Source organism: Emergencia timonensis, from assembly GCF_900086585.1.
Lineage (GTDB): Bacteria > Bacillota > Clostridia > Peptostreptococcales > Anaerovoracaceae > Senimuribacter > Senimuribacter timonensis.
Map to the genome: position 1 here is coordinate 1840394 of NZ_FLKM01000008.1, position 57671 is coordinate 1898064.

The 57671-nt window shown below is 45.4% G+C and carries 55 protein-coding genes (2 of these 55 running past the window's edge); 46 read left to right on the forward strand and 9 right to left on the reverse strand.

The genetic code is table 11. The annotated features are described in order from the left end of the window. The 5 genes from BN6539_RS09855 to BN6539_RS09875 form a co-directional block, all read left to right on the forward strand. A protein-coding gene (locus BN6539_RS09855) for a sensor histidine kinase (protein ID WP_067537293.1) crosses the window boundary here: on the forward strand, window positions 1-1824 show its 3' portion. The gene continues 105 nt to the left of window position 1, outside the view; 1824 of the gene's 1929 nt are visible here — the last part of the coding sequence; its start codon lies off the left edge, out of view; it ends in the stop codon at window positions 1822-1824. Continuing rightward, entirely contained in the window at window positions 1796-3169 is a 1374-nt protein-coding gene (locus BN6539_RS09860) for a sigma-54-dependent transcriptional regulator (RefSeq protein WP_067537297.1), read from the forward strand. The genes BN6539_RS09855 and BN6539_RS09860 overlap by 29 nt, the downstream gene beginning before the upstream one ends. Next, window positions 3153-4607 carry a sodium:solute symporter family protein gene (locus BN6539_RS09865; protein WP_067537302.1) on the forward strand — a complete coding sequence of 485 codons (1455 nt, stop codon included), beginning with the start codon at window positions 3153-3155 and terminating at the stop codon, window positions 4605-4607. The genes BN6539_RS09860 and BN6539_RS09865 overlap by 17 nt, the downstream gene beginning before the upstream one ends. A gap of 128 nt (window positions 4608-4735) precedes the next feature. Next, the gene (locus BN6539_RS09870; RefSeq protein WP_067537306.1) at window positions 4736-4960 is read left to right on the forward strand and encodes a hypothetical protein; all 225 of its coding nucleotides are present in this window, start codon (window positions 4736-4738) and stop codon (window positions 4958-4960) included. Window positions 4961-4995: 35 nt separating this feature from the next. Continuing rightward, window positions 4996-6534 (forward strand): sodium:solute symporter family protein, encoded by a 1539-nt coding sequence (locus tag BN6539_RS09875; RefSeq protein ID WP_067537309.1) that lies wholly within the window; start codon window positions 4996-4998, stop codon window positions 6532-6534. 103 nt (window positions 6535-6637) lie between these two features. Here BN6539_RS09875 and BN6539_RS09880 read toward each other — a convergent pair whose 3' ends face one another. Beyond that, a complete protein-coding gene (locus BN6539_RS09880) occupies window positions 6638-6844 on the reverse strand; it encodes a helix-turn-helix transcriptional regulator (protein WP_067537312.1) in 207 nt (68 codons plus the stop codon). Beyond that, window positions 6841-7203 (reverse strand): DUF3796 domain-containing protein, encoded by a 363-nt coding sequence (locus BN6539_RS09885; protein ID WP_067537315.1) that lies wholly within the window; start codon window positions 7201-7203, stop codon window positions 6841-6843. Before BN6539_RS09885 ends, BN6539_RS09880 begins: the two co-directional genes overlap by 4 nt. A 169-nt stretch (window positions 7204-7372) precedes the next feature. Between BN6539_RS09885 and BN6539_RS09890 the strand changes: the two genes are divergently transcribed. The 3 genes from BN6539_RS09890 to BN6539_RS09900 all read left to right on the forward strand — a co-directional run bounded on the left by BN6539_RS09890 (window position 7373) and on the right by BN6539_RS09900 (window position 10888). Continuing rightward, window positions 7373-8914, forward strand: a complete 1542-nt coding sequence (locus BN6539_RS09890) for an amidohydrolase (RefSeq protein ID WP_067537318.1) — start codon at window positions 7373-7375, stop codon at window positions 8912-8914. Window positions 8915-8918: 4 nt separating this feature from the next. After that, the gene (locus BN6539_RS09895; protein WP_067537322.1) at window positions 8919-10025 is read left to right on the forward strand and encodes an AfsR/SARP family transcriptional regulator; all 1107 of its coding nucleotides are present in this window, start codon (window positions 8919-8921) and stop codon (window positions 10023-10025) included. Between the two features lie 95 nt (window positions 10026-10120). After that, on the forward strand, window positions 10121-10888 hold the full coding sequence (locus BN6539_RS09900) for an ADP-ribosylglycohydrolase family protein (RefSeq protein WP_067537325.1): 768 nt from the start codon (window positions 10121-10123) through the stop codon (window positions 10886-10888). A 77-nt stretch (window positions 10889-10965) separates the two neighbouring features. On the opposite strand, the gene BN6539_RS09905 is transcribed toward BN6539_RS09900, so the two are convergent. After that, the gene (locus BN6539_RS09905; protein WP_067537329.1) at window positions 10966-11526 is read right to left on the reverse strand and encodes a TetR/AcrR family transcriptional regulator; all 561 of its coding nucleotides are present in this window, start codon (window positions 11524-11526) and stop codon (window positions 10966-10968) included. A gap of 359 nt (window positions 11527-11885) precedes the next feature. On the opposite strand from BN6539_RS09905, the gene BN6539_RS09910 reads away from it, so the two are divergent. The 4 genes from BN6539_RS09910 to BN6539_RS09925 are packed head-to-tail and all read left to right on the forward strand — an operon-like array spanning window position 11886 to window position 16741. Further along, window positions 11886-13283, forward strand: a complete 1398-nt coding sequence (locus tag BN6539_RS09910; protein WP_067537332.1) for a cytosine permease — start codon at window positions 11886-11888, stop codon at window positions 13281-13283. Between the two features lie 12 nt (window positions 13284-13295). Beyond that, window positions 13296-14006 carry an aspartate/glutamate racemase family protein gene (locus BN6539_RS09915; RefSeq protein WP_067537335.1) on the forward strand — a complete coding sequence of 237 codons (711 nt, stop codon included), beginning with the start codon at window positions 13296-13298 and terminating at the stop codon, window positions 14004-14006. Window positions 14007-14019: 13 nt separating this feature from the next. Then, the gene (gene allB, locus BN6539_RS09920) at window positions 14020-15378 is read left to right on the forward strand and encodes an allantoinase AllB (RefSeq protein WP_067537338.1); all 1359 of its coding nucleotides are present in this window, start codon (window positions 14020-14022) and stop codon (window positions 15376-15378) included. A 55-nt stretch (window positions 15379-15433) separates the two neighbouring features. Beyond that, complete coding sequence (locus BN6539_RS09925; RefSeq protein WP_067537342.1) at window positions 15434-16741, forward strand: Zn-dependent hydrolase; 1308 nt, start codon at window positions 15434-15436, stop codon at window positions 16739-16741. Between the two features lie 78 nt (window positions 16742-16819). On the opposite strand, the gene BN6539_RS09930 is transcribed toward BN6539_RS09925, so the two are convergent. Continuing rightward, entirely contained in the window at window positions 16820-17821 is a 1002-nt protein-coding gene (locus tag BN6539_RS09930; RefSeq protein WP_067537346.1) for a helix-turn-helix transcriptional regulator, read from the reverse strand. Window positions 17822-17940: 119 nt separating this feature from the next. Between BN6539_RS09930 and BN6539_RS09935 the strand changes: the two genes are divergently transcribed. The 9 genes from BN6539_RS09935 to BN6539_RS09975 all read left to right on the forward strand — a co-directional run bounded on the left by BN6539_RS09935 (window position 17941) and on the right by BN6539_RS09975 (window position 27286). Continuing rightward, the gene (locus BN6539_RS09935) at window positions 17941-18288 is read left to right on the forward strand and encodes an HIRAN domain-containing protein (protein ID WP_197492876.1); all 348 of its coding nucleotides are present in this window, start codon (window positions 17941-17943) and stop codon (window positions 18286-18288) included. A gap of 3 nt (window positions 18289-18291) precedes the next feature. After that, window positions 18292-19701 (forward strand): hypothetical protein, encoded by a 1410-nt coding sequence (locus tag BN6539_RS09940; RefSeq protein ID WP_067537350.1) that lies wholly within the window; start codon window positions 18292-18294, stop codon window positions 19699-19701. After that, entirely contained in the window at window positions 19698-20102 is a 405-nt protein-coding gene (locus tag BN6539_RS09945) for a (deoxy)nucleoside triphosphate pyrophosphohydrolase (RefSeq protein ID WP_067537354.1), read from the forward strand. The genes BN6539_RS09940 and BN6539_RS09945 overlap by 4 nt, the downstream gene beginning before the upstream one ends. Window position 20103: 1 nt before the next feature. Further along, the gene (locus BN6539_RS09950; RefSeq protein WP_082907445.1) at window positions 20104-23007 is read left to right on the forward strand and encodes a DUF3427 domain-containing protein; all 2904 of its coding nucleotides are present in this window, start codon (window positions 20104-20106) and stop codon (window positions 23005-23007) included. Between the two features lie 69 nt (window positions 23008-23076). Further along, window positions 23077-24249 (forward strand): HipA domain-containing protein, encoded by a 1173-nt coding sequence (locus tag BN6539_RS09955; protein WP_242869394.1) that lies wholly within the window; start codon window positions 23077-23079, stop codon window positions 24247-24249. Between the two features lie 77 nt (window positions 24250-24326). Next, window positions 24327-25289, forward strand: coding sequence for a peptide-methionine (R)-S-oxide reductase MsrB (msrB, locus tag BN6539_RS09960; protein ID WP_067537361.1), 963 nt, complete (start codon window positions 24327-24329; stop codon window positions 25287-25289). A gap of 114 nt (window positions 25290-25403) precedes the next feature. Continuing rightward, entirely contained in the window at window positions 25404-26255 is an 852-nt protein-coding gene (locus BN6539_RS09965) for a hypothetical protein (RefSeq protein WP_067537364.1), read from the forward strand. Window positions 26256-26387: 132 nt separating this feature from the next. Further along, window positions 26388-26720 (forward strand): PadR family transcriptional regulator, encoded by a 333-nt coding sequence (locus tag BN6539_RS09970; protein ID WP_067537367.1) that lies wholly within the window; start codon window positions 26388-26390, stop codon window positions 26718-26720. A gap of 2 nt (window positions 26721-26722) precedes the next feature. Continuing rightward, entirely contained in the window at window positions 26723-27286 is a 564-nt protein-coding gene (locus tag BN6539_RS09975; RefSeq protein ID WP_067537371.1) for an HAAS signaling domain-containing protein, read from the forward strand. 229 nt (window positions 27287-27515) lie between these two features. On the opposite strand, the gene BN6539_RS09980 is transcribed toward BN6539_RS09975, so the two are convergent. Then, the gene (locus BN6539_RS09980) at window positions 27516-28436 is read right to left on the reverse strand and encodes a LysR family transcriptional regulator (protein ID WP_067537375.1); all 921 of its coding nucleotides are present in this window, start codon (window positions 28434-28436) and stop codon (window positions 27516-27518) included. A 79-nt stretch (window positions 28437-28515) separates the two neighbouring features. Here BN6539_RS09980 and BN6539_RS09985 point away from each other — a divergent pair, with 79 nt between their 5' ends. Both BN6539_RS09985 and BN6539_RS09990 read left to right on the forward strand, forming a co-directional pair. Then, entirely contained in the window at window positions 28516-29484 is a 969-nt protein-coding gene (locus tag BN6539_RS09985) for a PhzA/PhzB family protein (protein WP_067537378.1), read from the forward strand. A gap of 21 nt (window positions 29485-29505) precedes the next feature. Next, a complete protein-coding gene (locus BN6539_RS09990) occupies window positions 29506-30855 on the forward strand; it encodes an MFS transporter (RefSeq protein ID WP_067537381.1) in 1350 nt (449 codons plus the stop codon). Window positions 30856-30923: 68 nt separating this feature from the next. On the opposite strand, the gene BN6539_RS09995 is transcribed toward BN6539_RS09990, so the two are convergent. Next, window positions 30924-31484, reverse strand: coding sequence for a flavodoxin family protein (locus BN6539_RS09995; protein ID WP_067537383.1), 561 nt, complete (start codon window positions 31482-31484; stop codon window positions 30924-30926). A gap of 138 nt (window positions 31485-31622) precedes the next feature. On the opposite strand from BN6539_RS09995, the gene BN6539_RS10000 reads away from it, so the two are divergent. From BN6539_RS10000 to BN6539_RS10050, 11 genes are all read left to right on the forward strand, one after another. After that, entirely contained in the window at window positions 31623-32954 is a 1332-nt protein-coding gene (locus tag BN6539_RS10000) for an FAD-dependent oxidoreductase (RefSeq protein ID WP_067537387.1), read from the forward strand. Between the two features lie 77 nt (window positions 32955-33031). Beyond that, window positions 33032-33952, forward strand: a complete 921-nt coding sequence (locus tag BN6539_RS10005) for a sugar-binding transcriptional regulator (protein WP_067537390.1) — start codon at window positions 33032-33034, stop codon at window positions 33950-33952. Window positions 33953-33954: 2 nt separating this feature from the next. After that, the gene (locus BN6539_RS10010) at window positions 33955-34674 is read left to right on the forward strand and encodes a LytR/AlgR family response regulator transcription factor (protein WP_067537394.1); all 720 of its coding nucleotides are present in this window, start codon (window positions 33955-33957) and stop codon (window positions 34672-34674) included. Further along, complete coding sequence (locus tag BN6539_RS10015; RefSeq protein ID WP_067537397.1) at window positions 34671-35996, forward strand: sensor histidine kinase; 1326 nt, start codon at window positions 34671-34673, stop codon at window positions 35994-35996. Before BN6539_RS10010 ends, BN6539_RS10015 begins: the two co-directional genes overlap by 4 nt. 130 nt (window positions 35997-36126) lie before the next feature. Then, entirely contained in the window at window positions 36127-36885 is a 759-nt protein-coding gene (locus tag BN6539_RS10020) for a hypothetical protein (RefSeq protein ID WP_067538236.1), read from the forward strand. A 9-nt stretch (window positions 36886-36894) separates the two neighbouring features. Then, window positions 36895-38367 carry a hypothetical protein gene (locus BN6539_RS10025; RefSeq protein WP_067537402.1) on the forward strand — a complete coding sequence of 491 codons (1473 nt, stop codon included), beginning with the start codon at window positions 36895-36897 and terminating at the stop codon, window positions 38365-38367. A gap of 12 nt (window positions 38368-38379) precedes the next feature. Next, entirely contained in the window at window positions 38380-39057 is a 678-nt protein-coding gene (locus BN6539_RS10030) for an ABC transporter ATP-binding protein (RefSeq protein ID WP_067537405.1), read from the forward strand. 321 nt (window positions 39058-39378) lie between these two features. Then, on the forward strand, window positions 39379-39999 hold the full coding sequence (locus BN6539_RS10035) for a dihydroxyacetone kinase subunit L (protein ID WP_067537408.1): 621 nt from the start codon (window positions 39379-39381) through the stop codon (window positions 39997-39999). Between the two features lie 20 nt (window positions 40000-40019). Continuing rightward, window positions 40020-41021 carry a dihydroxyacetone kinase subunit DhaK gene (locus BN6539_RS10040; RefSeq protein WP_067537411.1) on the forward strand — a complete coding sequence of 334 codons (1002 nt, stop codon included), beginning with the start codon at window positions 40020-40022 and terminating at the stop codon, window positions 41019-41021. A gap of 9 nt (window positions 41022-41030) precedes the next feature. Continuing rightward, the gene (lsrF, locus tag BN6539_RS10045; protein ID WP_067537414.1) at window positions 41031-41909 is read left to right on the forward strand and encodes a 3-hydroxy-5-phosphonooxypentane-2,4-dione thiolase; all 879 of its coding nucleotides are present in this window, start codon (window positions 41031-41033) and stop codon (window positions 41907-41909) included. 1 nt (window position 41910) lies between these two features. Further along, window positions 41911-42231, forward strand: coding sequence for a hypothetical protein (locus BN6539_RS10050; RefSeq protein ID WP_067537417.1), 321 nt, complete (start codon window positions 41911-41913; stop codon window positions 42229-42231). A 353-nt stretch (window positions 42232-42584) separates the two neighbouring features. Here the strand turns inward: BN6539_RS10050 and BN6539_RS10055 are convergent, their stop codons facing one another. Further along, window positions 42585-43856: a sensor histidine kinase gene (locus tag BN6539_RS10055; RefSeq protein ID WP_067537421.1), complete on the reverse strand. Its 1272-nt coding sequence runs from the start codon at window positions 43854-43856 to the stop codon at window positions 42585-42587. 11 nt (window positions 43857-43867) lie between these two features. Then, window positions 43868-44572, reverse strand: a complete 705-nt coding sequence (locus tag BN6539_RS10060; RefSeq protein ID WP_067537424.1) for a LytR/AlgR family response regulator transcription factor — start codon at window positions 44570-44572, stop codon at window positions 43868-43870. A gap of 156 nt (window positions 44573-44728) precedes the next feature. Between BN6539_RS10060 and BN6539_RS10065 the strand changes: the two genes are divergently transcribed. From BN6539_RS10065 to BN6539_RS10120, 12 genes are all read left to right on the forward strand, one after another. After that, complete coding sequence (locus BN6539_RS10065; protein ID WP_067537427.1) at window positions 44729-45484, forward strand: ABC transporter ATP-binding protein; 756 nt, start codon at window positions 44729-44731, stop codon at window positions 45482-45484. Continuing rightward, a complete protein-coding gene (locus BN6539_RS10070; RefSeq protein WP_067537429.1) occupies window positions 45471-47567 on the forward strand; it encodes an FtsX-like permease family protein in 2097 nt (698 codons plus the stop codon). The genes BN6539_RS10065 and BN6539_RS10070 overlap by 14 nt, the downstream gene beginning before the upstream one ends. A 239-nt stretch (window positions 47568-47806) precedes the next feature. Beyond that, window positions 47807-48184, forward strand: a complete 378-nt coding sequence (locus BN6539_RS10075) for a CidA/LrgA family protein (RefSeq protein ID WP_067537433.1) — start codon at window positions 47807-47809, stop codon at window positions 48182-48184. Continuing rightward, window positions 48177-48869, forward strand: a complete 693-nt coding sequence (locus BN6539_RS10080; protein ID WP_067537436.1) for an LrgB family protein — start codon at window positions 48177-48179, stop codon at window positions 48867-48869. Before BN6539_RS10075 ends, BN6539_RS10080 begins: the two co-directional genes overlap by 8 nt. A 67-nt stretch (window positions 48870-48936) precedes the next feature. After that, complete coding sequence (locus tag BN6539_RS10085) at window positions 48937-49239, forward strand: hypothetical protein (RefSeq protein WP_067537439.1); 303 nt, start codon at window positions 48937-48939, stop codon at window positions 49237-49239. Between the two features lie 455 nt (window positions 49240-49694). Continuing rightward, window positions 49695-50912 (forward strand): CobW family GTP-binding protein, encoded by a 1218-nt coding sequence (locus BN6539_RS10090; protein WP_067537444.1) that lies wholly within the window; start codon window positions 49695-49697, stop codon window positions 50910-50912. Window positions 50913-50924: 12 nt separating this feature from the next. Then, window positions 50925-51866, forward strand: coding sequence for a TIGR03943 family putative permease subunit (locus BN6539_RS10095; RefSeq protein WP_067537447.1), 942 nt, complete (start codon window positions 50925-50927; stop codon window positions 51864-51866). Between the two features lie 269 nt (window positions 51867-52135). Beyond that, the gene (locus BN6539_RS10100; RefSeq protein ID WP_067537452.1) at window positions 52136-52642 is read left to right on the forward strand and encodes a CarD family transcriptional regulator; all 507 of its coding nucleotides are present in this window, start codon (window positions 52136-52138) and stop codon (window positions 52640-52642) included. Between the two features lie 343 nt (window positions 52643-52985). After that, window positions 52986-53519, forward strand: coding sequence for a cupin domain-containing protein (locus BN6539_RS10105; RefSeq protein WP_067538239.1), 534 nt, complete (start codon window positions 52986-52988; stop codon window positions 53517-53519). A gap of 14 nt (window positions 53520-53533) precedes the next feature. Next, window positions 53534-54607 (forward strand): ABC transporter ATP-binding protein, encoded by a 1074-nt coding sequence (locus tag BN6539_RS10110; protein WP_067537456.1) that lies wholly within the window; start codon window positions 53534-53536, stop codon window positions 54605-54607. Next, window positions 54600-55412: an ABC transporter permease gene (locus tag BN6539_RS10115; protein WP_067537459.1), complete on the forward strand. Its 813-nt coding sequence runs from the start codon at window positions 54600-54602 to the stop codon at window positions 55410-55412. The genes BN6539_RS10110 and BN6539_RS10115 overlap by 8 nt, the downstream gene beginning before the upstream one ends. Continuing rightward, on the forward strand, window positions 55409-57244 hold the full coding sequence (locus BN6539_RS10120) for an extracellular solute-binding protein (protein WP_067537463.1): 1836 nt from the start codon (window positions 55409-55411) through the stop codon (window positions 57242-57244). The genes BN6539_RS10115 and BN6539_RS10120 overlap by 4 nt, the downstream gene beginning before the upstream one ends. Window positions 57245-57345: 101 nt before the next feature. Here BN6539_RS10120 and BN6539_RS10125 read toward each other — a convergent pair whose 3' ends face one another. Further along, window positions 57346-57671, reverse strand: partial view of a TetR/AcrR family transcriptional regulator gene (locus BN6539_RS10125; RefSeq protein ID WP_067537467.1) — the 3' portion only. The gene runs 286 nt beyond the window's last position; the window shows 326 of its 612 coding nt (coding positions 287-612); the start codon falls outside the window, past its right edge; it ends in the stop codon at window positions 57346-57348.

Sequence of the window (57671 nt, forward strand, 5' to 3'; positions counted from 1 at the left end):
AGTAATGAGCAAAATATAGGATTAGTCAGAAAGACAGTAGATTTATCGTGGGAGCTGTATAAAGAAACGATCACCTTGCAATGTAAGGAAGTTGATCTTTTACTAGAAAATTCCCAAAGCAATCAAGGAGAAAGTCTCCTCAAAAGTCTGAGAGAAGAAAAGGGGGAGCGGGGAATCAGCCGAATCGGCATATATGATTTTTTGAACAGCAGCTTTTACGGAACACTAAAAAAATTTAGGGATTACGAAGACGGATTACTTGTAGTTGACGGCAGGCTTGCATACAAGGCGAGCAACGAAAAATACAGTGTCTGTATATCATTTGGCAAAGATTTTCTGAAGAAGTATTATCCCGGGTTTACGGTAGATCGAATCAAGTATACGAAGTATTCCCTCAATCAAGTGGAGAAGTGCAACATTGCCGCAGGTTCAACATACGCTGCGGTAAGCTATTTTTATCAGGGAATCTGTGCAAATTTCAGAGTTCTGATTCCAAAACCCAATAACAGTGCATTCATCAATTCTATTATCATCATCTGCTTGCTCTTATTGATTTGTTCGAGCTTTCTCGGCAGATTTCTGGTGTCAAAGGTGTCAAATCCGCTTGAATACATTATAGATAATTTGTATGCACCACAAATTGATAAAGACGCAATTCATCTGCGCAATGATGATGAACTTGAGATGCTGGTAGATGAAATAAACTACATGAAAAAAGATATTGTGGAAAAAAATCAGAATCTTGTTGAACAGCGAAACCGTTTAAAGATCGTCCTGGAGAAAATAGGATATTCTATCGTGATCATTGATAAGAATTTTAATTTGATCGACATGAATTCCCGCGGAGGATGTTTTGGCAATTACTTTGAAAAACCTAATGCGCAAGGTTCAAAATGTTATAACCTATTTCTCGGAAAAGAGCAGCCGTGTGAAGGCTGCAGGCCGGGTGGGAAAATTGCGGAGAAAGTGTTCGATCATCGAATTTTCACTGTCACCAATGACACGATCAAATATTTTGAAGATGATGAAGAGGTGAGCCTGGTGGTTTCGAGGGATATTTCCGTCGATGTACTGAACTCAAGGAAAATCTTTGAACTGGACAGATTGGCGCAGATCGGCAAAGTTACATCCGCCGTGACCCATGAGTTAAAGAATCCTTTAGCTGTAATCAAATCCAGCATGTACTACCTGGACAAGCTTTATCTGGACAAGGTGCCGGAATATCTTTTTCTAAAAGAATATGGTGAAACATCTGGTCTGATCAACACGGCAGCAAAGAGGGCTGAATACGTGGTGACCAATCTATTGGAACTGTCGAAAGAGCGCCCGGGCACCAGGGGGAAAGCGGTGAGCCTCAACAATATTCTAAAACAGGTGTTATTGCTGTATAGGGACGATTTATATAAGAAACGCGTCAGGTTTTCACAAGAAAACAAAATCAACACGATGGAAATCGGCATGGATACAGAAATATTCAAGTCCATTTTGATGAATGTCATCAGCAATGCCGTCGAAGCTGTGCGCGAAAATGGAATCATCATTGTCAGGGCGGACGAGGATGAAAGAAAAAACAGCTATATTATCACAATCAGTGACAATGGATATGGAATCGTGGACAAGGATAAGGAAAAGATTTTCGAATCATTTTATTCCACCAAAACGGAGAAAGAAAATGCAGGTCTTGGACTTTGGATTGTAAAAAAGGAGATAACAAAGTGTAATGGCAAGGTATATGCACGCAGCAATGACTTGAATGGCGTAGATCTTGTCATTGAATTACCGAGGGAGGGGAAAGATGAAGAAAGGGAAAATACTGCTGATTGATGACGATATTGCGTTTCTCACGATCACGGAAAAAATATTGGGTTATGCCGGTTATCGCGTAGACACGGACAGCGACCCTGCAGATGCGATTGAACGGACTGATTTGGGCGACTTTGACTTAATTATCACAGACCTGGTCATGCCGCAGATTGATGGGATAGAAGTCATAAAGAGCATTCTTGCACGCCATCCTCATAAAAAAATACTCGTATTGACCGGTAACGCCACCATAGAAACAGCAGTAGAGGCGATGAAACAAGGCGCTTATACCTATATCGAAAAACCTGTGGAGTCCGACAGACTGCTGAGGAAAATCGAAGAAGTCTTCTATTTTGAGAATCATTCTGATGAGGAAGCTTTGCTGATAGATGATTCTGAAATATACGTCGGAGAATCGCCTGAAATAGCGAAAGTGTTGAAGATGGTTGAGAAAATAGCGAAAGTGGAATCAGGCACGCTCATCTTGGGTGAAAGCGGCACGGGTAAGGAAGTCATCGCATCATTGATACATAAGAATTCAAACCGCAGGAATGGCCCCTTTATCAAAATAAATTGCGCCGCGATACCCGAACCCCTCTTTGAGAGCGAGCTTTTCGGATTTGTGAGAGGTGCGTTTACAGGGGCGATTAAAGACACAAAGGGAAAGATGGAACTGGCGAGAGGCGGCACCCTGTTTTTAGATGAGATCGGTGATCTCAGCTTACTTGCGCAGACCAAAATATTACGGGCGATTCAGGAAAAGGAAATATACCGCATCGGCGGAGAAGCTTCTGTTGAGATCGATTTTCGCCTGATCTGTGCTACGAACAAAGACCTCAGAAAGATGGTAGAGGAAGAGAAATTCCGGGAAGACCTGTATTATCGAATCAATGTAGCAACCATCAATCTTCCGCCGCTGAGAGAAAGAAGTGAAGATATTGACGGTTTCATCGAATATTATCGCACGGAATTTGAAAAGAAGTTCGAAAAACAGATTCCCGTGTTTTCTAAAGAGGTTATGGCCTCTCTGCAGAACTATTGCTGGCCGGGAAACATCAGGGAACTCAAAAACGTCATTGAACGCATCTATATTTTCGGAGAGGTAAATAGAGAGGTGACGCTGTTGGATCTGCCAGCAGAAATATTGAATCATGATCCGGGCAGTTTATCGAGAAACGAAAACAACATGCAATATAAAGATGCGAAGTATGAGTTCGAAAAAAATTATATTGAAAAAATGCTGGTAAAAAACAATTGGAATGTATCAAAGACAGCGGAGGAGATCGGCCTTTCCAGGCGGAACCTTCATGAAAAAATCAATCAGTTTCAGTTGAACAGAGGGGGATTCCATGATAGTGGGCGGTAGCGACCAGGTTTTGATTGTCGTATTATTTTACTTTTTAATTACAATGATTGTCGGCTTGCTGCCATTTGGCAAAAAACGAGTGGACAGCCTCGATAATTTTCATTCAGCAACAAAGGGGATTTCCGATTGGTGTTTCGTTTTCTGTGTATTATCTACGATCTATACCAGTTCAACCTGGACAGGCTGGGTACCCCTGACGACACAGATCGGCATCTATGGGATATATACCACCGTATATATCGCCATTGCGGCGTTTTTGTACGGAATCATCTCCCCCAAGGTGTACGATAATGCCAAAGAATCCAGTATCTTCTCACTGGGAGGATATTTGGAGCATCGGCTGCACAGCCATGGAATCAACATATTCGTCTCCATCGTCTCCATCGTCGTCGGCGGAATTTGGATCGTAATGGAACTCAAATCGTTGGGCATCATCATCTGTGCGGCATTTAATTATAGTATTAATTTTGTCAGTGCTGTCATCATGGGATTGTTGGTCATCGTGGTCTATATCATCTGGGGCGGAATGGAAAGCGCCGTCTGGAGCGCATGCTTACATGGAATCATCATGATCTTCGGAGGCATCATAATTTCAATTATGCTGGTAGTCTATCAGTACGGTTCGCTGTCGGATTTTTTGCTGATTCTAAAAAACAATGCAGATATCGTGGAATTAAACTATCATAATTTCAGCAAAATGGGTGATTTCCCGCAGTGGATTTCCAACGCCATCGTATCTGCATTAGGCATGGTATGCCTGCCGCAGATTTTTTCGCGTATGGTGATGGGAAAGAATGAGCACTCACAGAAAAAAATAGCGAAGTGGATTGGGATTTCTGCCCTGTGGTGCCTGTCTTTTGTGCTGATCGGCTATGTGGCGATGATCGAAGACCTGCAAGTGACCCAGAGCTCCAATCTGATATTTGAAATCATGGCGTTGTCAGACCACACATGGATCTTGTATCTGACCTATATCGTCATGATGGCGGCGGCGATGGGGACGCTGGATATCACGCTGTTTTCTTTATCGACCATCATCATTACCACCTTTGTATCAGACAGCAAGATTTTAGAGAGCAGATACAATAAAAAGAAAAAATACACCTATGTCACATTATCGAGGATTGTCATCGTCATTGTCGCTATGTTGTGTATGATCATCGCCATTGTATTAGATGATAATCTGACCGATATGGCCATCAACAGTTATCAATATATCTGTCAGATTTTCCCGGCACTTATGTATGCGGCTTTCTCAAAAAATAAAAATACCAGGGTGGCTTTCTTTGCTATGGCGAGCGGTTTTCTCGTGACTGTGGTTTTGGAAATCAGTGCTATCTGTCTGATCATGACATCCGGTGTCTGGGGTCTGATTGTTAATTCAATCATTATCATTGCGAATTGTATCGACGCTAAGAGAAAAAGGTCACACCTGTGATAAAATCACCTCACAGTTTAAAGTGAAAATCCCGAAGAATCGTTGCAAATACTATGCTGATCCCTTGGCATGGTATTTGCTTTTTATTGCAATAAACGATATCTGATGAGATAAGAAAGGAGAGAACTATGAGGCATCATAAACTTTTTACTGTGATTTACGTGGTTGTAGTTGCAGTAATGCTCGTTCCGGCGTTTTTGCAGTTCGCAAATAAACCAGCATTGGTTTTGGGCTGGCCGGCTTTTTTCATGTGGCTGATCGCTTGGACGATCATAGGCGTCATTGCAATGATTATCAACTACAGGATGGATTGCAAAGCTGATGCAGAAAGGCAAAGGAGACGTAAAAGTTAATTTGAACTACTCGATTATCAGAAAGGAGATTTATTATGGGAGTGATTCCTCTGATTATGTTGGCAATCTATTTTGTCATTATTATTGTTCTAACGTTACGAACGCCGAAATCAGGCTCTGGGAACTTTGAAGACTTTATGACGGGTTCAAAGAGTATGGGGGCGATCGTCGTCGGCCTGGTCATGATGGTAACGTATTATTCAGGCTCCACCTGGACGGGCTGGATTGGATTTGCAGGGATAAACGGCGCTTTTGCCGGTTATGTCATCCCCTATGGCTTCTGCACGGGACTGGGCATGTATGCGCTGGCGAAAAGACTTTGGCCGCTGGGGAAACAATATCAATTGTCTGACTGCGGTGATATTTATGAACTGAGATATCAAAGTAAACTGCTGAAGACCATTGCAGGTCTCACCGGCGCCGTTTTGAACACGACCTGGATTACTATGGAGCTGGTCACAATCGGATATATCATTAAGGCATGCTCCGGGGGAGCTATTTCGACAGCAGTCGGCTCGCTGATCGGATTGGTCTTCATGGTTGCCTATACATTGTGGGGCGGCGTGAAGAGCGTTGCATCTGTCAATACGTTTCAATCCATTGTGATGGTCTTCGGTGCCGTAGGAATTATCTTATATGTCGTTTACCACTACTATGGGAGCGTAGGCAACATGTTCTCCATAGCGCTGGATATCAGTCCGCAGGTATTCGTATTGGATTCGAGCATGAACGCATCCTGGTTCTCCTTCGTGTTCCTCTGCTCTATCGGCGCACTCTGTTACCCGTCTATCTTCTTGAAGATGTTCATGGCAAAATCACCAAATGAAGTAAAGAAGTCGGCAATTATGAATTCCTTTGGATCGTTATGGTGTCTGCTGATTTTGCTTGGCGGCTTTGCCTGCATCGGTTATCAGGTAGCGACAGGCCATATCATCGACAATTGGGAAGAGGCGCTGCCGCAGATGATGGCGGAGAGTGGAAACGCGGTTTTGTTCGGCGTCATGTGCATCTTTATTCTCGCTGGCTGCATGGGTACCGTAGATGGAACCCTGCTCTCCATATCGGGCATCGTGACCAACGATGCAATTTTGGTATGGAAAAGACATAAGAATCATGACGGATGTATCGGCACAAAAGAGTATAACGGCGCTGACGATGGCGGAAAGTCTGTCAAGTGGACCAGAATCATCGTCGTCATCATCGGCGTATGCGCATACATCATCACAACCTTTGATCTGCCGCTCCTTGTCAATATCGCCATGATAAATTATCAGGGAATCGGCCTGCTGATGATTCCGCTGGTCGGTGCGGTAACCTGGAAAAAGGCAACAAAAGAAGGCGCCTTTTCGGGTCTGATCGGCGGTCTTCTCGTGACCATCGCCCTCATGACAGCAGGACTCAATCCACTGGGATTCCTGCCGGGAATCTATGGCGTGATCGTGGAAGCGATTCTTTACATCGGCGTTTCTCTGGCAACTTATAAACAGGATAAGCCGGAAGCAAAGATGTTTGAGGAATTCAAACAGTACACTGGAGATGCAGTAGACGGAGAAACTGGAGAATTCCTGGCATGACAATAAAATGAGAATTTGTTTTAACAGGGTAATTTGCATTGACGCAGCCATTGACGTTTAAGTCTTTGGCTGCGTTTTTCTTTGTTATCCATGGGATTGTCCGCTAAAGAGAATCGTCAGTAACGGTGAATATCTCCTCAATTGTGACGCGAAATACTTTAGCTATATTCCAGGCAAGTACCAGGGAAGGATTATAACGCCCTTTTTCCAGATTACCGATGGTTTCTCTCCGGACGCCCACTAATTTTGCCAGATCCTCCTGTTTCATATTCTCCCTTGCGCGAAATTCTTTTATCTTGTTTTTGATCATTTTTCAAGACCCCATTTTTCTTTCAATCCGAAAAAAGCGGTCGATAAGGCGTAGACTACAATCGCGACGCTCCATCCCCATGCAAAACCAGCCAATAAGGACTCGCTTGCAGTTTGGTTCTGCAAGAAAAAGCTGATTAGGACAACGATTGCAGTGGCAATCATTCCGCAGTAAAAAGCCCGTGACGCAGATCGGTTCATATATTCTTCCAGCATCTCATCCGATTTTATAAAAAAGTATTCAAAATCTACGACAAAGGCGAAAAAAGCAAGAAAGCCTCTTTCCTCTGTAAATATGCCGATAAAACCTAAGAGAGAGAGTAATCCCAGTGAACCATATAAATATTTGCGATGTTTCATAATTTCATCCTCCGATGTGGTATATTTATAACTTTATGATATAAATATATCACATTGCGGAATAAATGTCAATTTGAGAAGTCGAATTAGCAGCTGCCAAAATGGTTCACTTTTCATGGGGCTGAAAAAATGGTAAAATAGATACAACGAGCTTGGAAAAGGAGTCTTTATGGAAGAACGGATTATCATCAAAAACGGACGCTGTATGACCATGGATGAAAGACAGACAGCGGACTGGATTGTTATAGAAGGAGAGCGGATTCTGGCCGTGGGTGACGGCGATGGCTGGCAGGAGTTTGCGCAAGGGAGCCATCGTCTCATCGACGGGCAGCAGCGCACAGTATTGCCCGGTTTTATCGACAGCCATTTTCACATGGTCATTACCGGTTTAGCGGAGAACTTCGTCAATCTGGAAGGAGCGAGAAACTTCCGCAGCGTCGGCCGTAGCATCAAAGCTGCCCGCGCGAAGAAAAAAGGGGAGCTGATTGTGGCAAAGTTTCTCGACGCTACTCGTCTGGAAGAAAAACGTCTTCCTGACCGCACGGTGTTGGACAGATATTGCAACGATGCGCCGGTAGCAGTCTATTCTGCCGACTACCATGTACTGATTCTCAACACCTATGGGATATTGTACTTCAAAGTTCCATTTACGCTTGACGGAGTGGATTTGGACGAGAAGGGGATGCCGACTGGTATCTTCACCAACCAGGCGGGCTCCAGGCTGGACACTTTGATCTTCAATTCCTTTTCAGATGAAGATATTGACGAGGCCGTGTCGAGTACCATGGACAAGATGCTGGGCTGTGGGATTACCACCATTGCAGCCATGGAGGGCGGCAATATGAACTTTGCCTTTGGAGAAGACAAGCAGTGCGAATTCATCTATCAGCACGGCAAAAAATATCCCATCGACATGGAACTTTTCTATCAGACGACCAACGTGGACTATGTGGTAGAAAAGGGGTTGAAAAGATTGGGCGGTAATTTGTACCTGGATGGAACCATGGGCGCACGGACGGCGGCTTTGTCTTTTGATTATGCCGATGCGCCTGGCTGCAGAGGACTCTTCTGTATCGACGAGAATTATCTCAAAGATGTGGTTTGTCGCTGCTATGAGAAAAACCTGCAGGTCGCCCTCGATGCCATCGGTGATAGGGCCATCGAACTGGCTCTCGATGCTTTTGAGCTGGCGATATCAAAGTTCGGCCCTAAGGATCACCGCAGCCGTATCGAACACGCGGAACTGATCACGACGGAACAGATGAAGCGAGCTGCAGAGCTTGGAGTCATCCTCTCCATGACACCGGCTTACGAGGGTATCTGGGGAGATAAGGGCGGTATGTACGAGCAGCGGCTAGGCGGCCATTATGGCAGATCCAACCAGTTCCGGCAGATCTTTGACAGCGGCATCATCGTCTGCGGCGGCTCTGACAGTGACATCACCGATCCCAATCCTATGGTCGGTATTCACGATGCAGTCAATCATCCTGTCACATGCCACCGGGTCAGCTTGGAAGAGGCCCTTAGGATGTACACCATTCACGGCGCTTACGCACTGTTCAAGGAAGACGAAATCGGCAGTCTGACCCCTGGTAAAGTAGCAGATGTGATTATTTTGGGGCAGAATTTATCAAAGCTTTCGCCAGATAGGCTGAAGACAGTGAAGACGGCTGTAACGATAAAGCGTGGAAAAGTCATGGTTGAAGGGTGAAGACATGTTGGAATTGAATTTTTTGGGCAAAGTCAGAATCAAGCTGGACGACCAGGACATCAGCAGCAAAGTGAGCAGCAAAAGTGCAGCATTGCTGGCTGTTTTGCTGCTGCAGAAGCACAAGAAGATCGACCGCGACAAGCTGGCGGGCTATCTCTGGCCGGAAAGTGCGGAAGATGCGGCGAAATATAATCTGAGATATAACCTTTGGCAGCTCAAGAAGCTGCTCTATTCTGCGGTGCAGGAAGAGAGTTTTCTGATCGTCACCAAAACCACCTGCCAGGTCAACGAGCGGTTCCTTTACCGCTGCGACCTCTGCGAGGCACTGCATATCGATATTGCTGCTGAAGACGACGTGACGAAGCTTGAATACGTCAGGCAGATTACCCGGGAGGACTTTTTCAGAGGGCAGTATTTTGCCGGCTGTGACGAGTTAGAAGAGCTGATTATCATGCAGCGTTACTGCCTGGAAAACAAGCGGCTGGCACTGCTGAAAAAACTGGTAGAGATCTATGGGGAAAAGGGGCAGGATGCCCTTTGCTTATCCGCGCTGCAGGATCTGGAGGAAATCGACCCCTATGACGAGGCGGCTGCGGAGAGGCGCATCGGCATTCTGATTGAACAGGGAAATTATAACGAGGCGGTCAGATATTATCAAAATTTCTATAATAAGCTGGCAGTGGATATCGGCGTGCAGCCTTCAGATGCTTTGAAGAGACTGATCGGGGGAATCGGGAAGCGGGAAGCATCCCGCTCTGTTGTCAGAATTGAAACGCATTGTCTGCAATCTGTCGACTGCTTCTGGATGTCTGATGTGCTGAAGCAGTTGATGGAAGAGGGGAGCCTTTGTTTCAGCGACTACCTGTCTGCAGAAATGCTCTCGGATCTTTCTCATATCCAGCGCCGTCTGGGAAAGCCATCTGTACCTCCGTCTCTGGCGGTCGTTGCAGATGCATTTATGGAACTGATCAAAGGGATTACAGATGGCGGCAACCAGCTGGAGATTGCCGTGCACGATCTCGATTCTATGGATGTGATTTCGCGGGATGTTCTGCAGCTTCTCAAGAGGACCTGCGGAGAAATGCTGGAAATCATAGAGGTGAAGGAGTAAAAGCACAGGGTAAGAAATGATGCTCATCGTTGCAATGACAAGGGGAGAGGATTATAATGATGTTGTAGAGTTTTGTCGTGTGGGAGGTGCTTTGTATGCTTGGTGCGATCATTGGTGATATTGTCGGTTCCGTATATGAGTTCGACAACATCAAAACAAAAGATTTTCCGCTTTTTCGGGAGGACTGCCGGTTTACGGACGATACCTTCATGACCATAGCAGTCAGAAATGCGCTGCGGATATATGACCAAGAAAAGGATATCCAGAGTTTTCAGGCGGCTTTGATTGCTGAAATGCAGCGGCTGGGACGGAAGTATGCAGATCGCGGTTACGGGGGGCGGTTTGCAAAGTGGCTGTGGATGGAGGATCCCAAGCCCTACGGCAGCTATGGCAATGGCGCTGCCATGCGGGTTTCTCCAGTGGGCGAGTATGCTTCGTCATTAGAGGAGGCGCTGAAGCTGGCCAAGGCCTCGGCTCTGGTGAGCCATGACCACCCGGAGGGGATCAAAGGCGCCCAGGCGGCAGCGGCGGCTGTCTTTCTCGCCCACCAGGAAGGCTGGGGCAAAGCGAGGATCAAGAACTTTATTGAAGGAGAGTTCTACAGACTGGACTTCACCTTAGCAGAAATCAGGGAGACCTATACCTTTGACGTGAGCTGTCAGGGCAGCGTGCCTCAGGCCCTTGCGTGCTTTTTCGAAGGAGAGTCCTTTGAGGACGTTATCCGCAACTGTATCTCTATCGGAGGTGACTGCGACACCACAGCAGCCATAGCCGGCGGCATTGCAGAGGGGTATTACGGGCTGCCGGAGGAGATCGTGGAAAGGGCTAGGAGGTATTTGGGGGAGATCGAGGGGGAGATGTGATAAGGCAGGATATATTGTCATGAACAGAGCTGTCGCGAAAGCGGCAACTCTGTTTGATGTTTTTGTAGTTTTTATCTCTATTTTATGTTCGTCCATTGACAAAAAGTGTTCCAGGCTAGTTCTACTTTTTGCGGGTACTGGCCCTTTTCATAGTTATCTTTTTTTATCATGACACCGTTGAGAAGGAAAAAGAAAACTTCGCAGCAGTCATCATCGGCTTTGGTTACGCATAGCCGCTTAAATAATCCTATCAGTAGGGTTTTGAAATTTTCCTCAAATTTGAGAAGTATCTCTGTAGTCTGCTCCTGGCATTCAGGATTGGGATGCAGACCGATGCGCAGAATATCTGCCGTTTCGCTGAGACAGAAGAGGAGGAACATCTGATGCAGTTTTTCTTCATCTGATAGGCGGTTATCAAAGAAGATATTGGAAAGTTGTGTTGCCGCACTGTCAAGGACACCCTGATAGACTTTCAGAAATAGCTGCTCTTTGCTATCAAAATGGGAGTAAAGGGAAGATTTCTGTACACCCGTAGCCTTTGAAATGTCAGACATAGACGTGCCATAATAACCATACTTAGAAAAAAAATCCTCTGATACGGTGATAATCCGCTCTTTTGTCAAACCATGTTTACTCATATAATACTCCATTGCATTTGTTTTTGGCGACTGACAGAACGAACGGTCGCTTTATTTTTTTATAACATAGGAAATATCGTACAAAGGACGTATTTCCGTATGTTTCGAAGAACGCTTCCTTGCAGCGAAGCTGTAAAATCTTTGCGTTCATTATAGCATAGACGAAAAATAATATCAATCTAACCACCAATGTATATCCCTCGATGTGAATGATTCTGAAAAATTAGAAAATACAATTGACAATAGGACTAATGAGTGGTACACTGAATAAAACCGAACGTTTGGTAGTTTTTGATTTGAGATGTATTGGGAGTGTGCAAAGGCACGCCAAAATGCCTAAGAAATGAAGGGAGGGCAAAATGTGTACTAAGAAAGAGAGTCATGATCTTCTGAATGAAGCCACGAGACCAGTAGCATACAGTAAACGAACAGTCGGTCAGTTCAATTTATCTATGATATGGTTCGGCTTCGCTGTACAGCTGATTATCTTCATGCTGGCAGGACAACTATATCCGTCCTGTAGCGTGATGGAAATTCTGATAGCTTTGATTCTGGGAAACACCGTACCTGCGATTGTCATTTACTTTACGCAGGAACTGGGCGTGAAGTATGGGCTGAGTTATGGAACCCTGGTACGAGTCATGTTTGGCATCAAAGGCGGTATTCTGCCAGGGTGGCTGAGAGCGGTTCCGGCAATTTTCTGGTTTGGTTTTCAAACCTGGCTGTGCGCAGGTGCAGTAGACGCGGTCTGTATCATGATCTGGGATTATTCAAACATTAATTTGTGGATTATCGTTTTTGGGATACTACAGATTTTTACTACATTTTATGGAATTCGTTTCATCCGTATCCTCAACCTGTTCTCTTCTCCTGCACTGCTATTGATGGGATGCATTCTGACATACCTGCTGCTACACGGTTCCGGGACGACTTTGGGTGAAGTGCTGGCACTGAAAGGTGATGGAAGCGGATCGCTTGCTGGAGCAACCATGGCATTTATCGGCGGCTGGGCTACCTTAGCCTGCAGCATTCAGGACATCGTAAAGGATTGTAAAGTACCCGATGGAGAAAAAACCAATTGGCCGAGATTAAATCTGCGTTACTGCGTGTCTCAGTGGCTGGGTATGGTTCCCGCATCTGTACTCTTCGGATTTATCGGCGTTCTCTCTATGGCACTGACAGGAGAGTGGAACCCTACACTGGCTATCTCGGCAGTGGTGGGTGATGTCTCCATCCCGCTAGCGATCCTTTGTGAGTTTTTCATTGTATTTGCAACATGGACGACAAATCCGGGAGCGAACCTGCTCAATCCGGCGTATGTCATCTGCGCAACGTTTCCTAAGAAAGTCAATTTCAAGGCAGCTGTTTTGCTTGCAGGCATCGTCGGTCTGGTGATCATGCCATGGAAAGCGTCTGGAGACATCCAAACCATCATGAATTATGTCGGAAGTGCGCTTGGACCTGTAGCTGGTATCATGATTGGTGATTACATATTTGTTCGCAAGCGCAAAATTGCTTTGTCAGATTTGTACATATCAAAAGGAGGCGGTTATCACTATTGGAATGGTGTCAACTGGGCGGCAGTTTTAGCGTATGTTATCAGCGTGGTCGTTTCGTTGTTTTTCCCTAACTGGATGTATACTGTCGGATTATTGGCGGCAATCGTGCTTTACGTTCCCCTGATGAAGGTCTGGGTGCTGAAAAAATATCCGGACAGCCTGCTAGACTATTCTCTTAATGAAGAGTGGCTGAAGTAAAGGAGGTTTATCATGAGAATATTAGTCATAAATCCCAACACCTCTGCGGATATGACTGAAGATATCTATCAATCGGCAGTGGCTGCCAAACAGAGCGCTACGGAAGTGAGTGTCACAAATCCTTCGCATGGACCAGAGTGTGTGGAAGGCACGTCGGACGAGCTGATGGCTGCATACCATTTGCTGGATATCGTACGCGAAGCAGAGAGTACGGACCATTTTGACGCATATATTGTGGCCTGCTTTGGTGATCCCGGGATAGATGCTCTGCGTGAGCTGACAGATAAGCCAGTCATCGGAGTGGCGGAGGCAGCAATAAATCTTTCTTCCTTTATCAGTGGCAAGTTCTCTATCGTCAGCATCTTACCAAGGTGTTTAATACACTTGGAGGACTTGGTACGCAGATATGGCGGAGAAAAGAGATTAGCGTCAATCAAAACACCGAATATCGGCGTTTTGGATTTTCATAAGGATGCAGAATCGGCAAAGCAGAAACTTCTTTCGGCGGCAGATGAAGCGGTTCGTGAGGATTTTGCTGAAGCGGTCATTCTCGGCTGCGCAGGCATGTCAGGCTTCGCAGATCTGGTCGCTGGGGAAATCGGCGTACCAGTGATTGATTCCGTAACTGCGGCGGTAAAAGTGGCGGAGTCCTTGGTCGACATGAGACTGAAGACTTCAAAGAGAAACACCTATGCACCGCCGACAGAAAAAAAGTACAAATAACAGGAGGAAAATCATGTTTGATCTATTAATAAAAAATGCAAAGATTGTATCCGGACAAGGAATTACGGATGGGAATCTCTATATCAAAGACGGGAAAATTGCAGCAGTTAGTACCGAATTGCTGACAGAAGAAACTGCCAAAGAAATTGATGCAGCAGGAAAATTTGTCATGCCAGGCGTGGTGGACGAGCATGTCCATATCATTGATATGGGCCAGAGAGAGCTGGGGCGGTACGAACTAGATTCTGGTTCTGCTGCGGTTGGAGGCATCACAACGGTGCTGGAAATGCCTCTTTCTAACCCGCCGTCTACATCCTTGGCTTCTTTTAAGCAGAAGGAAGAAAGAGCAGCGAAGAATTTTGTCGTAGATTATGGCCTCTATGGAGGCGCTGTGCCTGGAAATCTGGACGAGATGTATAAAATGGATGAAGCTGGCTGTATCGGTTTTAAAGCCATGATGGCGGGCTCTGTACCGGGGATGTTCGAAGTTGTGGATGATGGACAGCTTCTTGATATATTCCGGGTCATCAAAGAACTGGATTCAACCATTGGCGTCCATGCGGAGAACGACGCTTTGATCGGACGTATTGAAGGCAAATTGAAAGATGCTGGTAGATGTGATATGGAAGCCTTCTTTGCTTCGCGACCGATTTTTCAGGAGAATGAAGCAATTCAGCGAGCAATCTACTTGAACAGCGACCCGCAGTGCCGGTTGCTTATCGTACACGTTAGCAACCCATACGGAGTAAAGATGATTCATGATGCGCGCTGTCAGGGCAACAACGTCCACTGTGAGACGGGGCCTCATTACCTTAATTTATGTGAAGAGTATGGTGCGAAGATTGGACCATATATGAAGTTTGCACCTCCTGCCAGGAGTAAGTCTTTGACAGAGATGATGTGGCAGCAGCTGGCGCTAGGTGGGATTGAAACAATCGGTTCAGATCATGGCGGTCATCTGAAAGAGAACAAAGAAAAAGGCTGGCAGAATATCTGGCAGGCAGGAAATGGCGCTTTGGGACTTGAAACATCTTTGCCGATGATGTTGACAGAGGGCGTTGGAAAAGGCAGAATAACCATAGATAAGCTGGCAGAAGTCATGTGTGAAAATCCGGCGAAGCTGTTTCGTATTTATCCGCAGAAAGGAAGTCTGCAGGTGGGAGCTGATGCCGACATCGTGATTGTCGACATGGATTACGAATACACTATCGACGCATCAAAGTTCAAATCTTATCAAAAACACGGACCTTTTGACGGTTTTCAGGTGAAAGGCGCTCCAGTGATGACTTTGGTTCGCGGCATTGTAGTCGCTGATCATGGAGAGGTAGTCGGTAAACCAGGATATGGCCGGATGGTAAGGCCTCTAAAGTAAGGACGTACATAAACTTGACTGGAAACGGATTAGATTAATAGGAAGGTGAAGAAATATGGCAAGAGCAGATCAGAGACGAATTGAGAAAGATTTGAATGTGTTAGCGACGTTTAACAGTACTCCAGGGCAGGGGCTGACCAGGCTATCTTATACCAAAGAGTATCGGGACGCTCAGGCTTATCTTCGCACGGAGATGGAGAAACTCGGGATGTCTGTGCGACTTGACGCTATTGGGAACTTGATTGGACGCCTTGCTGCAGGTTTCCCAGAGGAAGGACAGCCAGGCTGTGAAAAGAATTTGAATGAACAGAAAGAGAAACCACAGGAAACGTCGATGCAGCCGGCGTTGGCCGTGGGATCGCATTTAGACTCTGTGAGAGGTGGAGGCATCTTTGATGGAAATATGGGCATCGTCTGTGGGCTGGAAGTAGCGCGAATGCTTCAGGAAAACAACGTAAGATTACGTCACCCCTTTGAAGTCATCGCTATTGTGGAAGAAGAGGGGAATACCTTCGGCTCCGGCATCATGGGAGGCAAAGCGATTGCTGGTACTCTGGACGAGTCGCTGCTGGACGCTTTGACAGATGAAAGAGGGCATACTGTGAGGCAGGTGATGCAGGATTTCGAACTGAATCCAGCATCAATTGTTACCGTGAAACGTTCCTCTGGCAATCTTGCCGCGTTTATTGAACCGCATATTGAACAAGGACCAGTATTAGAATCCGAGAATCTGTCAGTAGGTGTGGTAGACACGATTGTAGGAATCCGTACTAGAGAAATCGAAATCGTTGGACGGCCTGATCATGGGGGGACGACGCCTATGCATCTGCGTAAAGATGCGGTGACAGCGATGACAGAGGTTATCTGTAGACCAAGGCAGACGGTTGAAGGTCTGGACGATGGAACGGTACTTACCTGTGGCTCCATTCGTGTGGAACCGGGAACGGTTAACGTAGTACCTGGTAAAGCTGTGTTCAGTGTAGAGTGCCGATCTCGAAACCAAGAATCTCTGAATTTAGTATTTGAACAAGTGGGGATAGTTTTAGATAAGCTTCGCGAGCAGGGTTTTGTGGTTTTAGAGAAACCCCTGATGGAATTAGCGCCGACACACTTATCTGACAGAGTGACGGCGGCGCTGAGAAGGGGATTGTCTACTTGTGGTTTTACAGAAAAAGTGCTGCCGAGTGGAGCCGGCCACGATTCCATGTGTATTGCAGGGATTACCGACGTAGGTATGGTGTTTGTAGCGAGCCGGGACGGGCGGAGCCATTGCCCGGAAGAATACAGTGACCCAAAGGATATTGCAGACGCCTGCAATGTGGTATTTGAAGCGTTGATGGAACTGGATCAGATTTTTAATTAAATAGCAAAAGGAAAACTGCTGCTGAGTGGAGAACACAGGCGGCAGTTTTTGTATGGCTTTAACTCTGCGGATGAAATTTCAGTAATTACGCAGGATGTTTTTTATAATTGTTAGATATTCTTCCTTCACTTCTGTAGGATCCAAAAGCTTAACCTTATCTCCAAGACGCAGAAGATTATTGTAAAGCCCCCTATTTTTCTGTGCTTTTATTGAATAGATTGAAGCATCTTTGTTGACTGTGAAAACATTGTTGATACCGAAGACATCATAGAGAATACTCGGCTCGCTGTTCCATTGGAGAAGAACGGAGATTGTCTCACCAGTAAAACTGTCAGTGTTGTTTTTTAAATAGCCCTTGATCTCATCAGTCATATCTCCAATTGGCAGCTTTTCTGGCGGAATTCTCTTTTCTTCCAATACCTCAACTTTTCTAATGCGGTCAATTCTAAAAGGCCGTAGTTGTTTATCCCCGTCTTTGAAAGTGAGCAGATAGTAGAAGGCTCCTCTTTTCGCAATGACATATGGATTGACTTCATGTACCCCCTCATTCGTAGGCGATGGTTTTTTGTTGGCATCTAATTTAGAGTAGCTGAGTCGTACTTTTTTCTTCGCTTTTATTGCGTTTAGCAGATCATCGAGATTGCGGCAAAGGTAGAAATCACTGTTGGGTGCATCATCGTTGAGAGCAGGGCGGTTGTCTGTTAGCAATTCACGTCCTGCAGGACCGGTCAGTTGTATGATGCGATCAATCATATGGTTAAGTGTTTCGGCTTTAAAATGCTCAGTCTGTGCAACACCATCGATAAGAACTTTTAATTCCCAGTCTTCAAAAGGATGCGCGACGTAATATGCGCCTCGTTCATCTCTTTTGGCGTATTTTGATGTATCTTCAGCATATCCAAATTCAGATAAGACCTTGATATCTTCTCTGATGGAACGACGGTCGGAGTCTATTTCGTATTGTTTTTGCAAGTGTTCCTTGATTTGCTCACCAGTTAAATGCGTTTGATCATCAGTGTGTTCTCTCAATATTTCCAACGTTGCAAGAAGCCGCTGCCGGCTGCCGGTTTTGTTTGCCATTGGAAGCCTCCTTTATATCGTTTCTTATCTTGATTGTATATCATGTACAAATATTTGTCAAAAAGGCTAAACGCACTATGCTATGATAAAGCCATATTTTGGGAGAGGAATGGTGAACAATGATGAAAGAAATGTACATTACAATTACAGGAATGAGCCATTATTACGGAATGCGGCCATTTTCTATCGGAAAAAGATTGCGTTGCGTTAAGGAGTTTTCTAATCCTTATGATTCGGAAGCAATCAAGGTGGTGATGAAAGAGATCGGTACGATCGGTTATGTAGCCAATTCGCCTTGTACAACAGCTACGGGTACCATGAGCGCCGGACGGATTTATGACAGAGTCGGGAAAAAATTCATGGCGGAGGTTATGTTTATTACATCATCAAAAGTGATCTGTAAGGTGTTGCTGGAAAAGCAGAGAGATGGCAGAGGGTGGGAAGATTGCGAAGAAGTGAGGTTTTAAAGAATGAATGAGATTATAAACTCAATATTGAAATATACAAATATATATTCATGCATATTTGTAAACCTTGTAATTCTTTTTATGTGCTATATGCTCACTAAGGAAGATAAGAATAAAGATCAACATAAAAAAGGATGGAAGCTTTATGTGAGGGCAAAAATTATCCTATTTGGACAGAATAGTAAAAATGATATCAATCATATATTATTCTTTTTATTGGTTTCAATACCAATAGCATTGAATGCTCATCATGCTGTGTATTTATCATCGACTGTAGTTGTAAATGATATCTTTAGTCAATTCAATAAGGATGAAATACTAAAATTTGCATTTACAGTTTTATTAGCATCTGGTGCTTTGATTATACTGATAAATGCAAATAATCCCAAGGTTTACCTCCCGTTATATCAGCAAAAAGAAAAAGACAAGTTTAGAAAATTATTTCTATTCATGTTTTACACTACTTCGTTTATTTCTATTTTATATCTTTGCATGGAGCTTAGTGGACATACAAAATGGAAAGGGATGTTTTTGCTGATAATGGGTGTATATTACTATTTTACGATTGTATCAGTTCTGATTATTTTCTATTATTTTATAAATGACTTTTTCGGTTCAAAAGAAAATAAAATTTTAGAACATTTATTTTTTTGGATGAAAGAAAGTGTACTTACGAATAGTGAGAAAGATATAACAATAAATAGAGAGAAAGAAACAATTTTGTTTTTTGTTAATCAATTAAACAATATAACTAAAGACTTTGATGTTGACTTTAGTTCTGCTGAAGTAAAATTCGTAGATGACTTTAAAAGCTCGGATTTACAAGAAAAGATAATAAGCGTTGCAAAAAAGAAGTGGATAATACTGAGTATTTATAGTGGTGTGATAATTACAATGGTATTAGTCTTGCTTAATATAATATTTTTTGATTTTCACATAACCTATACAATAGCGGTACTTCTATCTCTTGACGTTGTTATTCCTTTTGGATTTTTGATATGTAGAGAAAAAATGAAAAATTTTGCTTTGGTTCATTTTGGAAAAAAGATAATATACTTTTCTTCAGGAGAGAAAACATATGCTACAGGAGGATGGACCGCTATATTGTTCAATTCTCAATTTGAATGTTATTGCTGGACTATTTTTAATATGGTATCATTATATTTGATAAAGTATCATTTAAGTGAAGGTAAAAAAGAGTTCGATTTCGAGCTTTGGAATCAATGTGTTCAGAAGGTTAAAAATGATGATACTAGAGCGATTATCTTGTGGCTACTAAAAAGTCTGGAAAATAAATCAACAGATGACATAACTGGAAATCCAAGTATTGGTTCGTTAGCAGAAGCAATCAAAAAATTGTTTTTTTATAAATTGGAAGAATGCAATATATCAAAAGAGGAGATATTTCGATGAAACATTTAGAAGTGTGTGGTGCAATATTACTAAAAGATCATAAGATTCTATGTGCACAGAGAAATGCAGGTAAATACGACTATGTATCTTATAAATGGGAGTTTCCTGGCGGAAAACTAGAACCTGGCGAAGATGCCAAACAGGCACTGCACCGGGAATTGATTGAGGAAATGGATGTGAATATTTCTGAGAATGATATGGAATTATTCTATGTAGTCGAGCATCAGTATCCTGACTTTGAAATGCGAATGCATTGTTTTATTTGTAAGATGTCAGATGACGTTATCAATTTAAAAGAACATGCGGATATGAAATGGTCGACGATCGAGAATATACAGGACCTGGACTGGGCTCCTGCAGATTTACCAGTTGTTAATGCACTAGTTAAAAAGGGATTTTAGTATGAATGAACTGCAGCAATTGATAGACGGCTTACATAATGGATTTGTTGACGAAACAACAAAGACGATGGATAAATTCACGCCGCGTTTAGTTGTAAATGATTATGAACAGGGTGTAAAAGTATTATCCACGATAGAATCAGAACTCTCAGAATGTACGGAGTTTTATTTTTCGGTTGCATTTATTACCAATAGTGGCATTCAATCTATTATAAATTTATTAGACCTGTTAGAAAAAAGAGGAATTAAGGGCAAAATTATCACTTCTCAATATCAGAATTTTACTCAACCTATTGCCCTTCGTAGACTCTTGAAATACAAAAACATAGAATTACGAATCGTGACAGAAGGTAATTTCCATGCAAAAGGGTACATTTTTAAGAAAAAGGATAATACTTATTCATTTTTAATTGGAAGTAGTAATCTTACGCAAAATGCTCTGAGCGAAAATAAGGAATGGAATGTTAGGCTGTCGTCTTATGCGGATGGATCTATCATGAAAAGTGTACTTTTAGAGTTTAAAAACACTTTTGAGCAGGCAGTGACTGTTACAGAACCTTGGATCAAGCAATATGAAAGAGAATATTTTTACTATAGCGAGATTCGCGAGGACGTTAACCAAAGAGTCAAAGCGGGTAGTATTGTTCGTGTAAATCAAATCATTCCAAATAAAATGCAGGTAGAAGCTCTAGCGCATATAGCAAAACTTAGAGAAGCCGGAAAGAATAAAGCACTGTTAATTTCTGCTACTGGAACGGGGAAAACTTACTTAAGCGCCTTTGATGTAAAGGCCTTTGCTCCGAAAAAGTTTTTATTTGTTGTGCACAGAGAGAACATCGCAAAAGCAGCCATGAGAAGTTTCGAAAACGTGCTCGGATATAATCTTAATGCAGGTTTACTTACAGGTAATCGTAAAGACTTTAAGTGCGATTATCTCTTTGCCACCATCCAAACGATTTCAAAGGATCAAATACTATATAACTTTCAACCTGATCATTTCGATTATATTTTAATTGATGAAGTTCACAAAGCAGGTGCTGCAACATATAGGAAGGTAATCGATTATTTTAGACCAAAATTTCTATTAGGGATGACGGCTACACCAGAAAGAAGCGATGATTTTGACATATTTAAAACCTTTGATTATAATATCGCTTATGAAATACGATTAGAGAAGGCTCTTGAAGAGAAGATGTTGGCGCCGTTTCACTATTTTGGCATACAAGATTTGACTGTTGATGGTGAAATTGTAAGTGATGTAACTGACTTCAATAAATTGGTTTGTAAAGAAAGAGTGGATAAGATAGTAAAGACTGCTGAACATTATGGCCATGATGGGGATAGAGTAAAAGGCCTAATTTTTTGTAGTCGCAAGGAAGAAGCGAAACAACTTTCTAATGAATTAAACAGAAGGAATTATCGCACAGTTGCATTATGTGGTGAGGACAAGGAAGATGTTAGAGAGGCTGCAATAGAAAGATTAGAGTCTGATAATGCAGCAGAAAGTTTAGATTATATCCTATCTGTCGATATTTTTAATGAAGGAATTGATATTCCAACTGTAAATCAAATTATCATGCTAAGATCTACTCAATCCGCAATTATCTTTGTTCAGCAGTTGGGGCGAGGACTTAGAAAGGCAGAAGGCAAAGAGTATCTTACCGTGATTGATTTTATCGGAAATTATAATAATAACTATCTGGTTCCAATCGCACTTTATGGAGATCGTACCTACAACAAAGATAATATTAGAAAGCTTCTAAATAACGGGAGCAGCATGATACCAGGATGCTCCACCGTTAATTTTGATGAAATTACAAAAAAACGAATCTATGCTTCCATCGATAGTGCTAATTTCAATTCTGTGCGATTGATAAAGGAATGTTATTATAATTTAAAAAATAAATTAGGACGAATCCCTAGCTTAATAGATTTTGATGAGTATGGAACTTTAGATGTGTTGCGCATCTTTGATAAGATGGGGTCATACCATAACTTTCTAAGTAAATATGAGAAAGATTATTGTATTACTTTAGATGCAGGTCAGGCGCAAATGATAGAATTTGTGTCGAGAAAGTTTGCTTCAGGAAAGCGAGTACATGAGTTAGAGCTACTAAAGGCGATTATTGATGAAAAAGAAAAGATAAATGAAGCCTTTAAAAATAGGATGTTAGAAGCGCATGGCATCAAATTAGATGAAAACATGATTACTAATTTGGTTAATCTGATGACGAATCAATTTCCTACTGGATCATCAAAAAATACGTACAGTAAATGTATTTTTATTGAGGAGGATGGTGACGATTATCGAATTTCAAAGTCTTTTATGAAAGCGTTACAGAAAGAAGTCTTCTCTACGATGATGTTGGAGATCATTGCTTTTGGGCTTTACCGTAATAAATTGGAATATAGTAATCGATATCAAAATACGAGCTTTTGCCTATATAAAAAATATACTTATGAGGATGTTTGTAGACTGTTGAATTGGGAAAAAGGTGAGGTAGCTCAAAATATAGGTGGTTATAAATTCGATGAAAAAACGAAAACTTTCCCTGTGTTTATTAACTACCATAAGGATGAAAATATCAGCGATTCCATTGCATACGAAGACGAATTTATTAGTCCTTCGAAATTATTGGCGTATTCTAAAGCGAATAGAAAAGTGTCATCTAAGGATATTGCGACAATCTATAACGCGAAGCAATCGGGTGTTACTATTGAACTTTTTGTTAGGCGCAATAAAGATGATGCAATTTCAAAGGAGTTTTACTATCTTGGCAGAATGAATGCTATTGGAGAGCCTGAAGAGATGGTGATGAAAAAGGCAGACAAGCCAGTAGTAAAAATAATTTATGCACTCGAAACGCCTGTGAGGGAAGACATCTTTAATTATATCATTATGTGACTTTAGTGAGGAAAATTCATGACAAATTACACCCTAATGCACAAAAACATATCGGTTTTATCTTTTTCAATGGATGAAACAACTGGTACAATTACCCATATTGAAAGCATATATGATGAGAAGCACGTACCAGTAGGGATTCCGATCAAGAATGGCAATGTGGACAGAGCCGCCCTCAATCAATGGTGGACGGGAAGAGCGATACCCGCAAGCCGTATGGACATAGACAGGGTGCTGTGGGATTTGCAGATGCCTGGGACTAGCCTTTTACTGGAGAAATGTATGGGTCTCAGCCTTTCTGACCAGTATTGGATTCGTCTGGCAAATTCTGAAGTGAAATGGGAGCAGGTGAATTTCTTCCAAAATTCCTTCTCTGAAGATATGGGTGATTTGCTGTTTGGCAGCAAATCGCCAGATCAGGATTTTGATCTGATGTCTCCCGATAACACTTCTGACGGCTGGCTAAAGAAAAAGTGGAAAATCGTTGGCGGAAAACGCTGCCTGATCAAAGGTGGAAGCGGCGCAACGCAACAGGAGCCATATAACGAAATCTTTGCCAGCAGACTGATGGAACGTCTCGGCATAGAGCATGTGCCCTATTCTCTACTTGTAGAAGAGGGATATCCATACAGCATCTGCGAGGATTTTGTGACACTAGAAATAGAGCTTATCAGCGCGTGGCACATTATGCAATCGTACAAAAAACCAAATCATCTATCGTGGTACCAACACTTTTTAAACTGCTGTACAGCGCTGGAAATCCCAAACATACAAGCTGCGATGGATCGTATGATTGTGCTTGATTATTTGATTGCAAATGAAGATCGACATCAAAATAATTTTGGTGTCATTCGCAATGCTGAAACTCTTCAATATTTGGGAGCTGCGCCGATTTATGACAGCGGCACATCACTTTGGTTTAACAAGCCAAAAACAATGATTAACAATCAAACCAAGATTTCTTGCAAACCGTTTAAGAGCAACCACGAAGAGCAGCTTAAACTGGTTAAAAGCTTTGATTGGTTAGATTTTACTGCGCTTCAGGATATCGAAGAAGAATTTAGAGAGATCGTCAATGGATCTTTGTTCATAGATGAGGAACGGTGTGGTGCGATTTGTGCAGCAATAAAAGAAAGAGTAAAAAAGCTCAAGGACTTTGTGGATACTCGATCAAAGTCTGGCCTTCAGGATGACGTATGTTTTGATGTGACAGAAGACGTTGCATATAATGGATCCAATTAAAAATTCGCTTATTTCCCCTCTTCCTGGGTATATTATCCTCATACGGATAACTTATCCGGTGAAAGGGGATTTTTTATATGATCAAAACGATATACCTAGCAGGCGGCTGTTTCTGGGGCCTGCAAAAACTGATGAGTGAACTAAAAGGTGTCGTTTATACAACTGCCGGTTATGCTAATGGCAGCGGAGAGGGGGATGCCAAGTACCAAAAGGTCTGTAGCGGTCGGACGGGTTTTCGCGAGACGGTCAGGGTGGATTACGATCCTGCAGCAGTAGATCTAGCGACACTGCTTCATGTTTTTTTCTATGTAATTGACCCAGAGGCTGTGAACAGGCAAGGGAACGATGTGGGCAGTCAATATCAGTCGGGCATCTATTACGATGCGCAAGATAAGGACAGCCAGGAGACAATTCATAGGCTGACCGCCATTGAACAGGAACGTTATCCGCACTTTGCCGTTGAAATCAAACCCATTGAAAACTTCTTTGATGCAGAAGACTATCATCAAGACTACTTGGACAAAAATCCAGGCGGCTATTGTCACATCTCACCAAAGAAGATGAAAGAGGCCAGAGCGATGTTGGTGAACCCTGGCGATTACAGACGGCCTGGCAACCCAGAGGAGATCAAAGAAAAGCTTTCAAAGGAACAGTACCACGTTACCCAGGAAAACGGAACGGAACCGCCCTTTAAAAACGCATATTGGGACCACTTCGAGAAGGGTATCTATGTGGATGTGGTCACAGGCGAACCACTGTTTTCATCATACGACAAATTCAACAGCAGTTGTGGCTGGCCGGCATTTTCCCAGCCCATAGAAGAACTGTCGATGGTCCAAAAAAGGGACAGAAGTTTTGGTATGGTCAGAACGGAAGTTAGAAGCAGAGCGGGAAATTCTCACTTGGGACACGTATTCAGGGGCGAAATGGAATCACCCAACGGCGTCCGCTATTGTATCAACAGCGCAGCCTTACGCTTTGTACCTTTTGATAAAATGGAGGAAGAGGGCTACGGATATTTAAAAGGAATTTTTAAATAGGGCAAGATAGAAACCGGCAATTTGCGCCGGTTTTACTTTGCACAAGAAATCATTTGCTTGCCTTTTTCCTCATATGCAGTTAATATGTTAACATAGCGAAAAAGGGGGTTATCGATGAGAAAATTTAGACGTAAATGCAGGGTTATGCGCAGGGCTATGCACAGGGAACTGAGAGAACACAAGAGCTCCTTTATCGTGTTCTCCATTCTGAGGGCATTAGTCGTCGTGGTGATGGTCCTTCAAATATTTAACAAGAACTACGAGAATGTATTCCTCTGCGGGCTGACGTTGGTGCTGCTGCTGGTTCCCAGCTTTGTGCAGTTGGAGCTTCGAGTGGAACTGCCCAAGACTTTAGAAATCATCATTCTTCTCTTCATCTTTGCCGCTGAGATTTTAGGCGAGATCAGGGAATTTTACATAAGGATTCCTCTATGGGACACCATGCTTCACACCATGAACGGATTTCTTGCTGCGGCCATCGGTTTCTCACTGGTAGATCTGCTCAATCGCAGCAAACGATATACCTTTCAGCTTTCCCCTCTATTTATGGCCATGGTAGCATTTTGCTTTTCAATGACGATTGGCGTCATATGGGAATTTTTTGAATTCGGCATGGACTATTTCTTCAACATGGATATGCAGAAGGATACGGTCATACATAGAATTAATTCGGTGATGCTCAATCCTGACGGAGTCAACGTGCCGTATACCATCGACAATATTCAGGGCACTATGATTGATGGCAAGGATTTAGGTATCGACGGCTATCTGGATATCGGACTGATCGACACCATGAAAGATATGTTCGTCAACTTTATCGGCGCGGTTGTGTTCTCCTGCTTTGGATTCCTGTACGTCAAAAGCCGGGGGAAAAACAAAATTGCAGAGGGGCTGATTCCCAGTGTCAAGACAAAAGATGCGGATTTCCTTACACAGGAAGAAGCGGAGAACGAAATTGCAGAATAAAAATATAGATGCTATAGATTCCTTGAAGGCACTCTTTTTTGAGAGTGTCTTTTTAAATTATCACTTTGGTGTCAAAAGGTACTATTGACAAAAGATATACTGTGTAGTACGATATACCTACGGAGGCGCAATATGAATATAGAAGAATGGAAATCGCAAATCAGACGAGGTACCTTAGAATACTGCATATTGCTTATGATTCACCAAAAACCGCACTATGGGTATGAGATACTGCAGAAATTGGACGAATATCCTATCATAACTGCAAAAGAAAGTACCATTTATCCTTTGCTCAGACGACTTCTGAAAGAAGAATATCTGACGTCTTCCTGGCAGGAATCTGCAGAAGGACTGCCGCCCCGCAAATACTATGCAATCACCCCAAAAGGTGAAATGTATTTAGATGCAATGTCTTGCGAATGGAATCATTTGCTGCATGCTATTTCTGACTTGAAGGGAGAATAACGATGGATAGAAACCTGGAACTTTATTTAGATACTTTTGATAAACATTTAAAATCTGTGCCGACATCAGAACGAATTGATATCATCAAAGAGATCAAGAGCGCAATGATTGAGATGGAACAAAAGGAAGGGCTGACTCCGCAGCAGATTACAGAAAAATTGGGAAACCCCAAAGATCTGGCACAAGCATATTTGGGAGAAAGCATTTCCAAAACTCCCGGCTTCAACTGGCAGAAATGGAAGACCGTCATTGCCTTTTATGGAGCAGCAGGGTTCTCCGGCATGTTTGTCATTCCAGTGCTGGGCATATTATCACCGGTGTTAAAGTTATGCGGTTATTTTGTGCCTTTAGCCGGTCTCGTCAAATTGATCGGGTATCTTGTGGGATACGATCTCCCCATTGCAATCGTGCAGATCGGAACCTTCGAACTGCATCCGATCTTCAGCCTTGTAGTGTCAGTCATTTTCGGTGTGCTTTTCTATTCTTTGGGTCGCTATCTGTGGCGGCTGCTTTTGGAATATATACGGAAGGTCAGCGAGAAGAAAAGAAACCTGTTCGTGAATTAAATAGATTGTCTAAATAAAATAAGAAACGAGTGCATGGAACCGTCTCTCAGCCGTAAACGCAACCAGCTAAAGCTGGAGCGTTCTGGTATGAGGTATTATCTTATTTTATCAAAAAAGAGCAGCACAGCCAGGAATGGCCGTGCTGCTCTTTTGCTATATTATCTAAAATTTCAATTACTGTAATCCCGTATTTGATTTGATGCCTGAAAGTAAGAAAACTATAATGAAATCAGAAGAAGGATCCCTCTTTTATCAAATCGGTGTTTTCGTTTCGAATATGGCTGATCAATGGAAGGATGGCTGGATTACTATTTGCCTCACGCCATAGGGCACAACTGTAGATTTTTGCTTCGTCTCCATGGAAGTCGAGTGCTTTCAGCGATTTCCGGCTCTGCCTCTCTGCTGCGAATTCTGAATGGGGAATCACAGTGATGCCTTCACCTGTGGTCACGCGGGTCAACATAGAGCCAAAGCTGTTTTCCCATTTCACTTGTGGTGAAACACCCATCCCTTTGAAGAGCGATAAAATAGTATTTCCCCAGCGAATATCATCTTCCAGGAGAAAAAGTGGGCTATTGTCAAAAGCACTGGCTAAATTGCCTGAAGAAATTTCAAAGATGGAGACCATGGATAGAATATCGATGTGAATCGGCAGAACGTTAAACTGCGGCGGCAGCTTTTCACCGTGACGCAGGGTGACGAATCCAACGTCAAAGTTGCCGCAGGTGAGACCGTCCAGTATTTGCTCCATAGAGGACTGGGAGCAGCGAATGGCCGCGTCAGGATACAGAGCCCGCATCTTCACAATTGCAGCGTCGATACCGAAGAGATCGAATCTCTGCGACGAGGTGTCGAAGCAGATGTGGATTTTCATAGAATCCTTATCCTTTTTGTTCTGTTCATCGGCGGTCAAAATCAGTTCATCTACTTTTGCTAAAATTTCTCTTGCCACAGGCAGCAGCTCCGCACCGGCTTTTGTCAGCGAAACCTTGCGTTTGTTTCTGACAAAGAGCTGGACGCCCAGCTCCAACTCCAGTTCTGCGATGTGGTAGCTGAGAGAGGACTGGGAAATATAAAGATGATCTGCAGCCTGTGAAAAGTGGAGATACTGGGCCAAGGTTACAAAATATTGAATTCTGCGCAGTTCCATGGATTCACCTCGCAAATAAGTTATTTGCATTTAGTTTATCATAAAAAAGGGTCATATGTACACATGGAAGGAGTAAAAAATGTTTATAAAAAGTAAAGTTGAAGTAAATGAAAAGGACATGGAATGTTGTCGCCAGTTTGCAGAGACGATTTACTGGCAGCAGGAATGCGAGGAAATCTTCGATGGAGCATTTTCCCTGGATCTCCCGTATGCGCCGCCGGGAATGTATCAGCACTTAGGAAAAAATGAATTAAAGTGGCATTACGACTGGCTTTCTCATACAGTAGGAAACGACTGGAAATGGGAAAATACAAAAGCTCTCGGCACGGATCATGAAGGCATCTTTTGGGTCTTTCGTACAGGTTCCGGCAGCGTCTGCTGGGGCGGAAAGGAGGGGTGGTATGAAAGCAAATTTGCTACTCTGCTGCACATTCAGGATGGCAGAATTACTTATGCCAAGGATCACTTTGACCCGGCAGGCTTTTATAAAGCGATTGGCATCGAACTGCCAAAGTTCTGCTACGATGCAAAGAGTCCTGAGCAATTCCAGGAAAGAGCGAAACCGTCCCAGGCACCATGCACTGAAGAAGACCTGAAAAGGCAGATTGAAAGAACACTGGACTTTTTTGTTCATCCGGACTACTGGAATCCGGAGGTGAAGGAAGTCTTAACAGAAGATTTTGTCCATGAACTGACCTTTGCTCCGGCAGATATGCCGCGGATTTATCGGGGAAGGGAGTACGACGCTCTGAACGAATGGCTGGACAGGCATCTGAAAGGCGGAACTATCTACGACGAGGTATTTTATCAGAGCACCGATCCTCATATCTACATTACAGAGTATAACTGTCTCTTTGAAACCGACTGGGGATACACGGCTGAGCAGATTCAAGCCGGTGCCCATGGCAGATACCCGAATCGAGAGATTTCCTACATAGAACTGGACGACCAGGGCCGCTGCCGCAGATTAGATGAGTATTTGAATACCATGAGTAAATTCTTATCTATAAATTCCAGCGTTCCCACTTTTCCATATATGTTTTATTAAATTGCAGAAAGGAAGGCAAGTATGAAACTGACGATTCGAGAAAGACTGTGCTACGGCTGTGGAGATTTGGGCAGCCAGTTCGCATATAATCTGGTAACGACCTATTTGATGATCTTTTTTACTGACATATTAGGCCTGTCTTCTGTGGCAGCAGGTACGATTTTCCTCATTGCCACGGCCTTTGATGCGATCAACGACCCACTTATGGGCAGTATGGCAGATCATACAAAGACAAAACACGGCAGCTATCGTCCGTATATGATGGCTGCAGCAATTCCCTACGGCATCTTTTTGGCTCTTTGTTTTGTAGCGCCTGAATGGTCTTACAGCGGCAAACTGGCCTGGGCATACGTGATGTATCTGCTGTATGTCATATTTTCAACCATGTTCCAGATGCCTTATGGATCGCTGTCAAATGTGATGACAGATGATCTCAAAGAACGCACAATGCTGGGCGCTTTCAGAGATTGGGGCGCAAATTTAGCGGGGTTCCTGCTCAATATGTTTGCTGTGACAATCATCACCCATTTCAGTGCGTCCGATCAAAACATGGACAAGCGGGGTTATCTGGCTCTGGGCATCATCGTGGCTGTCTGCTGCGTATTATTCACGTCAGTTGCTGCCTTGGGGACGAAGGAAAGGATCAGACCGCCGAAGAACACGGCAAAGCTCACAGAGAGTTTGAAATCCATAGGACAAAACAAACCGGCCCTCTGTATTCTGTTCATGGTGTTTTTCATCAATTCTTTCGTTGCATTCCGAAGTACGTTCACTACTTATTATGCGCTCTATTATTTGGGCGACGAGAATATGATTCCAATGATCCTGACTACCATGTATACTTTACCATTACTGGGGCTGCTCTTTGTCCCCAAACTGATTGAAATGATGGGCAATAAACGAATGTTCATCATCAGCGGTCTCTGTGCAATCCTCAGCGGCGGTCTATCTCTGCTTGCCGGAACGAACACGACCCTCGTCGTTCTTTCCGCAATCTTTGGAGGACTGACGTTGAGCGGTGTCTTTGCTAACATCTGGGGCTGTATGCCAAACGTCGCAGATTATGGTGAATGGAAGACTGGCATCAGAGCGCCGGGACTGATTTACGGACTGGCTACCTTTGCCATCAAATTAGCCGTGGCACTTTCCACATATCTGGTTGGATGGCTTCTGGACTGGGGCGGTTATGTGGGATCGCTGGAGGTACAGGCGGATCATACCGTGCAATTTATCTACATGGCAAATGGTGTGCTGCCTATCCTGTTTGGCATCATCGGCATTGTTATGATTCTCCCATATAACTTGACGCAAGAGAAGATGGGGAAAATCAAAACGGAGTTAGCCGATATGAGAAAAGAGAGAGAAGAATAACAGGCATGCTCCACGAAAAAACGGACATCGATTGATCGGTGTCCGTCGTTAATTTTGGCAAGGTCTCCTTACTCAGCCAGCCACTTTCCTAATTCTTCAATTTGTTTCTGATAATCCTCATTACCTGCAAAGGCGTCTTTTGGATTTTCGCCAGGGAATACCAGGGTTTTGTGATCGCCAAAGCCTGCCAGGGCGAAGCAAGTGTTGATAAACTCACCGGCAGGACGCACCGCTTCTTCTGGACTTCCGCCGCAGGTGAGCACGATGCCCAGTTTCTTTGCAGGGTCTGGCGCGGCCATGCTTTTGGCAGGGTTGAACATAGAATAGAAACGGTCAGTCAGGACCTTGCAGGTGCCAGGAACACTGCCGAAATAGATCGGCGCTACAAAGACTGCACCGGCACAGTTCTTCAGTTCTTCAATCACCGCAGAGGCGTCATCCTTCTGCACACAGCCGTCATGAGTTTTACAGTATTCGCACGCCTGACAGGAACCGACTTTCTTATCCTCTATGCGGAAAACCTCTGTCTCAAAACCAGCCTCTTTTAGTTGGGCTTCACACTGCGCTGCAATTTTGTCGCTGTTACCTTCTTTTCTTGGACTTCCAGTTATGATGATATACTTTTTCATTTGAATCAGCCTCCTTATGTAATTTTGTTGATTACCATAATTATACTACTTTTAGATGAATTTACAAGTTTGCGTATGATTCTCTTTGCGAAAGAAAATACTAGAAAAGCAGCAGTTTAGCTTGAAAGGAGAACATAGATGAGTTCAGTTTGGGAAAGAGGCGTAGAGCTTCCAAAGTTTGAAACAGTAAAAAGCGATAAAAAGGTAGACGTATTGATTATCGGAGGCGGTATGGCAGGGCTTCTGTGCGGTTATTTTCTGCAGGGCAGGAGTGCGAAATATGCAATCATAGAAAAGAACAGAATTGCAGGCGGCGTGACAAAAAACACCACGGCAAAAATCACTTCGCAGCACGGATTGATTTACAGCGGGCTTTGCCAGGACTTCGGACAGGAAAAAGCGGCAGCTTATCTGAAGGCAAATGAACTTGCGCTGGCGCAGTATCGGAAGATGGCAGCAGAAATAGACTGTGATTTTGAAGAAAAGACAAATTTTATCTATACTACAGAAGACAAAGGGAAAATCCTCGATGAGGTGGAAGCGGTCGAGAAGATTGGCGGCAAAGCCATTTACACAGAACAGGCGGAAGTTCCTTACAAGATTGAAGCTGCGGTGGGGTTTGCGAAACAGGCCCAGTTTAACCCGCTGAAGTTCATTTCTGCCATAGCGCCGGATTTGGCCATCTATGAGGAAAGCTTTGCAACCAAAATTGACAAGGAACACTTCGGTTATTCCGTAACGGTTGTCAACGGTCAGGGTCGTACAGTAAAATTTAACGCTGACAGAGTGATCGTCGCAACGCATTTTCCGTTTATGGACAAATACGGCATGTACTTTATGAAGATGTATCAGCAGCGTTCCTATGTATTGGCGCTGAAAGATGCGGCAAAGGTCGATCAAATGTATATCGGCAATAGACAAAAAGGCGACAAACTGCACAACCTGTCTTTCCGCACCTATAAGGACTACCTTCTCATCGGAGGCTGCGGCGCCAGGACAGGCACCAAATGCGGCGCCTTTGATGAACTGCGGGAAGCAGCAAAGACCTATTACCCGGAGAGTAAAGAAGCTGCAGCCTGGGCGACCCAGGATTGTATGACCCTGGACGGGATTCCTTACATCGGCCGCTACACAAAGAAAAAAGAAGGGCTCTACGTCGCAACGGGTTTCAACAAATGGGGAATGACAAACTCTATGGCTGCGGCCATGCTTTTGACGGGAAATATGGACAAGGAGCTGGCAGAAGTCTTCCGGCCAGATCGTTCCATGATGAAGCCCCAGCTCTTCATCAACGGGCTGGAGTCCGCAAAAAATCTGATGAAGCCAGTAGGACATCGCTGTACCCATCTGGGCTGTGCATTGAAGTGGAATAAAGCCGAAAAGACCTGGGACTGCCCGTGCCACGGTTCACGATTTGAAGAAGACGGCAAAATCATCGACAACCCGGCGCAGAAAAACCTAAAAGGTTAACATTGAGTTTCCCATCGCGGGCAGGTATAATAAATGATAGAATATCACTTTATGATGCCGAGAATGGGGGCGAAGTCATGGCACTGAGCAATGATAAAATAGAAAAACTCGTCAAAATTGCCACAATGTATTATGAAGAAAATAAAAACCAAAGCGAAATCGCCAGTGCCTTAGGCATTTCCAGACCCTTGGTCAGCCGCTATCTGACGGAGGCCAGGGACTTCGGCATTGTAAAAATCCAGATACAAAGTCCAATTGAAGAACGCAGAATGATCTTGGACCGGCTGCAGGAGAAATACGGGATTCGAGGCGGCGCGGTAATCGAGACCAGCGAAAATGTGGTGGATACCGACCGGGATATTGCAGACTGCATCGTGGATGGGCTCTCTAATACAGAGAGTATGCAGATCGGCGTGGGCTGGGGATCCATCATTGGAACCGTGGCGGACCGTCTGAGCACGGCACCGGAGCGGGTGCTCCATACCACAATCTACCCTCTGGTGGGCAACAGCGGCGTCTTTAACAGAGACTATCACTCTAACGAAATCGTGAGAATCTTTGCGGAGCGTACCGGCAGCAGACCAGTTTACTGGTATACGCCGGCATTTGTGGACAGCTCAGAGGAAATCAGGCGGCTGAAGGACTTGGACAGCTACAAACAGATGGAAAGCGGATGGAAGTCCATCAAGATTGCTTTTGTCAACATCGGAAACTATCCTTCGGTACCCGATTTTGCCACAGCGGCCAGTTACGGCAGCCGTCTGATTGAGCAGAAAGCCGTAGGCAAGCTCCTCTGTTATTACTACGACAGCAGTGGAAGATTTATCAAGCCGGATATGGAGTGCACCATGCAGATTCCCTTGGAAATTCTCGCAAAGCGGAAGTTCGTCGTGGGGGTGTGCGGAGCAAATGTCAGCCCCAAGGCCCTGGCAGGAGCCCTCAAGACAGGCATTTTCACCCATATCGTCGCAGCAAAGAACATATTAGAACAGGTGTAATTATGGGAAACGTGTTATTAGTAGAAGACAATCCAAATGCAGTAAAGAAGATCATCCAATACATCAGCAAAATATCAAGCGAATCGGCAGTAGTCTCTTTCGCTGAAGCTGGCGTGGCTTTGCAGTACGCAAAAGACAATGAGGTTTCCCTCTTTATCCTTGACATTCAGTTGGAGGACTACAAGGGGACCAGTTTGGCAAAACAGCTCCGCCAACTGCCGGAATATAAATATACGCCCATAATCTTTGAAACGGCTCTGGCGGGGGAAGAACTTTCCGCCTATCGCGATGTAAAGTGCTACAGCTTTCTGGTCAAACCCTTCGACGAGGAAGAATTTGTGGCAGCCTTTTGCGATGCCATGGGCTTGTCCAGTCAGATAAACCAGCAGGCCAGAACCATCCAGGTTGAACAGAAGCAATTTATTTTGGAATACATTGTGCCGGATATCGCCTACGTGGAGTCTTTCGGAAAAAGGTTGGCCGTTCACACAAGGAATCGTATATCTGACATCAAAGAAGACATGATTTCCGGTTACACACTGGCGGGAATGCTGGCGCTATTGGACGACCCTGAGTTCGTCCAGTGTCATAAGAGTTACATCGTGAACAAAAGACATATTGAGAAAATTGATAAACCTGGGCGGCAGATCTTCCTCAAAGGGTTCGCAGAGCCAATCCCTGTGGGTAATAAATATCAGTCTGCATTGTGGGGGTCGTTATGAATCTCGTTACCAATCTGATAGCCTTAGGCTTAGATGCCGGGATACTGGCTCTTTGCTGCGAAGGCGTCTTTGGACAGAAATCCAGTGGAAAGACAAGAGAACTTCTGCTCCTTCCCATACTTTTTCTGCTCTTTATCATACCGAGGGTGAATGTGATTGCCGTCAGGGAAAAAATGACTGTCTCCATTCCCGTGCAGGGGTTTGAAATCGTGCCTGTTGACGGCATCGTCGGCCTGCTGTTCCTTATTTTTTCAGTATTGCTGTTGAACAGTATCTTCTTCAGTCAGAGGAGCAGCAGCCATATTTTTTGCGGGACGATGGCGGTTTTCTCCATCTACCTCTTTGTCAAGTGCCTGAGCATTGTTTTTCTTGCTGTGTGCGGAGCGGGGGATTTTTTGCTCCTTTTAGGCAGCAGAGGCCTCTCTTTGGGCCTTGTCCTTCTGCTCATTTGCACGCCGTTTTTGGAGCAGATCCGTGAATTTGTCCAGAGGGGTGATTTTACTGTCTGGATTGTTTCTGCCAATGTGGCAATTTTACTGGCAGCCGTGCTTACTGTCCTTTCCTTTGATGTGGATCAGATTCTTTCCCATTTGTGGCTCATCGTCACCTTGCTGCTGGGAATTCTGCTGCTGGACAGCGTGCTGCTGTTTTTTCATCAGCGCAGAGGGCAGGAGCGCAAGAGAATGCATATGATTGAACAGTATGTGCCCATTGTGGAGGAATTGATTTCCCAGGTCAGAGCCAGGCAGCACGAGTTTAACAACCGTATGCTTGCCATTGAAACCGCAGTATCCCTGGCGGATACCCTGGAAGAAGCACAGCAAGAAGTGGCAGCGCTTGCCAAAGGCGTTTCCCTTACCCCCAATGACCGCGAACTGCTTTCCTGCGACAGCAAAATCATCGCCGGCATGTTATTTGACAAGATGAAACAGGCAGAGGCGGCAAACCTTCGCATTGAGCTGCAGCTGCACGGCCTTTTTAAGAAGACGGCGGTTCCCGAAACGGAATGGATCGAGGCCATGGGGATTCTGCTGGACAACGCCATCGAGGCGTCGCCAAAGGACAGCGCCATTTACATTTCCAGCAGGAAAGCAGGCGATTATCTGGAATTGCTGGTTTCCAATCCGGCACCGGTCATGTCCAATACAGAATTTATGGCCCTGTTTCGCAAGGGCGCTACGACAAAATCCAGCCAAGGGGATCGGGGCTTCGGCCTATATAACATCCTGCGCATGACAGAACGTTATCATGGTAAAATCCTGACGCGAAATGAAGTGATTCAAGGTGAAAATTATGTGGTCTTTGGTCTGCTCCTTCCGTGAGGGGGATGAACGAGGGTTTTAAGGGAACGAAATGAACTTGTTCCCTTAAAACCCTCGTTTGTTTCCAGCCGGTTGTATTGGAGTAATCAGTCAGCTATACTGAAGAAAACATGAGAAGGGAATGAATGAGATGTCTAACTTGATAAAGCTGGAAAGCAGAAAAATCTTACGGCCGGTAATATTTACAACGGTAATTCTGACAGCAGCCATGTGTGTGCTGTCCTGTACCCTCTACAAAGACTATGCCTTGCAGTACGACTTGCAAGCGTGGGAGGTAGGAACAGAATTGTTTTCTCTTCTGTACCCTCTGATTGCAGTGGTGCCCCTTTGCTGGAACTTGTACTATGAGCGGAAGAACAACTTTCTCTTGTACGTTCTGCCTCGGGTGCCCATCAAAAAGTATCTGGCGGTCAAGTGGTGCGTCTATGCCCTGGGAACCTTCTGCATGATTGGGATTCCCTACATGCTGTCAGCCGTATTTGCCATTTATGTAAAAGCGCCAGTGGTTCCTTTTTCAAATCCTTTTGATCACGTCTTTCAAAAGGCATTTACCCAGATGCCGCTGCTCTATGGGGTTATCCTCTCCTGCTGGAAGGGGATTCTGGGTATCTTGATGATGACCCTAGGTTTCGTGCTGGCCATGTACGGCAGGAATATCTTTGTGATCCTCACAGGACCCTTTGTCTACTCCATACTGGAAAACTACATTCTCTCTATCCTGAGACTTGAGCAGTACAGGCTGGTAGTTGCCTTTGACCCCACCAGCATCAGCGATGATGCCATATCTGCAATGTCTTTCCTTGCAGGGCCGTCTGTTTTAATCATCGTCATCTTACTAAGCGTTTTTTTCTTTTCAAAGGTCAGAAAAAACGCTGTCGTGAACATTTAGGAGCCGATTATGATTGCTCTGATGAAGAAAAATCTCCGCTTATGGGGATATGGAAAAGCCGCCGCCTTATTTGTCGGCTGCCTGCTCTTTTCCCTGGGAGAGCGGGTCAACGGCGTAAATTATTATCAACAACATATTTTGTCAGCGGTTTCAGACCACTATTATCTGACCTACTTTATGCTGCCTATGGTGCTGCTCAGCGCATTTTCCTTTTTAGAGGACGACGGAGGGCCGGTGATCCTGCGATTTCAAAGCTACCACAGATATTTTCTGCGAAAATGGTTTGGCACCGGGCTGGTTGCGCTACTGCTGACTGTCTTGCAGACGGCAGCCATCCTTTTGTCCGGCATTGGCCTGCCGTCAGGCAATCACTGGGAACTTGCCGCGGGAAGCATAGAAGGGGAACTGTTTTCCGTACTGCAGCAAAGTTTCAATACTCCGGCACAGACCTTTATCGCCTGCACTTTTTATCAGCTGATAGGATGCTGGATGATATTCGGCATCTGCACGTGGATCAATCACTTTGCCGGCCGGAGATGGTCTGTAGGAATCATCGTGGGACTTTATCTGATGTCCGCCGTATGGATTAAAATTTCGGTAGTGCAGAGCCTGCCTGTCACTGGCTTCAATCACTTGCTGATCTTGCATCATAATTTGCCTCATCGCTTTGCTGTGACAGGAATTACCGCGGCACTTATCGCCGCCCTTATGGCTTTGACTGTCCGATTTGCCTGGCGAAGGCAATTGCCCCATTGCCAGATCAGAGGAAGGGGCATCGCTGCTTACTATCTCAGGCAGCTGATGACCAGGCGAAATCTCCTGATTCTCTTTGCTGTGGTGATGGGGATGACCCTTTCCAAAGGGCTGGCAGGCGGCTTTCTGCAATCCGGCGCAGAATGGGTGTACACCTTGTTTGCCGGACACGGTACAGGGTATTTTCAAGTTCTGCCCTTCCTCGAGCTGCTGATCACTACCGGTGCGCCCCTCTATCTTCTGGCGGTCTTTACGGAGCACAGCGTCAGCGATCAGTCCATCTTTCTCACCGTGCGTACGGGAAGCCGCAAAAACGTGATGAGGGGGATTTTATCAGCCGGTACCGTGTTTCTCGCCCTATACGCCCTTTTGTGGCTGGCTGCGGGGTTTCTGGGAGCAGGACCGTCAGGGTACAAAAGGCTGCTTTATGCTGTTCTTATGAAAGTCCTGGATATGCTTTTGCAATTTCTGGTTATGCTAATTGTTTACTTATTTACAAGACAGATTACCATGGGCTTTCTCCTACTGCTTGCCGGAAATCTGCTCTGCATGCTGCAAGGAGCAGTTGCATCCTATCTGCCTTTTGGCCTTTCCAGTCTGGCGCGCATTTCCCTGGTGGAACCAGCAGGCGGTATATCGGCGGTGACAGCCCTCTGCATAGAAGGAGCTTTAGCCGCACTATTTTTTATCGGAATGTTTGCCCTGGGCGGTAAAAAAATATTGAATTAGGAGGTTAGAAATATGTGTTCATATATCGAAGTAAAAAACGTATCCAAAAGTTTTGACCACAGGACCATTCTTGAAGATGTGTCTCTGTCTGCAGACCGCGGAAAGGCGGTGGGCCTCGTCGGTGCAAACGGCAGCGGAAAATCGGTGCTGTTTAAGATTCTGTGTGGCTTTGAAAAACCAGACAAGGGCAGCGTTTTTGTACGGGGAAAACAGGTTGGTGCAAATGGACGGGATTTTCCAGCAGATATGGGAGTGTTCATCAATTCGCCAGGCTTTATCGGCATTTACAGCGGCTTTCAGAATCTGAAATTTCTGGCGGACATCTGCGGCAAAATCGGAGAAAAGGAAATTCGAGAAGCCATGAGTAAGGTTGGCCTTGATCCTGATAACAAAACCAAGGTGGATAACTATTCCCTGGGTATGAAGCAGAAATTGGGGCTTGCCCAGGCCATTATGGAGGGGCAGGACATTCTGGTTCTGGATGAACCCTTTAACGCACTGGACTACAAGACTTATGAGGATGTCAAAACCATCATTCGCATGTTAAAAGCGGAAGGCAAAACAATCTTTATGACTTCACACCGTTATAAAGATATCGAGCAGCTCTGCGATGAGGTATATTCCCTTGAGAATTGCCGCCTTGTTCCCATTACGGACCAAATTGCAGCGCGGTATCGCGAGATGGAGTAACCGAATAGAAACACCGGGAGACGGCCAGGAAACTGACGCAGACCTCGGTGTTTTTTTTCGCATTTAAATACATTTTCAGTAAAATCAGTTACATATGTAACAATATTCAGACAATGTTTTGCCGAGACTGTTTTCAGCCTCTCAAACCGTTGACATCGGTCGTAAAGAGGTGCTATTGTAAGCGTAAAGAGAAACATTATACGACTAGATTCAGCCAATCGGGCGTCGCAGGAATGCTTGCCCTCTTGGGAATCTACAGCATAAGGAGTTCCCAACAATTTGCTTCACAAATTGGGGCAACTCCATTAAAGAGAGGTAGTCATGAATATTGACAAACAGGTTTTATCGGAAATGCTGAGCAGTGCAGCGGAAAGCTTCATCGCGCACAGTGATGCGCTCAGCGAAATTGATTCCAAGTTCGGTGATGGAGATCACGGAATCACGGTGAAGAAGATCGGCAATCTGATCGAAGAGAAGGTAGAAAGCTGGGAAACGGAGACTTTTGGTGAATTCTTCGAAGATCTGGGCATGGCCATCATGGGCGTCAATGGCGGCAGCGCAGGGCCCCTTTATGGGACTTTGATCGGCGGCCTGGGCGTAGATCTGACCGACGAGGTCGAAATCGACGCAGAGCTGCTCAAGGAGATGTTCGCATCCTGCCTGTCCGAGATGGAGGACATAACGACGGCCAAGGTAGGAGACAAGACTATGATGGATGCGCTAATTCCTGCTGTAGAGGCAGCACAAGAAGCGGAGGATTCCATACCCGCGATTTTGAGAGCGGCCGCAGAGGCAGCAAGGCGCGGGGCGAAAGAAAGCGAAAAATTTGTATCAAAATTCGGAAGAGCAAAGAGCTATAAAGAACAGACCATCGGCACACCGGATGCCGGCGCCATGAGTACAGCCCTGTTCTTTGAAGGTTTTGCAAAACCAGTCATGTAATTGAAAAAAGGAGAGAAAACATGAAGATGAAAAAATTTATCAATGATCCTGCAAATCTGACCACAGAGTTACTAGAAGGTTTCGCATTGGCGAATCAGGACTTGGTACGCTTGGAAGAAGATAATACAGTAGTTAACAAAGCATTGGATCAGGCAGATCGTGTTACGATCGTAACGCAGGGCGGCTCCGGCCACGAACCTGCGATCAGCGGTTTTGTCGGTGAGGGTATGATCGATATTTCAGTAGTTGGGGATATCTTTGCTGCGCCTGGTCCACAGGCTTGTGTAAACGCCATCAAAAAAGCCGAAAAAGGCAAGGGCGTGTTATATATCGTTCTCAATCACGCAGGCGACATGCTGACTGGGAATCTGACCATGAAACAGTTGAAGAAAGAAAAAGACATCAAATGCGTCAAAGTGGTGACCCAGGAAGACATCGCCAACGCACCGAGAGAGAACGCAGACGACAGAAGAGGTCTGGTAGGCTGCATTCCTACTTACAAGATTGCCGGGGCGGCGGCAGCAGAAGGCAAGAGCCTGGAAGAAGTCGCTGCGGTAGCACAGCGCTTTGCTGACAACATGGCGACCCTGGCAGTGGCTGTAAGAGGAGCGACACACCCTGCAACCGGAAGCCCTCTGGCTGAACTGGGCGACGACGAGATGGAAATCGGCATGGGCCAGCACGGTGAAGGCGGCGGCGGACGCCAGACCATGAAATCCGCAGACGAGACTGCCGAGATCATGGTCAACGGACTGATCAACGATCTTTCCATCAAAGAGGGGGAAAAGGTGATGCTCATCCTCAACGGAACAGGCGCGACAACTCTGATGGAACTGTTCATCGTCTACAGAAAGTGCGAAGCGCTTTTGAAAGAAAAAGGCATTGAAATCGTTGCAAACCATGTGGGAGAGCTTTTGACAGTACAGGAACAGGCTGGTTTCCAGATGTTCATGGCGAGAATGGACGACGAGCTTCTCCACTACTGGAGCGCACCTTGCAACACACCATACATGAAAAAATAGGAGGAATCTATGGCAGATAAAGACGGAAATCAATTGGCAAAAGACTATCATGTGGGCGTCAAAGCTGAGCAGAAACCCTTCCATGTAAAAGGCATGGAGCATGCGGACTGGGGCATGAAGGACAGACTTTCCAGGATTTTCAGGCCGGATACGGGAAACACCGTCATGCTGGCCTTTGACCACGGATACATCATGGGCTCCACAGCGGGTCTTGAGAGGCTGGACCTGGTCGTGCCTGAGTTGGCGGCAGATGTAGACGTGTTCATGGCCACCAGAGGAGCGCTCAGAACCTGCGTACCGCCGACCTTCAACAAAGGGATCGCCCTCAGATGTACAGCCGGCGGCAGTGTGCTGGACGACGATATGAGTCACGAGGTCATCGGCGTTGACATCGAGGACGCTGTCAGGATGAACGCGTCCTGCATGGCGGTGCAGACTTTTATCGGGACGCCGGGCCAGAAGGTCAGCCTTGACAATCTCTGCAAGACGGTGGACGCAGGAACCCGGTATGGTATTCCGACTCTGGGTGTTGTCGCTGTAGGTAAGAACATGGAAAAGACGACCAGATTCTATCTGCTGGCGACCAGAATGATTGCAGAACTGGGCGCGCACATCGTCAAGACCTATTACTGCGAGGACTTTGACAAGGTCGTCGCTGCCTGCCCGGTACCGATCGTCGTGGCGGGAGGTAAGAAGGTGCCGGAGGCCGAGGCTTTGACTCTGGCGTATAACGCCATCAGCCAAGGCGCTGCAGGCGTGGATATGGGAAGAAATATCTTCCAGGCAGAGGACCCTAAGGCGATGTGCAAAGCCATCGCCAAGGTGGTACACGAAAAATATACGGACAAAGAAGCCTTTGAATTTTATGAGGATATCAGGAGGAGATAAAATGTCAGCAACATACATGCATATTGGAATTCCGGTGACAAACAAGAAACCAGGAATGGTATACAACGAGGACATGAAACTGTGGATGAGCAATCCAGAGGATTACGACTATGTCATCGAGTACCTGAAGTTTGAAGAGGGGACACCGTTCCCAGAGATTCTCCACCACAATCCCCACGTGGCTTATAAGGTGGATGACCTGGAGCACTACATCGAGGACGCCGACCAGTTGATCTTCGGACCAGCTCAGGCCAGCGAAACAGCCAGACTGGCTTTCGTCATCAAAGACGATGCCATCCTGGAACTATACGAAGAGAAATAACCAAAACCAATACATCATCCTAAAAAAAGACAGGGGTTGTTGCACTAAGAGCGAGTAATCCATGGATCAGATCAAACGGCGCAAATGTCTATTTTAGACGCATTATGCGCCGTTTTTCCGTTGACAGAAATGATTTGTACCAAAAATTATTACAAGATAATACAGAATTAGAAATTAATTAATGGTAAATTTAAGAAATTAACATTATAAAAGGAAAAAGAGTGCCTGAAAGATCTTGTTTACTATGAAACGCAGCGAATCTGCCTGCTAAATCTGCTCCCAAACGGCGTAACGTATCCAGAAAACAATGCTTTACGCCGTTTCTTCGTTAATGCGACAGCCCCTGTCTTTTTTTATCCGATCAGTATGACGACCTTGAACTCGTCGTCAGTAAAAGATACATCCAGGGTTCCCTGGTAGCGCTGGACGACGTCCTTTACAGAGGCCAGGCCGATGCCGTGGAAATCACCATCCTCCTTATCCGAAAGAAAACGATCTTTCCTTAATTTCACCTCGTTGCACTTTGCATTGACAATCTCATAGCTGAAATAACCGTTCTCCGCATAGCGGGCTTTGACGGAAATGCTGCGTTTGTCTCGCGGTAGCTTGCAGCATGCCTCGATGGCGTTATCCAGGGTATTGGCAAAAATCGTACACAGACTGATGTCGTCGATGGACATCAGATTGTCGATGCTGATATGGAAGAACTCGCTGATTCCCTCTTCCTGTATGAGGTTGTACTTTGCATTGAGAACTGCGTTGACCACCCCGTTTTTGCAGAAACTGCGGCTGCCTGACTGAATATAACTGGACAGCTGCTGGAAGTACCGTCTCGCTTCGGCATCATTTCCCTCATCAAGCAGATTGCCTATGACGAGCAGCTGATTGTTCAAGTCGTGGCGCAGCCTTCTGATCTGAGCCTGATTTTTTTCCAGTTCTTCATAATAGTTTTGCTGCAGGCGCAGGTTGGACCGTTCGATATCAGCGTAAATGCCGTCAGCCATGTAAGATGCGGACAGGCGTATGCAGCCGATGTTGGTGATGAGGCATGCCATGAGACAGGGCCAGATATAGTAGGACTCTCGCGGCGTAAAATAGACGCAGCTAAAAAGAGCGGTAAAGGAGGCCAGACTGATAATGGTCACCATGATCCAGGCCCGATGATCCAGAACCTGCCTCATCTTTGCAAGGGAAGGCGAGAGGAGGCGGTAAAACAGGTACCAGAACAGGATCACCAGGGAGTAGGTGGCGGTGGCCATGATGTCACTGCCGATTCCCCCGTCTTCAGGAAAAAAGAAAAAGTAAACCAGCGTGCCTACGTTCATATACAGAAAACTGACGGTAGCTGCGATCGGATAGAACAGGACAGCAATCGCCAGCTTGATGATCAATTCCCCTTCGAATAAGAGAAGATTTATAGCTATAAAAAGCAGCAGAGGTATGGTGATATTTGCCACATCGTTGGGATAAATCGGCATACCTGACACCGCGGACAGCCCGATCCACTGCATCAGAAACAGCAGGATATTCTTTCGCGGACGAAGAAAACAGCAGACGCAGCGATAGAAGAAAAAACCTGCTGTAAAGTTCATGATATCGCCGATACAGGTTAAAAGTATTGACATCGGTTACCTCCTCAGTGCAGCAGCATTTGGGCAAAAGCCACGGCAAGGTCCTGCTTGTAAGCGCGGCTCACGGGAAGCTCCTCCTCGTGGCAGAGGCAGCTTGTGGGTCTGACCTGTGTTACAAAGTGCATGTTTACCAGATAGCGATTGTGCACCCGCTGAAAGCAGGCAGGCAGCTTTGCCTCTACATCGTCCAGCTTTCCGTAGAAAGTAAAACTGTCGTTTGTTGTGACGATATGGATGGTCCTGCGGTCACTTTTAAAATAGCAGATGGCGTCCATCGGCAGGCGCAGGGTGCCGGACTTTTGCTCCACCATATAAAATTGTGTTTCCTGGCCGCTGATTTCCTGAATTGCTTTTGACAAAACCTCTCGTATCTTGGCTTCTTCATAAGGCTTGAGAATGTAGTGGAAGGCGTGGACTTCGTAACCCTGGAACACGAAGTCAGGGTATGCGGTGACAAAGATGATGATCATCTTGCAGCCCGACTGCCGAAGCAGCTTTGCGGTAGTCATCCCATCAGATCCGGGCATTTCGATGTCCAGAAAAAGAATGTCAATCTGCTCAGCGGCATCGCAGGCAGCGAGGAGGCTTTCACCGCAGTCGAATTCCTGAATTGCATAGTCCATGCCGGTTAGTTCCATCTGTACAGCAAGCAGATTTCGCAAGTCCCTGCGCAGTTTTTTTTCATCATCACAGATCGCAATTTTTAACAAAACAAAACCTCCTCATTTTTTCTCCTTGTAGGGTAACATAGGATGGCGGCAGTTGTCAAACTTTACAGAAAAGAGGTTAAATTTAGCACTTCGGCCTCTAAAAAACTGTGAGGGTTTCCCTTAAAATAGAGACAACACGAAAAATGGAGGTTGAATATGTTACAGGTACAGAATTTGAACAAAAGCTATCAAAATGGCGTAAACACATATCCGGTTTTGAAGGATGTTTCCTTTGCGGTGAAGAAGGGAGAATTTGTCGCAGTCATGGGACCTTCCGGCAGCGGAAAGACCACTCTGCTCAACTGCATCTCCTGCTTTATCCCCTCAGACAGCGGAACCATTCTGCTGGGAGGGAAGGACATCTCAGGTTTGGACGAGAGAAAAATTGCCAAGGTGAGAAATGAGAATCTGGGTTTTGTCTTTCAGGATTTCATGCTCCTGGACGGTCTGACTGTGAGAGAGAATATCTGTATGCCGCAGATCATTGCAGGCGCCCCGGTTACCCAGATGGAAGTGAAGGCGGAGAAGCTGTGCCAGCTCTTCGGCATAACCAAAGTGATCGATAAATATCCGGCAGAGATATCTGGAGGAGAGAAGCAGCGTACTGCAGTAGCCCGTGCTTTGATGAACAATCCCTATGTGATTCTGGCCGACGAGCCTACTGGAAATCTGGACAGCAAATCCTGCAAGGCAGTCATAGAGGCCTTTCTGCAGGCAAAAGAACAGGCGGGGGCTACCATCTTCATGGTCACTCATGACAGCTTTGCCGCATCTTTTTGCGACCGGGTCATCGTCCTTGCAGACGGGACGATTCATCAGGAAATCATAAAAACCGGCACCAGGCGCCAGTTTATGGATCAATTGTTAGATGTTTTGAGAAATCTGGGAGGCGGGGACGATGACAACGAGTAAAATCTATCAGAAAATGAGAAAAAACGCCAGGGGACAGTATCTGCTCCTCAGCTTCTGCGCCTTTCTGTCGGTGCTTTTGATCACCGCCTTCGCCCTGATGTATTTTGGCCCCACGGTGCAGAACTTCCTGCCGGAAGGGGGAGATACCAGGAAGATGGCCAGCCTGCTCCTTGCTGCCACGGCACTGGGCTGCTTTATCTTCACCTTGTACGCTTCCAGCATGTTCTTTCGGTACAAGAGCCGCGAGTACGGGATCCTCATGGCTTTGGGTTTAGAAAAGAAAAACTTGCGCCGACTTTTGTTCAAGGAGCTTTCGGTCATTACCGCTGCAGCGTCTCTGGCCGGACTGCTGTGCGCAATGCCCGTGTCTTATCTGATCTGGAAACTCTTTGAGTTATTTATCATTTCCAACGAGCAAATGACTTATCGCTTTGGCGCGGCAGGTTTTCTGCCAGGCATCCTCTTTGCAGCCTGCCTGGCTTTGATGCTGGGTCTTGCTGCCAGGCGTTTTATCAATAAGTCGGATATCATGGATATTCTGCGCACGCAGCACAAGACACAGATGGTAAAGACTGTGAAGGGGTGGATTCTGCCGGTGGGCATCGTGCTGATGTTTCTTGGCGTCGCTCTGGGAAGCGGCCTTCCGCAGGTTGCCGCCAGGGTCTTCAAGGTCAATCTGCCTTCTGCGGTGAACCTGTTCTATCTCCTCACGGTGATGGGCATCTACCTGGTGCTGCTCAGCATCGTAGCCCAGAGTCGTGCGGGGAAAAACAAGGAGAAATATTACAAGAATCTGGTGTCCATCAGTCTGATGCGTTTTACAGCAAAGGCATCTACGCGGAATATGTGCGTCATCGTGCTGCTGATCTTTGTCTGCTGCTTTGCTTCCTTCTACGGAATGCAGTACAGTCTGACGCCGGATCTCGCAAAAAGTGATGATTTTGCTTTTTCCCTCCATTATCCTGCTTTGGAAAAACAGATAGATCAGGCGGATGTCTACAGGACAGCTGAAAAATATGACCTGAAGGTTGAGGACTTTATCCAGGGGCAGGCATCTAATCTGGTCATCTCTTATACGGCCACGGATATCAGCGAAGATGAAAGCCGATATGTGGAAAAGTATTATGACCAGCAGAAAGGGGCGCTTTTCCTTTCCGCCAGCAGTTATGCGGCCATCTCTGGAAAGAAGATCACCGTGCAGGAAGGAACCTATAAGACAGTAACATCGAAAGATTATAAGGGATTTTTTGACCAGGTGGACGGATTAGACAGGGTGACAAATCCTGACAGCGGCAAATCCATGAAGCTGGCATATGGCGGCAGCCTGGAGCAGAATTCGCTATACGCCATGAGCGACCCCTTTGCCTATGTCATCAGTGACGACGATTACAGTAGGATGACCAGAGGGCTGGATCAAGACTACCAGGAGAATCTGATTTTCTTCGATGTAGATGACGTTGAGCGTTCCTACGGTTTTGCCAAAGCTTTGCTGTCTCAATACGTGGATCGGGCTACGGCGCGTTCTAACCACATGGGTTACTGGGACGCCTGGGAAGAGCAGCAGACACAGAAAGCAGGCAAAGAGTACGGATACAGCGATCGAATCGATATGTCCATGGACAACAATCTGCTTTTGAATGACTGGAAATATGCACCGGGTTTTCAGATTATCCAACTGCAGGATCAGATGCAGCTGATCAGTGTATACGTGATGCTCTGCCTTTATATCTGTATCATTGCGCTGGCAGCGGTCTCCGTCATGACCTATGTGCGAAGCATTTCAGTGGCATCTGATAACAAGGAGCTGTTCGACAGCCTGGAAAAGCTGGGCGCCGACAGAGCCTATCGGCAGAAGGTGCTGAAGAGACAGTTGGCAAAGATTTTCCAATATCCGACTGCCATCGGATGCAGTCTGGGATTCCTCTTCTCACTGGCTATGGATATTTCTAATGATGGAAGGCTGGCGGGCACAGAATTTACGGCCCTGGGCATCTTATTAGGCATTATTGCAGCCATCTCTGCCATCCTGTTTGCAGTCTATCGTTATGCATTAAAACGGGCACAGATTCTCATAGGAATATAGTTGCAAAAGGACACAGCCGCGGGACGCTGTGTCCTTTTGTTGTACGGAAGATACTGTTCTGGGGAGCAGAGTTGTGGTACAATGTCCTTACCCGGCGAGTGGTGAGCAAGAGCGAAGACAGAGCCGAGGTAAGACAGGTGCCCAGTGCCTCTTAGCGAGTGGCGAGGCGAAGCCGAAGACAGAGCTTAGAGCATATGATACAATGTTTGATGGACAAACAAACTAGAACGGAGCAAAAAATGAAGTACGTAAGACAGTTTACAATCATCTTAGTGGTCTCTTTCATTGGGGAACTATTGAATTACCTGATCCCTTTGCCAGTGCCTGCCAGCATTTACGGACTGGTCATCATGCTGATCTGTCTGCTGACTGGCGTGATTCCGCTGCATGCGGTAAGAGATACAGGGCGTTTTCTCGTGGAAGTCATGCCGCTGATGTTCATTCCGGGAGCTGTGGGACTTCTGGAATCCTGGGGCGTGCTGAGACCGATATGGGCGCCAGTTCTGGCCATTACAGTCGTTACGACAGTGGCCGTCATGGCAGCGACAGGAAGAATTACCCAGGGGATCGTCCGAATGGGACAAAAGAAAGAAGGCGGGGAGGCAGCAAATGAATAGTTTTTTGCAGGATTCTGTCTTTTTTGGTGTAGCTGTCAGTATTATCGCCTATGAAGCAGGCTCTCAATTGAAAAAGAAATTTAAAACAGCAATTTTTAACCCGCTTTTGATCGCTGTGGCGGCGACCATCGTCCTATTGATTTTATGCGGTATCGATTATGACAGCTATTATGAAGGCGCCAAATATCTCAGCTATCTGTTGACGCCGGCTACGGTCTGCCTTGCAATTCCCATGTATGAGCAGATGGAACTGCTGAAAAAGAATTGGAAAGCGGTCATGGCAGGAATTTTGTCGGGCGTCCTGACCAGTCTGATCTGTATTCTGGCCATGGCAGCCGTTTTCAGTCTCAGCCACGAAACCTATGTCACTTTACTGCCGAAATCCATTACGGTAGCCATCGGAATGGGCGTTTCGGAAGAATTGGGCGGTTATGTGACGATCACCGTCGCAGTGATTTTGATAACGGGAATATTGGGCAATATGATCGGTGAGGGCGTATGCAGATTATTCCGCATCAAGGAGCCAATTGCAAGAGGCGTTGCGATCGGCACGGCATCTCACGCCATCGGAACTGCCAGAGCGATGGAGATGGGCGAAGTCGAGGGCGCCATGAGCAGCCTCTCTATCGCAGTAGCCGGACTGCTTACGGTAGCCTTCGCCTCCGTGTTTTCGTTTTTTTGGTAAGGAGACTGCATATTTGCGAGCGAAAGATAGGATACTAACTAGGAAGTATTTAGGAGGAGTTGATCATATGAAGGAAATCAAACTTAAGGCTGACAAGCCTTTTCACAACAACGTAGATGTGGCAGTCATCGATTTTCCAGACGGTCCGGAAGGTGAAGAACGCCAGCGCTGCAAAGTGACGGTAGAATTTGCAGAAAGCGATGTAAAACAGCTGCAGGACAGAGGCTTGGACTTTGATGGAGCCATGGAGTATTACAGAGATTGGCTGGACAAGGTCGTAAAGGTGCACTTGGCGACGGAATGGAAGTGCATAAACGGCTACGACCAGGTGATGGATATCATCAAAGAAAAGGTGAGCCAGTATTATTAACTAAAGAGAGAAGGCGGCTTTGCGGCGGATCGATTTTCGCCCTTCCGCCTTTTTGTTTTAAATCCGGCAAAAGTGCCATAATCGGGTGATTTTGCTGCATTTATGGCAGATTTGATCTTTTACCAGCCTCTTCAGAGAAATAAAAAGCCCAAATTCGACGGAATAAGGCATAAAAATACGGTTTAATACAAAGGAATATCACTACATAATTTTGAAGTCTATTGGCATTTTTTACATTTTATGGATAATTAATCGAAAATAAGCTTTTATTTCTCAAAAAAGTGCCTAAAGTGGGCAGTTTTAAGTATATTTATGGCGGATTATTCGGTTTTTGCACGGGGGTGATTCCGGCATCTGCCTCCATGTTAAAAAAATTTAAATCCCCTTGTGAGAAACCGTTCGAAATGTGGTATACTATAATTTAGAAATTTTTTAGAGAAAGAGATGAGGAAAATATGACAAAAGTAGATATTTTCTCCGGTTTTTTAGGTGCCGGAAAGACAACGTTAATTAAAAAACTGATTGAAGAGGCTTATAAAGGCGAACAGATCGTTTTGATAGAGAACGAGTTTGGAGAAATCGGCATTGACGGCGGGTTCCTCAAAGATGCGGGAGTACAGATTAACGAGATGAATTCCGGATGTATCTGCTGCAGCCTGGTGGGCGACTTTGGCAAAGCATTGGATCAGGTAATTAACGAATATGCGCCGGACAGAATTTTGATCGAACCGTCAGGCGTTGGCAAACTCAGCGATGTCATTCTCGCTGTAGAGCGCCTGCACAACGACAAAATTCAACTGAACGGATTTACCACAGTCGTAGACGCGAAAAAGGCGAAGATGTACATGAAGAATTTTGGTGAGTTTTTTAACAATCAGATTGAACATGCCAGTTCGATTATTCTGAGTCATACAGCAGGACTGTCTCAGGACAAGCTGGATGCCTGCGTTGCCTTGATGCGTGAGCACAATCAGGAGGCAACGATTGTAACGACACCGTGGGAGGAGATTACCGGTCAGCAGATTCTTGCTACCATGGAGCAGAAGAATACCATCGCTGCAGAACTCGCTCATCTGGAAGAGGAAGCTCACGACCACGAGCATCATCACCACGATCATGACGAGCACAGTGACTGCGGGCACGACCATCATCATGACCACGACCATCATCACCACGATCATGACGAACACTGTGACTGCGGGCACGACCATCATCATGACCACGACCATCATCACCACGATCATGACGAACACTGTGACTGCGGGCACGATCATCATGACCATGAGCATCATCACCACGATCACGACGAGCACTGTGACTGCGGCCATAACCACCACGACCACGAGCATCATCACGACCATCATCACCATCACGATCACGAAGGACATCACCACGCCGACGAAGTTTTCACCAGCTTTGGCGTCGAGACTGCACACAAGTTCACAGAAAAGCAGATTGAAGAAGCGCTTTCCGCTCTGTCGAATTTTGCTGAATACGGGCAGGTTCTCAGAGCCAAGGGCATCGTAGAAGGAGAAGACGGCCAGTGGATTCACTTTGATTACGTGCCGGGTGAGCCGGACGTAAGACACGGAAGTGCGGCAGTTACAGGCATGCTCTGTGTCATCGGAGCGGGAATCGAAGAAGACAGCATCAAAGAGCTGTTCGGGCTGTAAGAGGTGGCGTTTATGGAAATACCAGTATATTTATTTACCGGTTTTTTAGAAAGCGGTAAGACGACATTTATTCAGGAAGCCTTGGAAGGCGATGATTTTAACGCAGGTGAGAGAACGCTGTTTCTCCTGTGTGAAGAGGGTGAAGCCGAATACCATCCCAGCAGATTTTTCGGAACCAAGGTTTTCTTCGAGACGATAGAAGATGAGGAGGAGCTGACGACGGAGCATCTGCGTGATCTGCAGCTGAAACATAAGGTTGAGCGGGTTGTCGTGGAGTATAACGGCATGTGGAATCTGGATACCTTCTATCAGAACATGCCCGAAGAATGGGTGACGTACCAGGAGATGATGTTTGCCGATGCGCGGACTTTTCTCCAGTACAATCAAAACATGAGGCAGCTGGTCTTTGACAAACTGAAGAGTGCGGAGCTGGTCGTTTTCAATCGCTGTGAGCGAGGATTTGACAAGATGGAATTTCACAAGATTGTCAGAGCCGCCAATAGAAGAAGCCAGATTCTATATGAATACGGCAAGGACGATGTGGAGATGGATCAGATTGAAGACCCCCTGCCATTTGATTTCGACGCAGCGATCATAGAAGTTGAAGATAACGCCTTTGCCGAATGGTATCGGGATATCAACGAAGAGCAGGACAAATACGATGGCAAAGTCCTCAAGGTCAAAGGCCGCAGTGTCCTGGGCGGCGGTATGGCGGACGATCACTTCGTCTTTGGCCGCCACGTCATGACTTGCTGTGTAGAGGACATTCAATTTGCCGGTCTGGTGTGCAGATGGGATAACGCTGCCAATCTCCTGAAACACGGCGGCTGGGTTACGATTACTGCAAAAGTAAAGGTGGAATTCGACGACGTCTACGGCGAAGCTGGCCCTGTATTATACTGCAGTGAAGTAAAAGAAGCGGAGGAAGCCGACCCGGAAGTTGCACAATTTTAAATAGAAAGGGCGAATTCTGGCTTGGGCAGAGAGGGAAATGAAGCAAAAACAGTCAGATTTTTGATAGGATTTGCACAGAAAAGCGAACTGAACAATATAATTTTAACAAAAATGTTAACCAAAATGCACGAAAATCAAGGATGAAAGGGTATCTTTTATCCTTTTTTCTTACAAATACGGAAGAAATAAAAAAATTCTTACATTATTATGGCAAAAAGTGTTATAATAATTATAATGAGTGAAACGTTGAAAGGAGATGTGAGCCAATTATGTATGATATTAATGATTTGATCATGTACGGCGGCACGGGGGTCTGCAAAATATCCGATATATCTAATAACGTGTTTTCTGGTTCTAGTGAGGACAGGCTGTATTATGTGTTAGAGCCCTTATACCAAAGCGGCGTGATATATGCACCAGTAGACAACGAGAAAGTTTTCATGCGACCGGTGATATCAGAGGACGAAGCCAAAGACTTGATCGATAACATTCCGCAGATTCATACTGAGATTTACAAAAGCAGCAGTATGCAGCAGTTAACAAAGTATTACCAGTCGGTTATCGATTCTCACAAATGTCTGGAACTTCTGCAATTGACAAAATCCATCCATGCCAAAAAGGTGGACGCCATGAAACAGAACCGGCATTTGGGACAAATCGACAAGAAGTTTATGAAGAAAGCGGAAGACCTTTTATTTGGAGAATTTGCCGCAGCACTTCGCATTTCGAGAGACGATGTGGAAGGCTTCATACAGGAACGATTAGACGAAGAGTAATAGAGATGGCAAAGCGATAGACAGCAAATCGGGTATGATTTGGTTGTCTATTTTTTTGTTTGATAGGAAATATGAATTTCCTATCAAACAAAAAAGGGGTGTGCAGAGGGGAATCCCCTCGCCGCCCTAAGGAGGGTGCTCAGCCTGCAAAGCAGGCGCCGAAGGGAACCTAGGGTTCCCTAGTGGAGTGGCGTCAGCCACCTTTTTTGTTTGACAAAAGCCTTTTTCCTATTGACATGTACAGGAAAAGCGGTATAATGATTCTTGCCCCATAGTTTACTAATACTAAACAAACAGTTTACAATCTTTGTGATTACCTTGAGGTAAAGGAGAGGAAATGGAAATGGATATAGGATCCAAAATTAAAGAACTGAGAGTCGTGAAAGGTTTGACCCAGGAAGAGCTGGCCGATCGGGCGGAGCTGTCGAAGGGGTTTATCTCGCAAGTAGAAAGAGACTTGACTTCGCCGTCTATCGCTACCTTGTCAGATATTTTACAATGCTTAGGCGTATCCGTTGCCGAATTCTTCGCTGAAGACAGCGACGACCAAGTGGTATTCAAAGACGAAGATTATTTTGAAAAGATCGACAGCGATTTAAAAAATACGGTTGAATGGATTATTCCCAATGCCCAGAAGAACATTATGGAGCCGATCCGTCTGACCCTTGCGGCAGGCGGACAGACCTATCCCGATACCCCTCATGAAGGCGAGGAATTTGGGTATGTCATCAAAGGCGAAATCACCATACATATCGGAAAGAAGACCCATGCGGCAAAGGCGGGAGAATCTTTCTATTATACGCCAGAGAAAAAACATCATATATCATCAAAAAAGGGAGCGAAACTCATCTGGGTCAGCTCACCTCCTAGTTTCTAAAGAAAGGAAGAACAATGGCATCATCACTTATCGAGCTAAGACATATTTCCAAGTCATTTGATGACACATTAGTATTGGACGATTTTAATCTGACTGTAAATCAGAATGAATTTATTACCCTGCTCGGACCTTCCGGCTGTGGAAAAACGACGACACTCCGAATTGTAGGAGGCTTTGAAACGCCGGATCAGGGACAGGTGTTTTTTGAGGGAAAGGACATTACAAATGTACCGCCCAATCAAAGACACCTGAATACGGTATTTCAGAAATACGCGCTGTTTCCCCATATGAATGTGGGCCAGAATATTGCCTTTGGCCTAAAAATCAGTGGAAAGAGTGATGAATATATCAGAGATAAAGTCAAGTACGCTTTGAAGCTGGTCAATCTGGACGGCTATGAAAAGCGAAAAATCGACGCTTTGTCCGGCGGACAGCAGCAGCGAATCGCTATGGCCAGAGCCATCGTCAACGAGCCGAAAGTCCTGCTCCTCGACGAACCGCTCGGCGCTTTGGACTTGAAGCTGAGACAGGACATGGAGTATGAGCTGATCAGATTAAAAAACGAGCTGGGAATCACCTTTATCTACGTCACCCACGACCAGGAAGAGGCTTTGACCATGAGCGACAAGGTGGTGGTCATGAACGGCGGCTATATTCAGCAGATGGGCACCCCGGAAGAAATCTACAACGAGCCGGAAAACGCCTTTGTGGCAGACTTTATCGGCGACAGCAATATCATTGACGGCATCATGATGGAAGACCGAGTGGTCAAAATCTGTGATACCATTTTCCCTTGCATTGACGAAGGATTTGGTAGAAATAAGCCGGTTGACGTGGTCATCAGACCAGAGGACTTAATCATCGGACAGCCGGGAGAAGGCAGGCTGGATGGAGAGATAACCCACAACGTCTTTATCGGGGTCCACTATGAGATGGAGATTGAAGCGGGAGGATTCCTCTGGCTGGCACAGAACACCAAGAGTTATCCGGTGGGAACCAAGGTCAGCTTAGACGTGATTCCGGAGAACATTCAGATCATGCATAAACCACAGTCCAAAGAGGAGGAGGCGATAGAAATCGATGTCTAAGAAACTGCTTTCGAGCCCTTTTCTGATTTGGATTGCCTGCGGCACTTTGATTCCGCTGGCAGTTATCGCCTATTATGGATTTACTGACCGCAGCGGAGCTTTTACTTGGAACAATGTCACTGCCATCTTTGGTGCAGAACACGCCAAAGCCCTGGGGCTGGCTCTCTTGTTGGCGCTGATCAGTACAGTAATCTGCTTCCTTTTGGCCTTTCCTCTGGCCATGATTTTAAAAAACAGCCGCATCGGGCAAAAGGGATTTATGATCTTTCTCTTTGTCCTGCCCATGTGGATGAACTTCCTGCTCAGGACCATGGCCTGGCAGGTCATATTAGAGAAAGAAGGCATACTCAACAGCCTGCTCACTTCTCTTCATCTGCCGCCGCTAGAGATTATCAACACGCCGGCAGCCATCGTCCTGGGCATGGTCTACGACTTTCTGCCCTTCATGGTACTGCCGATTTTCAATACACTGATGAAGATTGACGACAATATCATCGAAGCGGCTTACGACCTGGGAGCGACAAAGAAGCGGGTTCTCTTCGACATCCTGCTGCCTCTCAGCATACCGGGCATCGCCAGCGGCGTGACCATGGTATTCGTGCCGTCCCTGACCACCTTTGTCATCTCCAATATGCTTGGCGGAGGGAAAATCAACCTGATCGGAAATATCATCGAACAGGAGTTTACTACCAGTTCCAATTGGAACTTGGGGTCGGGACTATCCCTGATTATGATGATCTTTATCGTCATCAGCATGGCGGCTCTGGGCAAACTGGATAAAGAAGGGGAGGGGACGCTGATATGAAAAAACTTGGAAAACGGATCTACCTCATCCTCATCATATTGTTTCTGTACCTGCCCATCCTGACGTTGATGGTATTTTCTTTCAACAACAGTAAATCCATGTCCATCTGGACCGGATTTTCACTGAAATGGTACAAGGAAATGCTGGGCAACAGCATGATTATGGAAGCCATATGGAACACCTTTACCATCGCTTTGGCGGCCGCTGCCATTGCGACGATCATCGGAACTCTGGCCTGTATCGGCATCATGGCCATGAAGAAGCGTTCCGAAACTGTGATTATGGGATTGAATAATATACCACTGCTCAATGCGGATATCGTAACGGGTATCTCTCTGATGATGACATTCCTGGTCTTTGGCATTTCGCTGAACTGGGGAACGGTACTGCTTTCTCACATCACTTTCTGTATTCCCTATGTGATATTGTCTGTCATGCCTAAGTTCAAACAGCTGGCCGGCAACACTTACGAGGCAGCTTTGGATTTGGGAGCTACGCCGCTCTATGCTTTTTATAAGGTGGTACTGCCTGATATCAGACCAGGTATCGTTTCCGGCTTTCTGCTGGCCTTTACCATGTCCGTAGACGACTTTGTCATCACCCACTTTACAAGAGGTGCGGGCATCAACACCATCTCCACTTTGATTTACAGTCAGGTGAAGGTAGGCATCAGGCCCACTCTCTTCGCTCTGTCTACGCTGATCTTTGTGACCGTCTTGGTTATCTTGGTGACTTCCAACGTCGCTTCGACCAAAGAAGACGGCAAGAGCAAGAAGCGGATTATGGCGGTGCTCACTACCTTGGTGGTGTTCATTTTGGGAGGAACCCTGTTCCTCAGCGGTGTTTCAGGCGGCAGCGGCGGCAAAGAAGTGCACGTCTACTGCTTCGGTGACTACATCGATCCGACTCTGATTAAGGAATTTGAAAAAGAAACTGGCATCAAAGTGGTCATGGACACCTTTGACACCAATGAGGAAATGTATCCAGTCATCAAAAACGGTTCGGTCAACTACGACGTGATCTGTGCATCAGATTATATGATCGACAAAATGACTGGTGAGAATCTGCTGGCGGAAATCGATTATTCGTCCATACCGAATATCGCCAATCTGGACCAGAAGTACCTGAAGGTTGCTGAAAACTTTGATCCGGGCAATAAATACTCCGTTCCCCATACCTGGGGAACTCTGGGGATTCTGTACGATATCAATAAGATACCAGAGGGTTCTATTACTTCATGGAATGACCTCTGGAATCCGAAATACAAGGGGAAAATCGTCATGCCTGACAGCATGAGAGATACGTTAGCCATCGCCTTAAAAGCCAAGGGTTATTCCCTTAACACTACAGATGAGAAACAGATTGCAGAGGCGTCCAGATATCTCACAGAGCAAAAACCACTGGTGTACAAATATGCCAACGATTCAGCCAGAGATATTATCTTAGGCGGTTCTGCCGATATCGCTGTCATCTGGAACGGCGAAGTGCTCTACTGTCAAGAGGAGAATCCTGACTTGGCCTACGTGGTGCCGAAGGAAGGCAGTGAAGACTTTACGGATTCCTGGGCGATTCCGACATCTGCGAAAAACAAGGAAAATGCGGAGAAGTGGATCAACTTCATGTTGGATAAAGACGTAGCCATGACCAATTTTGACTATTTGACTTATTCCATTCCAAACATCAGCGTGATTGACAGCGTCAGAGATGATGCAGCTAAGATGGGAGTCCTTTTCCCTGAGGATTCCGTGTTAGAGAAATGTGAAGCATTGAAGAATTTGGGCCCGGCTGCAGACGACCTATATACGAAGTACTGGAAAAAATTTAAGAGTTAATTGAAAAAGGACTGCCTGCCGGCAGTCCTTTGTAATTGATCATGAAACCATGTAATCGTCTTGACACTTGTAATGCCTGCAGTTAGCAAAACCCCTGTGGTTCAGTCGGACTCTAATAGTAAATAGCCCTTGATAATGCTGTATGTTTCAGCTTTCAGCTTATCATAATTGACCGTATTGTGGTTATTGAATGCTTTTTCCTGGGCTAAGGCTTCAATCAAAATATAGACAAGATAATACTTTTCGGATAAGTTATCTGTTCTAATATTATGTGCCGTTAATGCTTCAACAACCGCAATCATAAAGGTATCTTCAAAGTGGCTAAACTTTTCCATGATTTCCTTATCCTCTAATTGCATGTTTGCCAATTCAATTAGAGCAGTATAGGAGCCTTGATAGATTTCAGCTAAGACATCAACACATCTAT

Coding starts and splice junctions, on each gene's coding strand:
- BN6539_RS10055 (WP_067537421.1), bottom strand. CDS start 43,856: ATGTCAATACTTTTAACCTGTATCGGCGATATCATGAACTTTACAGCA.
- BN6539_RS10115 (WP_067537459.1), top strand. CDS start 54,600: ATGTCTAAGAAACTGCTTTCGAGCCCTTTTCTGATTTGGATTGCCTGC.
- BN6539_RS09865 (WP_067537302.1), top strand. CDS start 3,153: ATGATAGTGGGCGGTAGCGACCAGGTTTTGATTGTCGTATTATTTTAC.
- BN6539_RS09915 (WP_067537335.1), top strand. CDS start 13,296: ATGAGAATATTAGTCATAAATCCCAACACCTCTGCGGATATGACTGAA.
- BN6539_RS09950 (WP_082907445.1), top strand. CDS start 20,104: ATGAATGAACTGCAGCAATTGATAGACGGCTTACATAATGGATTTGTT.
- BN6539_RS10030 (WP_067537405.1), top strand. CDS start 38,380: ATGTGTTCATATATCGAAGTAAAAAACGTATCCAAAAGTTTTGACCAC.
- BN6539_RS09890 (WP_067537318.1), top strand. CDS start 7,373: ATGGAAGAACGGATTATCATCAAAAACGGACGCTGTATGACCATGGAT.
- BN6539_RS09945 (WP_067537354.1), top strand. CDS start 19,698: ATGAAACATTTAGAAGTGTGTGGTGCAATATTACTAAAAGATCATAAG.
- allB (WP_067537338.1), top strand. CDS start 14,020: ATGTTTGATCTATTAATAAAAAATGCAAAGATTGTATCCGGACAAGGA.
- BN6539_RS10075 (WP_067537433.1), top strand. CDS start 47,807: ATGAAGTACGTAAGACAGTTTACAATCATCTTAGTGGTCTCTTTCATT.
- BN6539_RS09895 (WP_067537322.1), top strand. CDS start 8,919: ATGTTGGAATTGAATTTTTTGGGCAAAGTCAGAATCAAGCTGGACGAC.
- BN6539_RS09875 (WP_067537309.1), top strand. CDS start 4,996: ATGGGAGTGATTCCTCTGATTATGTTGGCAATCTATTTTGTCATTATT.
- BN6539_RS10085 (WP_067537439.1), top strand. CDS start 48,937: ATGAAGGAAATCAAACTTAAGGCTGACAAGCCTTTTCACAACAACGTA.
- BN6539_RS09985 (WP_067537378.1), top strand. CDS start 28,516: ATGTTTATAAAAAGTAAAGTTGAAGTAAATGAAAAGGACATGGAATGT.
- BN6539_RS10080 (WP_067537436.1), top strand. CDS start 48,177: ATGAATAGTTTTTTGCAGGATTCTGTCTTTTTTGGTGTAGCTGTCAGT.
- BN6539_RS10110 (WP_067537456.1), top strand. CDS start 53,534: ATGGCATCATCACTTATCGAGCTAAGACATATTTCCAAGTCATTTGAT.
- BN6539_RS10010 (WP_067537394.1), top strand. CDS start 33,955: ATGGGAAACGTGTTATTAGTAGAAGACAATCCAAATGCAGTAAAGAAG.
- BN6539_RS09885 (WP_067537315.1), bottom strand. CDS start 7,203: ATGAAACATCGCAAATATTTATATGGTTCACTGGGATTACTCTCTCTC.
- BN6539_RS10000 (WP_067537387.1), top strand. CDS start 31,623: ATGAGTTCAGTTTGGGAAAGAGGCGTAGAGCTTCCAAAGTTTGAAACA.
- BN6539_RS09995 (WP_067537383.1), bottom strand. CDS start 31,484: ATGAAAAAGTATATCATCATAACTGGAAGTCCAAGAAAAGAAGGTAAC.
- BN6539_RS10095 (WP_067537447.1), top strand. CDS start 50,925: ATGGAAATACCAGTATATTTATTTACCGGTTTTTTAGAAAGCGGTAAG.
- BN6539_RS09880 (WP_067537312.1), bottom strand. CDS start 6,844: ATGATCAAAAACAAGATAAAAGAATTTCGCGCAAGGGAGAATATGAAA.
- BN6539_RS10105 (WP_067538239.1), top strand. CDS start 52,986: ATGGATATAGGATCCAAAATTAAAGAACTGAGAGTCGTGAAAGGTTTG.
- BN6539_RS09925 (WP_067537342.1), top strand. CDS start 15,434: ATGGCAAGAGCAGATCAGAGACGAATTGAGAAAGATTTGAATGTGTTA.
- BN6539_RS10050 (WP_067537417.1), top strand. CDS start 41,911: ATGTCAGCAACATACATGCATATTGGAATTCCGGTGACAAACAAGAAA.
- BN6539_RS09940 (WP_067537350.1), top strand. CDS start 18,292: ATGAATGAGATTATAAACTCAATATTGAAATATACAAATATATATTCA.
- BN6539_RS10035 (WP_067537408.1), top strand. CDS start 39,379: ATGAATATTGACAAACAGGTTTTATCGGAAATGCTGAGCAGTGCAGCG.
- BN6539_RS09975 (WP_067537371.1), top strand. CDS start 26,723: ATGGATAGAAACCTGGAACTTTATTTAGATACTTTTGATAAACATTTA.
- BN6539_RS10070 (WP_067537429.1), top strand. CDS start 45,471: ATGACAACGAGTAAAATCTATCAGAAAATGAGAAAAAACGCCAGGGGA.
- BN6539_RS10020 (WP_067538236.1), top strand. CDS start 36,127: ATGTCTAACTTGATAAAGCTGGAAAGCAGAAAAATCTTACGGCCGGTA.
- BN6539_RS09955 (WP_242869394.1), top strand. CDS start 23,077: ATGGATGAAACAACTGGTACAATTACCCATATTGAAAGCATATATGAT.
- BN6539_RS10090 (WP_067537444.1), top strand. CDS start 49,695: ATGACAAAAGTAGATATTTTCTCCGGTTTTTTAGGTGCCGGAAAGACA.
- BN6539_RS10065 (WP_067537427.1), top strand. CDS start 44,729: ATGTTACAGGTACAGAATTTGAACAAAAGCTATCAAAATGGCGTAAAC.
- BN6539_RS10120 (WP_067537463.1), top strand. CDS start 55,409: ATGAAAAAACTTGGAAAACGGATCTACCTCATCCTCATCATATTGTTT.
- BN6539_RS09905 (WP_067537329.1), bottom strand. CDS start 11,526: ATGAGTAAACATGGTTTGACAAAAGAGCGGATTATCACCGTATCAGAG.
- BN6539_RS09980 (WP_067537375.1), bottom strand. CDS start 28,436: ATGGAACTGCGCAGAATTCAATATTTTGTAACCTTGGCCCAGTATCTC.
- BN6539_RS09910 (WP_067537332.1), top strand. CDS start 11,886: ATGTGTACTAAGAAAGAGAGTCATGATCTTCTGAATGAAGCCACGAGA.
- BN6539_RS10025 (WP_067537402.1), top strand. CDS start 36,895: ATGATTGCTCTGATGAAGAAAAATCTCCGCTTATGGGGATATGGAAAA.
- lsrF (WP_067537414.1), top strand. CDS start 41,031: ATGGCAGATAAAGACGGAAATCAATTGGCAAAAGACTATCATGTGGGC.
- BN6539_RS09965 (WP_067537364.1), top strand. CDS start 25,404: ATGAGAAAATTTAGACGTAAATGCAGGGTTATGCGCAGGGCTATGCAC.
- BN6539_RS09970 (WP_067537367.1), top strand. CDS start 26,388: ATGAATATAGAAGAATGGAAATCGCAAATCAGACGAGGTACCTTAGAA.
- BN6539_RS09870 (WP_067537306.1), top strand. CDS start 4,736: ATGAGGCATCATAAACTTTTTACTGTGATTTACGTGGTTGTAGTTGCA.
- BN6539_RS10015 (WP_067537397.1), top strand. CDS start 34,671: ATGAATCTCGTTACCAATCTGATAGCCTTAGGCTTAGATGCCGGGATA.
- BN6539_RS09860 (WP_067537297.1), top strand. CDS start 1,796: ATGAAGAAAGGGAAAATACTGCTGATTGATGACGATATTGCGTTTCTC.
- BN6539_RS10100 (WP_067537452.1), top strand. CDS start 52,136: ATGTATGATATTAATGATTTGATCATGTACGGCGGCACGGGGGTCTGC.
- BN6539_RS10005 (WP_067537390.1), top strand. CDS start 33,032: ATGGCACTGAGCAATGATAAAATAGAAAAACTCGTCAAAATTGCCACA.
- msrB (WP_067537361.1), top strand. CDS start 24,327: ATGATCAAAACGATATACCTAGCAGGCGGCTGTTTCTGGGGCCTGCAA.
- BN6539_RS09900 (WP_067537325.1), top strand. CDS start 10,121: ATGCTTGGTGCGATCATTGGTGATATTGTCGGTTCCGTATATGAGTTC.
- BN6539_RS10040 (WP_067537411.1), top strand. CDS start 40,020: ATGAAGATGAAAAAATTTATCAATGATCCTGCAAATCTGACCACAGAG.
- BN6539_RS09935 (WP_197492876.1), top strand. CDS start 17,941: ATGATGAAAGAAATGTACATTACAATTACAGGAATGAGCCATTATTAC.
- BN6539_RS09990 (WP_067537381.1), top strand. CDS start 29,506: ATGAAACTGACGATTCGAGAAAGACTGTGCTACGGCTGTGGAGATTTG.
- BN6539_RS09930 (WP_067537346.1), bottom strand. CDS start 17,821: ATGGCAAACAAAACCGGCAGCCGGCAGCGGCTTCTTGCAACGTTGGAA.